The organism is Photobacterium lutimaris (genome assembly GCF_003025555.1).
GTDB lineage: Bacteria > Pseudomonadota > Gammaproteobacteria > Enterobacterales > Vibrionaceae > Photobacterium > Photobacterium lutimaris.
The window spans coordinates 1-57,671 of sequence record NZ_PYMH01000003.1 but is presented as its reverse complement, the minus strand read 5'-3'; the positions used below and the strand labels follow the sequence as shown (position 1 = coordinate 57,671).

At 45.3% G+C, this 57,671-nt stretch carries 48 protein-coding genes and 1 pseudogene (1 of these 49 running past the window's edge); 7 read left to right on the top strand and 42 right to left on the bottom strand.

Annotated elements, in window-relative coordinates; genetic code table 11:
• Positions 1-491 carry the 3' portion of an AmmeMemoRadiSam system protein A gene (gene amrA, locus C9I99_RS09260; RefSeq protein WP_107348595.1) on the top strand. It extends 100 nt beyond the left edge of the window, so the window shows 491 of its 591 coding nt (coding positions 101-591); its start codon lies beyond the left edge, outside the window; its stop codon occupies positions 489-491.
• An 89-nt stretch (positions 492-580) separates the two neighbouring features.
• On the opposite strand, the gene C9I99_RS09255 is transcribed toward amrA, so the two are convergent.
• The 5 genes from C9I99_RS09255 to C9I99_RS09235 all read right to left on the bottom strand — a co-directional run bounded on the left by C9I99_RS09255 (position 581) and on the right by C9I99_RS09235 (position 5,452).
• Positions 581-1,729 (bottom strand): DUF3541 domain-containing protein, encoded by a 1,149-nt coding sequence (locus C9I99_RS09255; protein ID WP_107348594.1) that lies wholly within the window; start codon positions 1,727-1,729, stop codon positions 581-583.
• A gap of 179 nt (positions 1,730-1,908) precedes the next feature.
• Positions 1,909-2,514 carry an alpha-ketoglutarate-dependent dioxygenase AlkB family protein gene (locus tag C9I99_RS09250; RefSeq protein WP_107348593.1) on the bottom strand — a complete coding sequence of 202 codons (606 nt, stop codon included), beginning with the start codon at positions 2,512-2,514 and terminating at the stop codon, positions 1,909-1,911.
• Positions 2,501-3,634: a bifunctional 2-methylcitrate synthase/citrate synthase gene (gene prpC / locus C9I99_RS09245; protein WP_107348592.1), complete on the bottom strand. Its 1,134-nt coding sequence runs from the start codon at positions 3,632-3,634 to the stop codon at positions 2,501-2,503. The genes C9I99_RS09250 and prpC overlap by 14 nt, the downstream gene beginning before the upstream one ends.
• A 69-nt stretch (positions 3,635-3,703) precedes the next feature.
• Positions 3,704-4,771, bottom strand: a complete 1,068-nt coding sequence (locus C9I99_RS09240) for an endonuclease/exonuclease/phosphatase family protein (RefSeq protein ID WP_107348838.1) — start codon at positions 4,769-4,771, stop codon at positions 3,704-3,706.
• A 195-nt stretch (positions 4,772-4,966) separates the two neighbouring features.
• Positions 4,967-5,452 (bottom strand): hypothetical protein, encoded by a 486-nt coding sequence (locus C9I99_RS09235; protein ID WP_107348591.1) that lies wholly within the window; start codon positions 5,450-5,452, stop codon positions 4,967-4,969.
• A gap of 334 nt (positions 5,453-5,786) precedes the next feature.
• Here C9I99_RS09235 and mobB point away from each other — a divergent pair, with 334 nt between their 5' ends.
• The gene (gene mobB / locus C9I99_RS09230) at positions 5,787-6,305 is read left to right on the top strand and encodes a molybdopterin-guanine dinucleotide biosynthesis protein B (RefSeq protein WP_107348590.1); all 519 of its coding nucleotides are present in this window, start codon (positions 5,787-5,789) and stop codon (positions 6,303-6,305) included.
• Positions 6,306-6,325: 20 nt separating this feature from the next.
• On the opposite strand, the gene C9I99_RS09225 is transcribed toward mobB, so the two are convergent.
• The 13 genes from C9I99_RS09225 to C9I99_RS09155 form a co-directional block, all read right to left on the bottom strand.
• A complete protein-coding gene (locus tag C9I99_RS09225) occupies positions 6,326-6,898 on the bottom strand; it encodes an NAD(P)H-dependent oxidoreductase (protein WP_208113393.1) in 573 nt (190 codons plus the stop codon).
• A gap of 57 nt (positions 6,899-6,955) precedes the next feature.
• Complete coding sequence (locus C9I99_RS09220; protein ID WP_107348588.1) at positions 6,956-7,297, bottom strand: MerR family transcriptional regulator; 342 nt, start codon at positions 7,295-7,297, stop codon at positions 6,956-6,958.
• Positions 7,298-7,734: 437 nt separating this feature from the next.
• Positions 7,735-8,607, bottom strand: coding sequence for an Ig-like domain-containing protein (locus tag C9I99_RS09215; protein WP_107348587.1), 873 nt, complete (start codon positions 8,605-8,607; stop codon positions 7,735-7,737).
• A 182-nt stretch (positions 8,608-8,789) separates the two neighbouring features.
• Positions 8,790-9,215 carry a hypothetical protein gene (locus tag C9I99_RS09210; RefSeq protein WP_107348586.1) on the bottom strand — a complete coding sequence of 142 codons (426 nt, stop codon included), beginning with the start codon at positions 9,213-9,215 and terminating at the stop codon, positions 8,790-8,792.
• Between the two features lie 17 nt (positions 9,216-9,232).
• Entirely contained in the window at positions 9,233-10,444 is a 1,212-nt protein-coding gene (locus tag C9I99_RS09205) for a serine hydrolase domain-containing protein (RefSeq protein ID WP_243734502.1), read from the bottom strand.
• Between the two features lie 223 nt (positions 10,445-10,667).
• Positions 10,668-12,050 carry an NCS2 family permease gene (locus C9I99_RS09200; protein WP_107348584.1) on the bottom strand — a complete coding sequence of 461 codons (1,383 nt, stop codon included), beginning with the start codon at positions 12,048-12,050 and terminating at the stop codon, positions 10,668-10,670.
• A 308-nt stretch (positions 12,051-12,358) separates the two neighbouring features.
• Positions 12,359-13,675, bottom strand: coding sequence for a guanine deaminase (guaD, locus tag C9I99_RS09195; protein WP_107348583.1), 1,317 nt, complete (start codon positions 13,673-13,675; stop codon positions 12,359-12,361).
• Between the two features lie 89 nt (positions 13,676-13,764).
• A complete protein-coding gene (locus tag C9I99_RS09190) occupies positions 13,765-15,171 on the bottom strand; it encodes a nucleobase:cation symporter-2 family protein (protein WP_107348582.1) in 1,407 nt (468 codons plus the stop codon).
• Positions 15,172-15,204: 33 nt separating this feature from the next.
• Positions 15,205-15,342: a hypothetical protein gene (locus C9I99_RS27190; protein WP_166645419.1), complete on the bottom strand. Its 138-nt coding sequence runs from the start codon at positions 15,340-15,342 to the stop codon at positions 15,205-15,207.
• Between the two features lie 73 nt (positions 15,343-15,415).
• Positions 15,416-18,286, bottom strand: coding sequence for a molybdopterin-dependent oxidoreductase Mo/Fe-S-binding subunit (locus C9I99_RS09180; RefSeq protein ID WP_107348580.1), 2,871 nt, complete (start codon positions 18,284-18,286; stop codon positions 15,416-15,418).
• A 2-nt stretch (positions 18,287-18,288) separates the two neighbouring features.
• Complete coding sequence (gene ygfM, locus C9I99_RS09175; RefSeq protein WP_107348579.1) at positions 18,289-19,083, bottom strand: molybdopterin-dependent oxidoreductase FAD-binding subunit; 795 nt, start codon at positions 19,081-19,083, stop codon at positions 18,289-18,291.
• Between the two features lie 451 nt (positions 19,084-19,534).
• A complete protein-coding gene (locus C9I99_RS09170; protein ID WP_107348578.1) occupies positions 19,535-19,831 on the bottom strand; it encodes a hypothetical protein in 297 nt (98 codons plus the stop codon).
• A gap of 845 nt (positions 19,832-20,676) precedes the next feature.
• Positions 20,677-21,375: a hypothetical protein gene (locus tag C9I99_RS09155; RefSeq protein WP_133638229.1), complete on the bottom strand. Its 699-nt coding sequence runs from the start codon at positions 21,373-21,375 to the stop codon at positions 20,677-20,679.
• An 82-nt stretch (positions 21,376-21,457) separates the two neighbouring features.
• On the opposite strand from C9I99_RS09155, the gene C9I99_RS27685 reads away from it, so the two are divergent.
• The 3 genes and pseudogenes from C9I99_RS27685 to C9I99_RS27675 all read left to right on the top strand — a co-directional run bounded on the left by C9I99_RS27685 (position 21,458) and on the right by C9I99_RS27675 (position 22,624).
• On the top strand, positions 21,458-21,769 hold the full coding sequence (locus C9I99_RS27685; RefSeq protein ID WP_420849232.1) for a transposase: 312 nt from the start codon (positions 21,458-21,460) through the stop codon (positions 21,767-21,769).
• Positions 21,770-21,813: 44 nt separating this feature from the next.
• Positions 21,814-22,342: pseudogene (locus C9I99_RS27680) on the top strand (DDE-type integrase/transposase/recombinase); the annotation flags it as partial.
• Between the two features lie 9 nt (positions 22,343-22,351).
• A complete protein-coding gene (locus C9I99_RS27675; protein WP_420849236.1) occupies positions 22,352-22,624 on the top strand; it encodes an integrase core domain-containing protein in 273 nt (90 codons plus the stop codon).
• A 258-nt stretch (positions 22,625-22,882) separates the two neighbouring features.
• Here C9I99_RS27675 and C9I99_RS09145 read toward each other — a convergent pair whose 3' ends face one another.
• The 24 genes from C9I99_RS09145 to tagH form a co-directional block, all read right to left on the bottom strand.
• Complete coding sequence (locus tag C9I99_RS09145) at positions 22,883-23,239, bottom strand: hypothetical protein (protein ID WP_107348574.1); 357 nt, start codon at positions 23,237-23,239, stop codon at positions 22,883-22,885.
• Position 23,240: 1 nt separating this feature from the next.
• A complete protein-coding gene (locus C9I99_RS09140) occupies positions 23,241-23,531 on the bottom strand; it encodes a hypothetical protein (protein WP_133638228.1) in 291 nt (96 codons plus the stop codon).
• A 292-nt stretch (positions 23,532-23,823) separates the two neighbouring features.
• Positions 23,824-24,273, bottom strand: a complete 450-nt coding sequence (locus tag C9I99_RS27330) for a YrhA family protein (RefSeq protein ID WP_208113392.1) — start codon at positions 24,271-24,273, stop codon at positions 23,824-23,826.
• Positions 24,274-24,285: 12 nt separating this feature from the next.
• A complete protein-coding gene (locus tag C9I99_RS09130; RefSeq protein ID WP_107348572.1) occupies positions 24,286-28,509 on the bottom strand; it encodes an RHS repeat-associated core domain-containing protein in 4,224 nt (1,407 codons plus the stop codon).
• Between the two features lie 19 nt (positions 28,510-28,528).
• Positions 28,529-29,476 carry a hypothetical protein gene (locus C9I99_RS09125; RefSeq protein WP_107348571.1) on the bottom strand — a complete coding sequence of 316 codons (948 nt, stop codon included), beginning with the start codon at positions 29,474-29,476 and terminating at the stop codon, positions 28,529-28,531.
• A 5-nt stretch (positions 29,477-29,481) separates the two neighbouring features.
• Positions 29,482-29,769: a PAAR domain-containing protein gene (locus tag C9I99_RS09120; protein ID WP_107348570.1), complete on the bottom strand. Its 288-nt coding sequence runs from the start codon at positions 29,767-29,769 to the stop codon at positions 29,482-29,484.
• An 87-nt stretch (positions 29,770-29,856) separates the two neighbouring features.
• On the bottom strand, positions 29,857-31,719 hold the full coding sequence (gene tssI, locus C9I99_RS09115; RefSeq protein ID WP_107348569.1) for a type VI secretion system tip protein TssI/VgrG: 1,863 nt from the start codon (positions 31,717-31,719) through the stop codon (positions 29,857-29,859).
• Between the two features lie 69 nt (positions 31,720-31,788).
• Complete coding sequence (locus C9I99_RS09110; protein WP_107348568.1) at positions 31,789-32,268, bottom strand: Hcp family type VI secretion system effector; 480 nt, start codon at positions 32,266-32,268, stop codon at positions 31,789-31,791.
• Between the two features lie 239 nt (positions 32,269-32,507).
• Positions 32,508-35,144 carry a type VI secretion system ATPase TssH gene (gene tssH, locus C9I99_RS09105; protein WP_107348567.1) on the bottom strand — a complete coding sequence of 879 codons (2,637 nt, stop codon included), beginning with the start codon at positions 35,142-35,144 and terminating at the stop codon, positions 32,508-32,510.
• Positions 35,145-35,175: 31 nt separating this feature from the next.
• Positions 35,176-36,162, bottom strand: coding sequence for a type VI secretion system baseplate subunit TssG (gene tssG, locus C9I99_RS09100; protein WP_107348566.1), 987 nt, complete (start codon positions 36,160-36,162; stop codon positions 35,176-35,178).
• Entirely contained in the window at positions 36,159-37,988 is a 1,830-nt protein-coding gene (gene tssF, locus C9I99_RS09095; protein ID WP_107348565.1) for a type VI secretion system baseplate subunit TssF, read from the bottom strand. The genes tssG and tssF overlap by 4 nt, the downstream gene beginning before the upstream one ends.
• 1 nt (position 37,989) lies before the next feature.
• Positions 37,990-38,463, bottom strand: coding sequence for a type VI secretion system baseplate subunit TssE (gene tssE, locus C9I99_RS09090; RefSeq protein WP_107348564.1), 474 nt, complete (start codon positions 38,461-38,463; stop codon positions 37,990-37,992).
• 13 nt (positions 38,464-38,476) lie between these two features.
• A complete protein-coding gene (locus tag C9I99_RS09085; RefSeq protein ID WP_107348563.1) occupies positions 38,477-39,277 on the bottom strand; it encodes a type VI secretion system accessory protein TagJ in 801 nt (266 codons plus the stop codon).
• 5 nt (positions 39,278-39,282) lie between these two features.
• Positions 39,283-40,821: a type VI secretion system contractile sheath large subunit gene (tssC, locus tag C9I99_RS09080; protein WP_243734468.1), complete on the bottom strand. Its 1,539-nt coding sequence runs from the start codon at positions 40,819-40,821 to the stop codon at positions 39,283-39,285.
• A 66-nt stretch (positions 40,822-40,887) separates the two neighbouring features.
• Positions 40,888-42,381 (bottom strand): type VI secretion system contractile sheath large subunit, encoded by a 1,494-nt coding sequence (tssC, locus tag C9I99_RS09075; RefSeq protein WP_107348562.1) that lies wholly within the window; start codon positions 42,379-42,381, stop codon positions 40,888-40,890.
• Positions 42,378-42,890 (bottom strand): type VI secretion system contractile sheath small subunit, encoded by a 513-nt coding sequence (gene tssB, locus C9I99_RS09070; protein WP_107348561.1) that lies wholly within the window; start codon positions 42,888-42,890, stop codon positions 42,378-42,380. Before tssB ends, tssC (C9I99_RS09075) begins: the two co-directional genes overlap by 4 nt.
• Before the next feature lie 62 nt (positions 42,891-42,952).
• Complete coding sequence (gene tssA, locus C9I99_RS09065) at positions 42,953-44,050, bottom strand: type VI secretion system protein TssA (RefSeq protein ID WP_107348560.1); 1,098 nt, start codon at positions 44,048-44,050, stop codon at positions 42,953-42,955.
• Positions 44,051-44,100: 50 nt separating this feature from the next.
• Complete coding sequence (locus tag C9I99_RS09060; RefSeq protein ID WP_107348836.1) at positions 44,101-44,901, bottom strand: PP2C family protein-serine/threonine phosphatase; 801 nt, start codon at positions 44,899-44,901, stop codon at positions 44,101-44,103.
• A 14-nt stretch (positions 44,902-44,915) separates the two neighbouring features.
• Positions 44,916-45,611, bottom strand: a complete 696-nt coding sequence (gene tagF / locus C9I99_RS09055; protein ID WP_107348559.1) for a type VI secretion system-associated protein TagF — start codon at positions 45,609-45,611, stop codon at positions 44,916-44,918.
• Positions 45,593-49,147: a type VI secretion system membrane subunit TssM gene (gene tssM / locus C9I99_RS09050; protein ID WP_107348558.1), complete on the bottom strand. Its 3,555-nt coding sequence runs from the start codon at positions 49,145-49,147 to the stop codon at positions 45,593-45,595. Before tssM ends, tagF begins: the two co-directional genes overlap by 19 nt.
• A gap of 23 nt (positions 49,148-49,170) precedes the next feature.
• Positions 49,171-50,475, bottom strand: a complete 1,305-nt coding sequence (gene tssL, locus C9I99_RS09045; protein WP_107348557.1) for a type VI secretion system protein TssL, long form — start codon at positions 50,473-50,475, stop codon at positions 49,171-49,173.
• 27 nt (positions 50,476-50,502) lie between these two features.
• Positions 50,503-51,828 (bottom strand): type VI secretion system baseplate subunit TssK, encoded by a 1,326-nt coding sequence (tssK, locus tag C9I99_RS09040; protein ID WP_107348556.1) that lies wholly within the window; start codon positions 51,826-51,828, stop codon positions 50,503-50,505.
• 28 nt (positions 51,829-51,856) lie between these two features.
• The gene (gene tssJ, locus C9I99_RS09035; RefSeq protein WP_107348555.1) at positions 51,857-52,321 is read right to left on the bottom strand and encodes a type VI secretion system lipoprotein TssJ; all 465 of its coding nucleotides are present in this window, start codon (positions 52,319-52,321) and stop codon (positions 51,857-51,859) included.
• Positions 52,321-53,664, bottom strand: a complete 1,344-nt coding sequence (gene tagH, locus C9I99_RS09030) for a type VI secretion system-associated FHA domain protein TagH (protein WP_107348554.1) — start codon at positions 53,662-53,664, stop codon at positions 52,321-52,323. The genes tssJ and tagH overlap by 1 nt, the downstream gene beginning before the upstream one ends.
• 335 nt (positions 53,665-53,999) lie before the next feature.
• On the opposite strand from tagH, the gene C9I99_RS09025 reads away from it, so the two are divergent.
• Complete coding sequence (locus tag C9I99_RS09025; protein WP_107348553.1) at positions 54,000-56,075, top strand: serine/threonine-protein kinase; 2,076 nt, start codon at positions 54,000-54,002, stop codon at positions 56,073-56,075.
• Between the two features lie 50 nt (positions 56,076-56,125).
• On the top strand, positions 56,126-57,671 hold a 1,546-nt coding region (locus C9I99_RS09020), incomplete at its 3' end, for a hypothetical protein (protein WP_211321957.1).

Sequence of the window (57,671 nt, the reverse complement as noted above, 5' to 3'; positions counted from 1 at the left end):
CCCAACCTCCGCGTTTAGATTTATACAGCAAGAAGCTACTCCAACCCGGCGCTTGCTTTGTTACTCTTACTGTCGACGGACAGCTTCAGGGCTGCCTAGGGACCACGGTGGCACATTCACCACTGGTGCTGGAAGTCCACAATAAAGCCAGAGCAAGTGCTTACCAAGACCGACGTTTTATGCCTCTGGTCGAAGAACAACTTGATGATTTGGTCGTTGAAGTGTCGGTCTTGAGCCAACCAAAAGATCTGGCCGTCGACTCAGAGCAAACACTAATAGACTACCTAGAAAATAATAAAGTCGGCGTGATCCTATCAGACCAGCATCAGCAAGCACTGTTTTTACCACAGGTGTGGGAACAACTGCCCAAACCCGAAGACTTCATTCGCCAACTCAAGCTAAAGGCTGGTTGGAACAGTGTGTACTGGTCACCATCAATGAAGGTCCAAACCTTCAACGTCAACAGCATTAGCGGTAAGTATTACTACTAAACTACTGGCTAATTAAGCTTCCATCTTAATGACAAACGCCCCTATTAAGGGGCGTTCTATTTGAAATCTATTCTCTATTCCGCTTGGTATTACTTAGTAATCAAGCCATATGGCTTGCCGGTGAAGATTTCCGGCTGTTTTTGGATAGTGGGTACGGCATTAGTCCCGCGCCAGTCCAACAACATTATCGCCAGTACATTGCGGTGTTCGCCATCAAGCAAATCAGTACTGCCGTTTTCCGCAGGAATAAGACCGGCTTGTCGATTCAAAGAACGCTGAATCGCCTTTCGGGTCTTTTCGACGACAGGATCATCCTCTAATCCGGCCAATAAAAAATTTATACCAACCTCAGCAATAACATCCTCTTTCGAGCGCGCAATGATGGTATCGATATTGTCACGGTAGTAATCATAGATCCATTGATAATCAGACTCTTTCACCGGATGTTGGTAATACTCGGTCGCGGCAAAAATAATATGGGTTAAACCATAAACCTTATTCATGAACTGCTGATCAGTCAGCTTATCATCTTGGCTGTCAGGATAGGTTTCTTGAAAGGCTGCAGTAAAATCATCAACCACATCCTGCTCCCCTAGCTGGCGCAGCCAATACACCTGATTGGCCAGCTGTGCCGCCCATGCCCTGATCATCTCAGGATCCGTCACATACGGTTTGAAATCATAACGGCGGATCACTTCCCTGAGCTTTCCATCTTCACGATGCTTCAGGCCATACTCATTGGCACGGGCCATTGAACCCAGCAGATCAACACCGAGGTAGAAATATTGCGGTTTATCTTTGGTCGCTTCATAGCGCAATTCGCTTCGGACATCTTGTTTGAGATCGTAGCGAGCGAGCCGCTCTGCAGAATAAGCGTCAATTTGCCCAGGGGTATAAACTTCTGTCGCAAAAAAGTTCAGCCGACTGGCAACACGTGCCATATCAGACCAAATTGCCGCTTGATATTTATGATCTTGTGTCTGGCGATACATTCGCAAGCCATAGTGACCCATCTTGAAAGCAGGGAGGGTAAAGAGCTGACTTTCATAGGTTTGACGAATACGCTCGGCATCTTGCTGAAAGCTTGTTGTACCGACGCTATAAGCCACATTGACACCGTCACCCCCTTGCGCTGTGGCGGATTGGACATCCGCCCAAAGCAATGGTGAGGTGACCACCGCCCCTACGACCAACGGAGAAATAACTGCCCTGTATACCCTACTGCTAACCCATCCCATTGGATACTCCCCACCCATTACGGTAAACACTTAGCCAGAAAGCTAGCAAAGCCTTGAATCCATAACGTCAAGAAACTGTAAATTCATGCTTTCATCTGTGATCGCTATAACAATAGCGAAAAAGAACAAGCTTCAATAAGGCGTCGTCCCCGACAAACTGACCTTACCTGAGCAGAAAGTTAGCGTGTTATCTGACGAAACGTTAGATTGATACGAGGCGCTGTTGGCCGCTTCGTTTTCGGCACCGTATGTTGCCAGAAGCTTTGTAGCTCACCCGCCATCACGAGCAACGAGCCATTCGTCAGCAAATACTCTTTCTTCTCTTTACTTTGTCGGTGCCGCAATACAAACCGCCTTGTCGCCCCTAAGCTGATGGAAGCAATCACAGGATCTTCACCCAATTCAGGCTCATTGTCTTGGTGCCACCCCATATAATCATCACCATCGCGGTACTTATTGACCAGCACAGAGTTGAAACGCTTCCCCAACAACGCAGACAACTGCTGACGAATCACCTGCAATGTGGGCGTCCAAGGATCGGGTTGCATGGTTAAACCCGAATAGGTATAGACAGCCTCACCGCACCATGCTTGCACACGTGGCTGGAGTATTTCCCTGCCGAATATGGTTATTTTATGCTGCTGCCAGTTCAATTCGCTTTCAAGTTGACTGTAACACTGATCAGCCAAGGTGGGCTCAAGAAAATTCGGTTGCCAATACACCCTGCCTTGGGGCAAGCTCTGCCAATAACCATGGTGGGAATAGTTCAAACTAGTGACGCTCATCGATCGGTAACCAATCTTGATGATCCGGACCAATATAGTCAGCGCTCGGGCGAATGATCCGGTTATGATCCCGCTGTTCAAATACATGGGCCGCCCAACCGGTCACCCTGCTCATCACAAAAATCGGCGTGAATAGCTTGGTGGGTATCCCCATAAAATGGTACGCGGAAGCATGGAAGAAATCGGCATTGCAAAACAGGTTCTTCTCGCGCTTCATCACGGCTTCCACCCTAACTGAAATATCATAGAGCTCTGGGTCACTGGCATCGTTGGACAGCTTCTCAGCCCACACCTTAATCAAGGCATTACGTGGATCAGATTCCCGGTAAATAGCATGACCAAAGCCCATGATCTTGTCTTTGTTGGCCAGCATTGCCAAGATCCCCGCTTCTGCTTCATCCGCATCCTGCCATTGTTCAATCATATCCATAGCCGCTTCATTAGCCCCACCGTGCAAGGGGCCTCTCAGGGTACCGATTGCGGCACACACGCATGAATAGATATCAGACAGCGTCGAGGCGCACACCCGCGCCGCAAACGTCGAAGCATTAAACTCATGCTCTGCATATAAGATCAGCGAGCAATGCATCACCTGCGTGTGTAAATCGGGGGGTGTTTCACCGGTTAGCATTTTCAAGAAATAGCCGGCAAGACTGTCTTGATCACAATAGGTTTCTATTTTTACCCCGTGATGGCTGTAGCGGTACCAGTAACAAATGATGGCAGGTAGCAAAGCAAGTAGCCTATCAGCTTTATCATACTCTTCGGTAAAACCCTGCTCCTGCTCAAGGTTGCCCAGCATAGAGCACCCTGTTCGCATAACATCCATCGGATGGGCATCGGCAGGAATTTGTTCCAGCACCAGTTTCAGGGCCAACGGCAAACCACGGTAGGAAATCAGCTTGGTTTTGTATGCCGCCAACTCAGTACGGGTCGGCAGCTTCCCCTTCAGCAGAAGATAGGCCACCTCTTCGAACTCGGCGTGCTTTGCCAAGTCAGAAATGTCATAACCACGATAGGTCAAGCCGGTACCGGTTTTACCCACTGTACACAGTGCCGTGCTACCGGCAGTTTGTCCGCGTAAACCTTCCCCGCCCAGCGGTTTGAGTGAATCAGGCATGGTGCTTCTCCCTGTCGAATCAACCTTTATTCAAAAGCCTAGGTCAAGAAGCATCATATACCCAAGTAACTATTTCAAAGCGATATCCACCCACACTAAACGGTGATCTGAACCTGCCTGTGGACGCTCGCGACCACGTTCATCAGTAATTAAGTGTCGCAGCGGATCTTTCTTGCCTGGCCAAAAAACCCCACTTTGCAATACATCCAAGCTGGCCGAGGGCAACACATAATCAAGACGCAGCCCTGAAATATGAGTCCATTCACTTGGCCGCCCCCGTCGCTGCTGCCAAGGACGGTGAAAACGGCCTCCTTGGCTTTTCGGCGTCATTCGGCCAGATGAAACTGTGCGGTGAATTTTGGGATGCAGTAGCAAATCTCGGATCGCCTTTTTCATCCCGTCACCATCGGCCATATCCGCATTCAAGTCACCCAACACCACAAAGTGACTGCCCGGTGACAAGCCTCCCGAGTGACCATTATCATCAACGAGGTGATCCGCCCCATCGATAATATCTTTGAGCAGTACCAACTCGTCATGATTACGGCGAGCATTGCGTTTCTCATGGCCGTCAAACACCGGCGGTGTCGGGTGGCAAGCGAGCAGATGAAGCGTCTTGCCATCAACATCCACCGGCACCACAACATGGTTTTTGGAAGACAAGCGCAACTCAGCACTTGCGGCTTCAGAATAGTAGCCCTCGGGCATTTGATGGCCGGGTAAATTCTGCCAAATAAGGGTTTGCCAACATTTGATTTCAGCGTCAATAATGGGATATCGCGACAGGATCACAAAGCTGAAGTGGCCATGATGTTCACCAAACCCCTGAGCATCATTGGGCAAGGTAATTTTGCCATCACCATCGAGATCGTTAACCATTGCTAACCCCGTATTCGATGGCGGGCAATAACGGTAGGGATATGACACCGCAGGTTGACCATGCTGGGAAGAGGCCAAGTAATGCTGACAAAACCGTTCTAACGCTCCATCGTCACCGCCTTCCCCTGGGTGATCAAACTCACACAACATCAACACATCTGGACTGGCATGCTGAATAATGGCGGCAAGTTTGGAAAACCGCGCATTGCTGGGTTGCGCCAACTGCTCGAAGATTTCGCCTGCTACAGGATCTGACATCGAAATATTAAACACAGCAGCACGAACAGAAGGCGGTAATGGACTTAGCGATGCTTGATGAAATGATGAGGTGTGCAAGCGGTTCACTCAAAAATGACTATTTGCAATCAGTATACCCACTTCTGATCGTTCACACATCAGAAATGGGATTGTCGCAGCTTGAGACAGCTGAATGACCTTACTGAGTAAAAAGGCTTATTCGGTCAGCTGAGTGATCGCCATCCTGATCTGCTTGGCATCCGATTCAGCACGATGTGATACCGGGCCGAGCTCTGCCATGGTTTGCTGGAAATGCGCCCTGTCGATACCATTTTCCTGCAACAACCACAAACCCACTTCAGTCAGGGTAAACGAGGGCCTCATATGAGCCGCATGGTATAACCGACCGAGCCAGAAAAGGTCCCATTGGCTATCGCAAAAAACACGCTCATATTTTCCTAATACCGCGTTAAGATGGTGGCATACATCAACGACCTGAAGCCCTTCATTATGCAGCTTCTGGCGTGAAATTTGATGAATCTCGAGCTCAGCATAATCATCCCAATGTTGCCAAGGATCACCTGCGGTGAGCGGATTGATAAGCAGACTGTTTGCAGAACCGTCTGGCAGCGAGTATCCCACCTCAATAGGATAGGACTGACCGGAAAGACCGGATGCTTCAAAATCCAATGTTGCCCACATTGCACTCTCCCTGATGCGATTATGAGTACTTACCACCAATACCACGACTTCCTGTCAAAAAACTGTATGGTAAGCGATTAAGACATTTAATTACCTTACTTAATGGTAATAGCAAATGCCTGCGACGTACTCAATAAATGTAGTAGGAAACATGATGTGGTTGGAGAAAAAACTCAATAAGCTTAACTTTGATACACCGTTTGAAACACAACCGCTCAATTTCGCTATCAATCAATATTGGTCTTTTACGGCTAAGATAGCGCGGATATGGGCAGACTCTAACGTCGTTTAGTATTACACTCAGGGGATTATTGTTAAGCGATTCAACATCAAAATGGCACCAGTAATTGGCTTTGCCGGCTATAGTGGCTCAGGCAAAACAACCCTTCTCGAACACCTCATTCCGCTGCTTAAATCTCAGGGGCTGCGTATTGGCTTAGTGAAACACAGCCACCACAATATCGACCCGGACAAGCCCGGTAAAGACAGCTATCGTTTACGCCATGCCGGTTGCAATCAAACACTGCTTGCAACAAAAGAAAGGCACATGCTCTATTTCGAGTACCCAGAGCCTGAGCGGGAAGAGCCTCAACTTGATGAGTGCCTATCGCAGCTGGATCACAGCCAACTTGATCTGATTTTGGTTGAAGGGTTTCGCGACCAACCAATCGCAAAGATTGAAGTACATCGCCCCAGTTACGGTAAACCGCTTTTCTATCCTAATGATAAAAACATTATCGCCTTTGCCAGTGATCAACCTGCGCCAGAAGGATGCCAGCTCCCCTATTTGGATTTGAACACCCCTCAAAGCATCGCAGATTTCATTATCCAGTGGCTAAAGCCCTGTGGGTAAGACCTGTGAGTAAATAAAGATTAAAGCTGTGCCGCCCGCTTGGAGATGACATCAAACCAAGACTGACGACGTTGTTCAGAAGCATTTAACACCGGCCCCAAGTAGGTCGACGTCTGATTTTTAATGCCCGTGAAACTCAAAATTGCACTTTTCAATTGTTTATAAATCGGATTGCCTTGAACATACCTGTACCAAAAAGGCGGCGTATCGAGGGTAATGATCAATTCAGAGGTCCGTCCGCTCAATAGCTTTTGTGGCATTGCTTTGCCTTCTTGATATTTAAACGCGAACCCCGGAAGGAACGTCCGATCAATAACCCCTTTAAATTTGGCGGGCACCGTGCCCCACCAAACCGGGCTGACAATCACAATGTGCTCCGCCCAAGTCACGTGTTGCTGGAAGTCTTTCAAATCATCTTCCAGCGGGGTTTCCTTGTCATACCCTTGCTGAAGATCCATCTCAAACGACATATCGGCAAGATTCACTTGTTTGATTTGATGTTTTTTACCCGCAATGCTGGCATAGTGCTCCGCTAATGACAGGCAAAGACTTTCTTGTTTTGGGTTTGCATTGATAACCAAGACTTTTTTCATCACAGTACCTCCTTACTCGTGCTGGAGGCATCTTAAACCTTAACCCTAGGGTCAGAGTCAATAGTTACACTGCTCAATCGCCTGGCGGTATTCGTCAACGCGCGAATGTTGCACTTCAAGCATTTTTATCTGAGATACTATGCTCTCTTGCTTCTTAGCAAGCAACTGCACCACCTTGATCCAATCAAAGTCCTGTTCGCCATTAGCCAACTCTTTTAACTCTGTAAGCTGCAACCCGAGAGATTGCCCCTCTTTAATCAGACGAATAAATTCGATATCAGCCGCAGAAAACACGCGGTACTTTCCTGCTCGCGATACTTTCAGCAGCCCCATGGACTCGTACAGCCGAATTGCCCGTTCCGAAGCACCGGATTTTTTCGCCGCTTCACCTATATACATGGATCTCCCTTCCCTAGTCTATTGCTCAACACCCTTTCCTTGACCATCTTGCTAAATCTAGCCTTCACAACTATACCCAAATGACTTCACAGTACTTGGCCATCGTTCATTACGTTTAAAATCAGCGTGGATAAGTCTATTAATTGAGAATAAACGAATAAAAATCAAAATGTTACTCTTTTTACCTCCCATTAATGTGATTTACCCAGAATGGGCAGACAATGGACTAACTTCAATCAACAGCCCCTATACAGTTGCAGAAACGGTTGCAAAGCTAAAACAGGCGTTAAGCGAGAAAGGCATGATTCTCTTTGCCCATGTAGAACATAGTGAGTCAGGTACTTAACGCAATGATACCCAAATAGCGGTTTCGCTATTTGGGTATCATGGTAGGAATAACAGAGACTCAACGTTTGCTGAGTCTCTGATTAATCATTTTACTCAACGGTCACAGTCAATGGCTGGCTGCTTTTAATATTGCCCGCTATCGCATAAACAGCAACTTCACCACTCGCCAATGCCGTTAAAGAACCATCACTATTGGCTCTAACAATACCTTGGGTACCGATTTCGTAACTTGCATCTTTAGCATCAATATTAACCATTCCAGATGAGGTAAACGCTCTAAGGGTCGGCGTGAAACTTGAACCAACGGCCATCGTCGTCGTTCCCGGCAACACCATCAAGTCCAAATACCCCGAATCATTGACATCAATACGAAGCGCAGCCGATTTGTTGTCATCAAAGTGAGCAATCAAATACCCATACCCATCATTCAAACCCGTCAGCTTGCGTCCACCCACTTCAAACGCATCATCGTTAGTCACCCGCTCCCAAGTCACCGCACCGGTAATATCTTCGACTTCACCATCGCTAAAAGTCGCCAGCACCTTGACATCAACCGTCTGTCCCACCATGACATTGGTGTTGGTCATTTCAATCGTCAGTTTATCAACCGATGACTCACCGACAAGAACCGTACCAGGTTGGGATGATTCAAAGCCATTAAGACTTGCATAAATACTTACCGCTCCCGGCTTCACGGCAAAAATAGTCCCGTTTTGAGCAATCGAAACGCTCTCTGGATCACTACTGCGCCACTCAACTCCCTGCACGCCGCGGACATAGGTCCCATCAGCGTAAAATGCATTCGCCGACATTTTACGCGTTTCACCATCGTTAAGTTGAACGTGGTAAGGAACGACGAATAGCTCTAAAATTTCATTTTCAGATTCCTGAGCAAACGCAACGGATGAACCAAACAGCAGGATTGCAATACCAACCCATGACCATACTTTCTCAAATAGCATAAAACTTTCCCGTCGATGACTTTTAATAATTAAAATTACTGATATTGAGAAACGACAGGGCACTATAAGAATTTAATGCAAAACACCAAAAACATGAAAAACGTGATATTGAGCCAAACAGTTTATCAGCCGCATGAAACCAGCAATATTCAAGTCCTGTTTAGCTCAGCGAGAGTTAGCTATCACGTTAGCTTTTTCTCTAAATACCACTCACCGTGACATGGCGCGTTAGTCACTCTCCATTGTCCGTCAATACGATTATTTTGCGCCGTTCCGGCAAACCGGTACCCCCAGCGCGGGCTATCAGCATAGAGCGCCAGTATGCCATCCTTAGAAATCCAACCGCGAAGTACCGTATTGTTATACATCAGCGTCAACTCAACCTTACCCTGCTCTATCTTGCCAATAACGCGAGTTTCCAGACAAATCTTATCGCCGCTGATATCAATTCTTTCGCCTTCCCATCGGCCATCAAATGCGGTCGATATTGCGAACGAAGGCTGGTCCGGCAACGCCGTATTAATAGGTTGTCTTTCCTTTCCTCCTAACGTGAATACCATAACAGCGAGCACACCAACGGCTGCACCAATATAAATACCTTTATTCATTTTCCACCTCAGCCCTATTAACCGGTATATTTTGCATTGCTGATTCCAAGTGAAGGCAGGATATAGTCAACGATTAACTCGAATGGGTAATCTTCATCCTGGCCAATAAAAGCCCCGGATGTCATCGTCATGACTAACTTCAGCTCTGGGATAATAAACATCTCCTGACCGCCGTAACCACGCATTCCAGCAATAGTCAGCCTTTCCCCGTCAACAGTAATGAAAGGAAACCACCAGTTATGGCCATACTCTATTGTTTTGTTGGACCAAAACTTTCCTTTGGGTTTTAAGCTTGCTTCCGCCCACCCCTCTGCAAAGATACGCTGCCCATTCCATACCCCTTTATTGAGATAGAGTTGCCCAAGCTTGGCTAAATCCCGTGAGCGCAGGTACAAGCCAGAGGATCCCAAATACTCACCGGTCACTTCATGGGCAAACCAATCGTAATGGCTAATACCAAGCGGGGTAAATAACGCTTGTTCCGCATATTGTCTCAGGTTCTTTCCTGTCGTTTTCTCAACGACTCCACCCAATAGCACGCTCATGGCCCCCTGATAGACAAACGCCTCATTGGGCTGGTAGGCCATTGGCTTATCAAATATATATTGATACGGGTCCTGGGATAACCACATCCCCATTGCATCACTGGGGTAAGCGCCCCATTCATTCCAATCTAACCCGCTGTTGAAATCGAGCGCATGCCTGATGGTAATTGGCTGCTTGCGCACCGTATCTGCTACGACTTCATCCTGATAATAATCAAACAATGGTATATCTTTGCTCGGTATCGCTTGTTGGTAGAGTAGATTGCCGATCAAGGTCGAGGTGATCGTTTTGGTGACCGATCGCATTTGGTGATAGGTATCAGGCGAAGGAGGAAAATACATTGGCATCGGCGTACCATCCGCCGAGCTTCTTACTGGATAGTATTGCTCGAACACCAATTTTCCATTCCGTGCAATCAATAAAGACTGCACTTTCTTGCTTTTTCTCAACGTTACCTGATTGTGCAGTTCGACTAATCGCTCAGCGCTGAAACCTTCTTGCTCGGGTAGGGTAACCTCCCAATCACTTTGATTTGACGTTTGCGTCCAGCTGAACCCTTCCATATCCGCTTTTGGCGGATTGGAAATAACCCAAACAATAGTCAATGCAGGCATCATCACACACAGAGTGATAACCAAACGCTTGAAAATTTTATTTTTTACCTTCGCTGTACTTTCCACCATCGCCACTGATACTCCCTTTCCCAGGACGGAACTTTCACTACTTACAAACAATTAATTGGAAGGTAAGCTATTAATAGAAGGGAATAAAGTGGCCTTTGCGGCAACTGTTGAGTCGGTTGTTAACACTTAAGAATATTGCGAGTGAAATAACAAAAACGCCCCTCATTTTTCAATGAGGAGCGCTACTTATATCGAGCTAAAGCGTGATGCGATGTAACAGGACTTAAATTGCCCAGCCCCCCGCATAGAAGGCCACCAGCACAATAGCGATAATCACGGTACCTGCGTTCAGGCGTTTCGCTTCACCTGAAATAACACGGCCAATCACCAATGAGCCAAAGCCCAGCATAATACCAGTGACGATGTTACCGGTCAGAACGATGAACACCGCACACATCAAACCGGATAGTGCATCGACCGAATCTGCCATATCCAACTTACTCACGTTGCTCATCATCAACAGACCCACGTACATCAAAGCCGGAGCCGTTGCGTAAGCAGGGACCAAGTAGCTGATTGGCGACAAGAACAGTAGCAATACGAACAGACCACCCACAACTGTTGCGGTTAAGCCCGTTTTACCACCGGCAGCAGTACCTGCAGCCGATTCGATATACACAGCCGCTGGCGCACCACCGACAAAACCAGCAAAAATACTACTGACCGAGTCAGAAGTCAGCGCCTTACCACCATCAATGATTTGGCCGTCTTTATCCAGTAGGTTCGCCTGACCTGCAACCGCACGGATAGTACCGGTAGCATCGAAAATCGCGGTCATCACCAATGCCAACACACTTGGTATCACGATTGGGTTCAATGCCCCCATAATATCCATGGTGCCCAATAGCGACTCACCTTCCGCGCCAAACGATGGCATCGCAAACAGCCCTTGATAGGTGACATTCGGGTCAAAGATCAGACCAAAAATAGAGATAGCCACAATAACCAGCAAGATCCCGCCTGGCACACGGCGTTTTTCAAGGCCGAAGATAGCAGCCAAACCCACGATAGACATGATGACAGGCAAAGAAGTGAACTCGCCCAGTGCAACAGGTAGACCTGCGTGAGGGTTCTGTACCACCAAGCCAACACCATTAGCAGCAATCAGCAACAAGAACAGACCGATACCAATACCGGTGCCGTGGGCAATACCGAACGGCAGATTAGTCAATATCCACTGACGCACACCGGTGACGGTAATGGCGGTAAATACTACCCCCATTAAGAACACGGCCCCCAGAGCGACCGGAATGCTGATCCCCTGCCCCAGTACCAAGCTAAATGCAGTAAACGCGGTAAGGGAGATCGCACAGCCAATGGCCATCGGCAGGTTTGCCCAAAGCCCCATTAACAGCGAACCAAACGCTGCAACCAAACAGGTAGCAATAAATACCGCCCCTTGGTTAAACCCCGCAGCTCCAAGCATACTCGGTACTACAATCACCGAGTACACCATCGCCAGGAATGTGGTCAAACCGGCAACAACTTCTTGCTTTACAGTACTACCACGCTGGGAAATTTTAAAATACCCATCCAACCCGCTTTTCCGGGGTGTGTCTTCTGCTACTACTGTAGATTCATGATGAATCGAACTATTTTCAGACATGATGTGATTCCTTGTAAAATTTGACGCCAGACTTACCGTCTATCCGCCCTAATAAAGTGTTGAGCTTCCTCTCAACCCGCCCCGTCGCAATCGATTGCTTTTTTGGGGCTGTGACTTGTCCGTCACGTTATAAATATTGCTGACTTTTATCGACACAACCCCAGCTAACAGAACCCATCAATGTTCACAACGGAATATTCCTAAAGCAAATAACTGGGGCTGGGCAAAGTAAATTGGCGGCGATTATACGCTTCACTCACCCTGCATTGTCAAAAAATTATTTTCCATCGAAACCGTTTGCGTAAAATTTAACCGCGCTCGTACACTAACCGGCCATCGACATAGGTGCGGTAGATACTACGGTCATCGCCCAAGGTCATCAGCATGAACAGTTTCTCAGGCAAGTCTTTCGAGCTGTCGTAGCGAAGCTGCTGAAGCGGAGTTGAGCATGGATCGATGATGACGAAGTCCGCTTCTTTGCCCACTTCAAAGTTACCGATCAGGTGATCCAGCGAGAGCGATTTCGCCCCGCCAAGAGTGGCCAAATAAAACGCTTCGAATGCCGACAGACGATGCTGCTGTAACTGCATAACCTTGTAGGCTTCATTGAGAGTTTGCAGCATGTTGAAGGTTGTCCCCGCGCCAATATCGGTCCCCATGCCGACTTTAACCTTGCGCTTCCAGGCTTCCTGTAACTTGAACAAGCCACTGCCAAGATACAGGTTCGAGGTGGGACAGAACGCAACTGCGGAGTCAGTTTCGTGTAAACAATCCCACTCTTCATCTTCAAGATGGATACAGTGGGCAAACACACTCTTCGGTCCGGTCAGACCATGATGATGATAAACATCCAGATAGCCGTCTTGCTCAGGGAAAAGTTCTTTCACCCAGGCGATTTCATCTTTATTTTCACACAAATGGGTGTGCACATAGGTATCAGGATATTCTTCCTTGAGCCGTCCTGCCATTGCGAGCTGCTCAGGGCTCGAGGTCGGTGCAAAGCGAGGAGTAATGGCATAGAGCAAACGACCACGTTTATGCCAGCGCTCTATCAATTCTTTCGTTTGGTTATAGCCAATATCCGGCGTATCCAGCAGGTATTCCGGCGCATTGCGGTCCATCATCACCTTACCCGCGATCATCCGCATATTGATTTTCTCGGCCTCTTCGAACAGCGCATCAACCGATTCTGGATGAACGGTGCCGAACACCAAGGCTGAGGTCGTACCGTTACGCAGCAACTGCTTGATAAAGAATCTCGACATTTCACGGGAATAGTCTTTGTCTTTATAGCGGGCTTCAGTTGGGAAAGTGTAGTTGTTCAACCATTCCAATAGTTGCTCGCCATAGGCACCAACCATTTCAGCCTGTGGATAGTGGATATGGGTATCAACAAAGCCAGGCATCACAATCTTACCGGGATAACTTCTAATACGAACGGTCGATGGGATTTTATCTTTGCCCTCCTCCCATTCGCCGACCCATTCGATACGCCCGTTCTCGACTAGCATTAAACCATCTTCAATAAAGCGGACGTTCTGCTCTATGTCTTCGGGTTTGTCGACAACTCTAGCGATATCCATGATGGACGCTCTAATTGCTTTAATAGATTGGGTATATTCCATGATTACCTCTTACCTTTCTGTGCAGGAGAGTGGTAGGGACACCATTATTTCGTGCACTTATTTTTATTAAATTATTTCTATTGTAGGGCTTAAACTTGTTGCTCGCGTGACTGCATCGCCTCTTCCTCGGCCAATGCCTTTTCACACTCTTCGCACTCTTTGATTTGCTCTTTCAGCGCTTCTCGTTTTTCATTCGCACTTTCTGCTTCATCGGCGCGGTTGATACCCAAAACAATGTTGAGACCCAGTGCAACCAGCGAGCCCGTAGTAATACCGGAGCCAAGAATGACGCGCATTGAGTCTGGCATATAGGTCAAAATTTCAGGGCGAACGGTCACCGCCATGCCCGAGGCCACCCCAACGGCGATGATCAGCATATTGCGTTTGGTAAAATTAATGCGTGACAGGATGCCAATACCGGCCGAAATGATCATGGCGAACATCACAAGTCCTGCCCCTCCAAGTACCGGTGACGGGATCGTAACGACAATGCCGCCCAATTTCGGGAACATACCGGCGATCAGCATGATCACACCAGTCACTGCAACTACGTGGCGACTGGCAACACCGGTTATCGAAACAATACCGACGTTCTGGCTGAAAGATGAAAATGGGGTTGCGCCAAATACCGACGCAAGGGCACTACCGATACCGTCACATAAGATCCCTTTCGACAACTTCTTCCCGGTCAATTTGGTATGGGTAGCATCACTCAAGGCCAAGAAGTCACCCGTCGACTCCATAATGGTGACCAGGTAAGCGATAGACATCCCGATAACACCACTGACAGTGAAGCTTAATCCGAAGGGCAATAATTCAGGGAGAGAAAAGAACTTCGCTTCACGAACCGGCGTAAAATCAACCACGCCCATGAAGATCGCGACAATGTAACCCACCATCATACCAATCACGATAGCAGCGGCAGAGATCAACCCTTTACCAAGTTGCGACAGTACAATCACCACCACCAATACCAACAGACCCAACATCAGGTTATTGATTTGACCGTAATGCTCCTGCCCGACAAAGCCACCAGCAAACCAGTCGACAGAGACAGGCAGGATTGTCAGACCAATCAACACTACCACGGTACCGGACACCACGGGTGGAAAGAGCTTTCTGATTTGCGGCATGAAGCGGCTACCGATGATCATCACTAACGAGCCGATCAGCGATGCGCCAAAGACACCAGAAATACCCGAGTCCATCCCAATAGAAATGGAGATGGCAACAAAGGTAAAGCTGGTTCCCATCACCACCGGAAGCCGGATCCCAACAGGACCAACCCCTTTACACTGGATGATAGTCACCACACCCGATACCATCAGGGCTGCATTGACCAATATCACCATTTGATCTGTCGGAAGACCAATCGCACTACCGACCACCAAAGGGACAGCAATGATAGCCCCCATAGCGGCAAGCATATGTTGAAGAGCAAGGAGGATCGCTGCGCCCATAGGAGGCCTGTCTTCCACGTTATAAAGCAGTTTCATTTCTGTTCCATCCGTAATCTATGAATCGATAACCTAGCCAGAAACGTCTGGGCCCTTAACAACAAGCTCAACCAGAGCCTGTGCCTGCCTACCCGCTGATACCCTGACCACCCCCATGAATGGGAAATGGTCGATACTCGCCAAGTCATGACGGCGTAATTGCCATAACACCAGCCCGGTAAACCGTGGCTGAAAAACAAAACGGCCATTTCCCATCCCCTGGAAACGGCCGCTTATGCATTGATTAAAGCTTATTCAGACCTTGTAGAACCTTCTCTGGTGTGAAGTGCCAATCCCGCATCCAGACACCACATGCATCATGAATCGCACTGGCAATGGCTGGGGCTGCACCGTTAACACCAATTTCAGATATCGATTTCGCACCGTAAGGGCCAACCGGATCATCACTTGGTACCAACACCGCTTTGAAGTCGCGAGGTATATCGCCAATCATTGGCGCACCATAGCTCTTCAAGTCACGGGTCACGGGCACACCACGCTCATCGTAAACCAACTCTTCATATAAGCTATGACCGATAGCACGCATGCTGGCACCGTAAATCTGGCCTAAGGCCAAATCTGGGTTAACCGGCGTACCGCAGTCGAGCAAGGCATGGAACTTATCAAGACGGATTTCACCGGTACGCGTATTGACCGCCACCTCGGCAAAGTTCGCGCCGTATGGGAAGGCAAATTCCGGTGTGGTGAAACAACCTGAAGCCAGTAATTGCCCCCAGCCAGTTCCACTTTCCGCTTTGTGGGCAATATCGAAGTAGCTCACTTCACCCTGCTTACCTTTCACAAGTCCCGGCGCCGCAATAGCGACCTCTTCTACAGGCTCACCGAGCATTTCAGCGCCACACTTAAGGATTTTCTCACGCATCGCTTCGGCAGCGCGCTTGGCGGCATTACCAGAGAAACAGGTACCGGACGAAGCGTAGGCACCCTTGTCAAATGGCGCATGGTCGGTATCACCAGAGTGAATAGTGATTTCATCCATCGGGCAGCACAGTACTTCGGCGGTCAGTTTACTGATCACAGTATCAAGGCCTGTACCGATATCAGCGGCGCCTGAATGAACAATGAAGGTCCCATCCGATGCCATCTTGATCTGGCAGTTAGCCTGATCGATATCTGGAATACCGGATTTCTGCTGGATAATCGCCACACCACGGCCCACTTTCCATTCACCATCATCCTGTTTCGGGCTGTCCCACTCAATTAGCTTGCGGCCTTCACGCAAAATAGGCTCAAGCGCACAGCTGTGAACTTTCGGCGCACTGGCCGGCATTTTACCTTCACCGATAGCCGCTAGGATCTTCAGCTCTTGGCCTTCAACCACACGGTTTTTCTCAACCATATCAAGGTGGTCGATACCCAGTTCATCAGCCATTTCGGCCATTGCCATAGTCAGTGCATAGTTGCCTTTCGGCGCGCCGTACCCCTGATAAGCCCCGGTCGGGCAGATGTTGGAATAGTACGTCGTTACCCTGAAGTCCACATTGTCACAAGGGTAAAGAGGTAGCGACAAGGCGGGACCGTTTGATGGCACGGTCAGCGCGTGGTTTCCGTAAGGGCCGGTGTTGGCACGGAAGTCCATATCAATCGCGGTTAAAGTGCCGTCTTTCTTGGCCCCGAGTTTCACCGTCACTTTGGCAACATGGCGGGTTGAGTTACAAATAAACTCTTCTTCACGAGTATGGTGGAAATATACCGGACGGCCTGTGGTCCAGGTTGCCCATGCACACACATCTTCCAACAAGATATCTTGCTTCGAACCGTATCCCCCACCCACACGCTCTTTAACGATGTGTACTTTGTTTTGCTTCACACCGAGGATTTTGGCTACCTGACGGCGTACGTGCCAAGGCACCTGAGTCGAATCGTGCATCACGATACGATCGCCATCCATATAGCTGTAACAGATATGGGTTTCAACCGGTAGTTGCTGAACCTGTTTCGACTCGTAAGTACGCTCGATAATCATATCCGCTTCAGCAAAGCCCTTGTTAAGATCACCGATATGACCACGGACACTGGCGGCAATGTTCTTGCGCGGGAAACAACCAATAGGGAAGTTCACAATCAACTTGCCTTCACGCGGATCGGCGTTGCGATTCTGCTCTTCCAAATCATCTGGCGCACCAACACCGTACTCGATAGGTTCGTTGTGAATGATCGGGGCATTGGCGGCCATCGCCTCATCAATGCTCATCACTGGCTCTAGAACATCGTACTCTACGTTGATCAGTGTTAGTGCCTGCTCGGCGATTTCCACCGACTCAGCCACTACAGCGGCAACGCGATCACCCACATGGCGCAGTTTCTGGCCAAACATACGGCGGTCGAGCGGTGATGGTTCAGGGGCGCTCTGACCACCTGGTGTGTAAGGGATATCTGGACAATTCTTGTGGGTGATCACCGATACCACGCCTGGCAGCGCTTCGGCTTGAGAGACATCCAAATGCTTGACCCATGCATGGGCATGCGGGCTTCTCAGCATCTTGATAACACATGCGTTGGCTGGAATGCGATCTTCAACATAACAAGGCTTGGCCTGCACCATTTTCGCCGAGTCAATCTTCGGACAGTTCTTGCCCACCACGGCCAAATCATCACGAAATTCTGGTGCAAATTGCTGGGTATATTCAGGATCCCCAAGGCGTTTTACTGCCAGCTCAACCACTTCGTAGAACTGCTGGTAACCGGCATCGCGACTAAATAGCCCTGATAATGCATCATCAATTTCCGCGCGGGTTGGCTGTGAAATACGTTCGAGTAGTTCGGTTAAGATCAACGCCAATGCCGGATCGTTGTAGCCAGACTGCACCACGCCGACATCAATCATTGCCTGCTGAACCAAGCTCAATTGGTTCCACTCACCCAAGGATTCTGCGGTTTTAACCTCTGCACCGTCAAGCTGGGCAGCAATCAACAACGAGGCATTGATCAGCTCACCGTTGAACAAGATCACATCAGATCCGGCATAACCCCAGCCATCATCACTATTACGGACTGAGTGATACCCCATGGAGTGAAGCAATGTCTGAACATTTTCACCAAGACGGCAATCCAAAGATTGAGGGCGGCCATTTAAGGTAAATTGAATCGTCATGATTATGCTTCCTCTACCATGTGCTGACATTCAGCCATCAAATCCGTGATTACAACGCCTGCGATATATCGCTTGTATTCCACACCACCGCGAATATCGGCTTCCGGATAAATCGCATCGGCAACTGCTTGCTCCAGCAGCTCCCCTTTCAAGTCTTGCGCTTCGACATCACGAAGGCGTACCGGACGGGCCGCACCTTGATGCAACGGCGAAACACCATCAAGCGCTATCACCTTATTACCTTGCTTATCAATCGATACCGCAGCTGTCACAATCGCTAATCCTGCTGCTGAGCGGGCAATGTTGTAACCGATACAAGTCAGGTTTCTATCTGGAATAATGACGGTAGCGATGAGCTCGCGTTCTTCACTATTGATGTAATCTTCAACATCCATTTCCTGCCCGTTGGCCAACTTCAGTGTTGCTTTTAGCGCAAGCAGGCTAGGTACCAATAATGCCTCTGGCTGTCGTGCGGCAATTTCACCACCCAAGGTGGCCTGGTTACGGATATGGCGGGAGTAAATAAAGGCAGCAGATTGCTTCAACGCCACAGGTACGAGTTCGTGGTCAATCAATTGCTGAATATGGCACATTGCACCGATATGCAAACTCTCACCTTGCTGCTCAATATGAGAGAAGTTAAGTTTGCCCAAAGAGATAGCAACAGTTTTATCGGTTTTAGTTGGCGCCGCATTGATTTTGGATCCGCCTGCAAACCAGATGGCCTCACAGCCATGCTGCTGCTTTAATTCAAGTGCCTGAGCAGGGGTATCAGGCGTTAGATATTGTTCAATCATGTTATTTGCCTTTTCGCATTCTCATTGTTATTCCTGCATCATGCGTTCGGCCTAATGGCTTTTACGGAACGTTATTGATGTCTTGAATACTTAAAAGGCAACAAACACGCCAAACTGCTCGAACCTGCGAGGGAAGACAAAGATTCGTGAGCGCAGTCTGGATTTTGAACAAAAGTGAGATCATCATCGGGACACATATCACTTTTTTATTACAGAACAAATTCTCAATTTATCAATTAGATAATAACGGTTATCACTAAGAGGAATAGTGATATCAAAATAATATCTTAGGCTATCAAAATGATATTGATAGTGTGATAGAAGCATATATCATCGTATCACGGCCTGTCTGCCTGCTTATCTTGAGGAATTAGGTTTGTTAATTCAGTTCTATGCTATCTAAAGCACTGGAAAGCCACCTTCATACAAAGGTGGCTATTTTTTCTTTACGTTAAATGATGATCATCAATTCATATGAGTGAAGTTTAGCAATAATAGATTGGGACTTTATATAATCAGGGTTTACCTTGTTACATTGACTATCCCTAAAAACAATTATTGCCCCATTAAGTCCATTCAAGTCATCACTGTGCTCCAGTTTGTCAATATCATAGCTAAAGTGTATAGACTCATCATGCTGTACCGATGTAAAGCCCTTAACCATAGGCCATTCATTATCATGAAAATGATAAGTCTCAGCCACAGTCAAGCTCATTACCGAAATCAAAAGGCTAGTTAAATTCATCATATATACCCTTATCCATTATAAATAAAACATTAGCCTCATTACACTTCATAATCACATGAATAGATTAACAATGGCTTTGTCCAAAGAGTTTGGTAAATCGCTCATAGCTATTAATAAAGCTACTATAGAAAGTAGTCCTAATATTATCAACTCTAGTATTCTATTCTTAGTTGGTAACTTCCGGAATTTTATATGTAAGAATAGGCCAAGAATATAACTAGGCAACATGAAAATCATAGCTCCATACCATAGATTAACAAAAGGGCTTATGAATTTTGGGTTTATATAAAAGTAAACACTGCCCACTAACTGGAATATGAATAGGCATACTAGTAACCCCCACAGATCAACTACAATTTCTTTACCTTTTAAGTACATATAATTTCCCATTTAGTCAGCATGGATTATTTCTTTTGCCACTAATTCTAACATAACCACTGCTACATCAATTCACTATCGAGTTCACTGTACCTTTGGAGACAAGATTAATGACAATTCAAATATAACTGTTAAGGTTTCTTAGTGTTTATTTTTGTTTTCACGAGACAATCTTTCTTTAATAATGAATGGGTGTACAAGTAATAACAGGAAGAAAACGCAAACCGTAAAAAAGCCAACTATAAAAAGATAACGAACAGACACTTCAATATAAAACAATAATGCAATGATAAAAAAACCAAACGTAGGAATTCCTAGAAACAATTTTTTTTCGTGCTTTAGAAAAAAATCCAAAATCACCTTTAACTCCAAAAAATCACTGAGCAACTATAATAATATAGCATTAACTTTTAAACCACCGCATTAGCGATGGTTTAATAATTTTCAAGTATTTTTAAATCACTATTCTACATGCATTTGACAACATCTGTTCTACATGCCTGAACTCCTGCTCCATACATCTTCCCAAATCTAGCCCCTCCGAATGATGTACCATTTTGACTCAAAGCCCCACTTAGTCCTACACCAGGAATAAAATCAATAAAAGCACTAGAGCTATATAAACGAGCACCAGGAGCTAGGTCACTAGGGTCTAATGATATACTGCCAACTGGGCCTCCTGCTATACCAAGTACCGCACCAAATTTACCACAATGACTTACAACCTTACAGAACTGTCCTGTGGTGTTAAATTGGAAAGATACATCATGCGACATGCCCGCAAGCCCTGCTCCCCATGCACCTCCCATCCCTATACTCATTTCGCCTTCTATTGGATTCTGTTGCTGTGGATAGTTAACCCCTCCCAATGGCATCTGCCCATCAGGTTCATTATTGGAAATGTAATTAGCCATTTTTTTCCCTATACCTTGGCTATTAAACAGATTAGCCAAAGAAGCTGTATGAACTCCTTTTGTAAACGAGCCACCGCCCATTTTACTTCCCGCGCCGCCAGCTATAGCTGCAATGGCCAATTCACCAAAATCGATACCCACCGCAGTGAATTTACCACTACCACCAATCATATCGAGGAGCGTACTTGCCTGGCTGGTTGCTTTTCCAAAAGCCACGGAGAAGAAACCCGCAGAGAAATTTTCTCCATTCAATGAGTTCAAATGTAGTGGTACGGTGAATTTGGCCACCTGATTAGAGGTGATATCATCACCTCAGAAGCTAACAGGTGACACAATGACAAAACGTAGCAGAAGAATATTTAGCCCCGAGTTTAAACTAGAAGCCGCACAGTTGGTTATTGACCAAGGCTACTCGGTAGCTGAAGCCGCCCAGGCCATGAATGTTGGCAAATCAACCATGGATAAGTGGGTTCGCCAACTTAAAGAAGAGCAGCAAGGAGTTTCACCTAAAGCTTCTCCGATGACGCCTGAACAAATCGAAATCCGTGAATTAAAAAAGAAACTTGCTCGTCTTGAAGAGCACAATGAAATATTAAAAAAAGCTACAGCTCTGTTGATGTCGGACTCACTGAACAATTCTCGATAATCGAGAAACTCAGGCAGAGCTACAGTGTAAAAACACTGTGTGAGGTGTTCAGCGTTCATCGAAGTAGTTACAAATACTGGCGTAAAAGGCCAAAGGTCATTACGCCTGAGCTAGTTCAATTACGCAGTCTAATCAAAGATGTACATGCTGCCAGTAACGGTTCTGCGGGCGCGCGAAGTATTGCTGATATGGTATCTACACAAGGCGTTAAATTGTCTCGCTATCGAGCGTCCAAACTGATGAAAGCAATGGGATTGGTTAGCTGTCAATCACCCAAGCATAAATACCGGAAAGCGTCGAAGGAACACGTCGAAGTCCCTAACCACCTGGCTCGACAATTTGCTGTTACAGCTCCTAATGAGACTTGGGTTGGTGATGTGACTTACATATGGACGGGAAAGCGCTGGATGTATTTAGCTGTCGTTATAGACCTATTTGCCCGCATGGGCGATGTCTTTATCGCCAGACAGCAAGCTCACAGGAAAAGCACTTTCAATAGCCTATGAGTCACGAGGGAACCCTAAAGGTGTTATGTTCCACAGCGATCAAGGCAGTCATTATACGAGTCGTCATTTTCGTCAGTTGCTATGGCGCTATCAGATAAAACAGAGTCTATCCAGGCGAGGAAACTGTTGGGACAACAGCCCAATGGAACGGTTCTTCAGAAGCTTAAAAACAGAATGGGTTCCAGTAACGGGTTATCGGAGTTTTGTTGAAGCTCGACAAGAAATCATTCGATACATAATCGGTTATTACAGTCAGCTTAGGCCGCATCACTATAATGGAGGGCTGACACCGAATGAGTCTGAAAGGCGTTACTGGAATAACTATAAAACCGTGGCCAATTTAAGTTGACCACTACACAACGACATCCCCTGATGTTCCTAATTCAAAACTAATCACTACAGCTCCGTAACTATTATCTGTATGGATTCATTTCAATATCAGAGAACTGATAACTAGCACATGATATGGTTTATCATTTTGCCACCTTTTAACAATTGAGGTGAGAATATTATAACCAATAAGGTGGCCAAGTTTATTTACCACCACAATTACTTACACCTATACCAAAAAAAATAATAGTCTAAGCAAACCTAGCCCCTTAAATAATTAGATACCTTTTTGAATTTCTTGTTTGAACTGTTCTATTGTGTTAATTATTGATAGGTCAACATGGAAAGAATAATCCATATCAACAGCCTGAAAACTATCTTTCATCATACCTTTTAGTGACAGTATGAAATTCAAACAGTTATTATCCATTCCATCAATGGTGATAGTTTCCAGATCATCACTTAATCTGATAATATAACTCTCGCTATCCACTTTATACTCAGCCTCAAAAGCAGCTCCAATAAAATCACCTTCTTTCGCATTTTCGACACCATTAATTGAGCGAATACTTTTCACAACCTCTTCTTTATCAAACTGCTCATTTTCACCAATAAATAATAAAATTTTGCTCATGCTAACCTCCACCTGACTGTTTAATTGAAGTTTCAACAAATTTAACGTGACCAAGAATATCATATTTATCAATTAAAGATTGAAAGTATGGAATAGCCAATAGTTCGTTTGTACGAACTTCTAAACTATTAAAAGGAACCTCTGGATCTTTAATTACTGCATTTAATCTCTCTAATTCATAAGACTGTTCTTTGAGGATTTTGTCCCTCAAAAATGGGAGGATTTTAGAATCCTTAACATAAGGGCTCCTATCAGGTTTCCCCTTGCTAAGCCATTCCGCAGCTTCCGTCACCACCGTTTGCGAGCCAGGTACGGTACTGTATATCCTCTTGGATATTGTCAGTAAACCACTCTTCACCACCAGCCGCGATAGCCTTGAATAACATTTCACTACTGTATTTACTGTAAATAGTCCCACCTGGAGGCTGATGGGGACATCTCTTGTCGTCGCTTAAGCGGTGTTTCCTTCAATATAACCCCCTTCAGAAGAAACCAACCATTAATTCTAGAATCGTGAGTTAACTTGTTTTCCCTACACAAACAGCACAATTCAATACTGGGAATAAAATGCTATAATCATAGCATCAGATAACCTTTTCAATTTCAACGCTCAACATTTCATCAAAAGATGAAAATTGCTCAACCCTATCTAACCCAATTCGATCTCTATATTGAAATTTTTTTGTATCTTTATCATAAGTTATCAAACCACTACTATCCTCACCGATGGCAATTACATTTAACCTATTAAACATTAATGAATCATTAAAAATTTTATTCATTTCAAATATGTCTAACATGGATGCATCAGGATCATTATCTGAGTTTTTCGTACCATATATTATCAAACCATTGAACTCGAGACCATTAACTAATTTCAAAAATATTTCATATTGTATAGGAACCTCTAATCCAAACTTTGTTTTAAATTTTTCAGTAAAGCCTTGTAACTCCACTTTACTTGCCTCAGGTTCTAATACCTCTCCCCATCGATTAGCGGTCACTCTAATTTTACCAATTAAATCATTGATCATTTCATCCTCTCATTATTGCTTGTTTACGGGATATATAAAACTTTTAGGTACAGGAAACTCTATTTTCACAGTTTCTTCATATGAAATATGTCCTGTCAATGCTCTCTGTGCATTTGTTATTGCGTAATGCTCTGGATTGTTTATTATCAAGATTAAATTATCGAATTTATTTGTTCCACCATCATCAATTGGTACCTTATGATGGACATTGTACCCTTTAGGTACGCCCCCTTGAGCAATTTTTTCTATCTGATTTGCATTCAATCCAGCTTCCATCATTAACTTAATTTTATCGGGATCTCTTCCAATTGACTTTAAGAAGTTTTTTCTATCAGAAGAGTTAAATTTTTTCCTTATCTCATCTAAAGACTCTCGACTTCGGCGAGTATAATTTATATCTAAGACCTCCACATCACTAAGAGTTATCAGTTTACCCTTTAATTTACTTGAAAATTCAGTTATTGCTGTTTTATTGTTTTTAGCTAACCAAATTCCCTCTGAAACTGCATTTTTTGTGAAGTTAGCAGCACCTGCCGGAGTAAATATGCTTGCATACCGCTCAAGTCCTGAGACCGCCTCATATGCTTCCATATCAGATCGATCGATTGGATCTACACGAAGGAAAGGTAAACCACTAGTGTCACCATACACGATGCCAAAAGTAGCATCACTTATCATGGTCTTCAGAAAACCTTTTGATGCCCAGCCTTGAATTGACTCTATAGAGCCTAACGGCGTTACTGGAAATGAGCTCTCATTTAATACAGATTTTTCCTCCTTACAGCTCAACCCCAGCGGGTCTATCCATTGCAGTGGGTTGGGGGCGTACTGATAATGGTTGATACCACCGAGCAACCCTATCGGGTCTTGGTGGATAAACCGGCCTGTCTGGGGGTCATAATAGCGAAAACGGTTGTAGTGCAGGCCCGACTCTTCATCGTAGTACTGGCCCTGAAAACGCAGTGGGTTAACAACGGATTCTATTTCGATCTCAGCCCTGCCGTTAACTTGGTAACTTGCTAGCCAAGCGACTGTACCGCGGCTATCTGTCAACTTGAGCGGCGTGCCAAGATGGTCTAGGTGGTAATGATAGATCTGCCCTTGTTTAGACAACGCGATAGGTTTGAAAGTACCGGGGGCATAAATATACCAGGTGAACTCCCCGCTGCTGTATTCACCAATAAGCTGTTCACCATCCCATAAATAGTCAGTACGCCCTCGTTCAGTTATCTTGGCACTCCTGCGCCCAAGCGCATCATACTGATACTGGGTTAACCTTCCGCTGGACTTAACGCTGGTTAACTGGTTGAGGCCACTATACTGTCGCTGCTGATAATCAGTAGGACTTTGTAAGCGGGTCTGATTACCGAAGGCATCGTAAGTATATTGAATACCCTTTTGGCTCAGTAAACGATCCCCTTGAACATTACTTTCTTCACCTTCAGTGTTACCAAAGCCATCTAATGAGTATGTTTCTTGCTGCTTGGGTTGTAGGAAAGCTCTGAGTTGGTCTAAAGGGTCAAAATGAAACTCACTGAGTCCCTGCTCGCTGTCATCTATGCCAACGAGTTGGTTACCCTCGTTGTATTGATAATAACGCTGATGCCGCTGCTGGGCTTGTTGCCAACTCTGCTCGGATAGGCGCCCCTGCATATCAAACTGTTGATGATGTATAATACTGTTGCTTTGTTGCCGACTCGTTTCCCTACCGCTACTGTCAAACTGGCATTCGATAAGCGGCTGCCGATTCCAATCAATCGCTGATAACAAGCCATGTTCGTTATATCGGTATCGTATTTGTTGACCATCCGGTAGGCGTGTCCCTACCCGCTGGCCCACAGCATTATATTGGTGCTGTAATTGCCAGTTATCCTGCCATACCTCCAATGGCTGACCGTTTGCGTGGTAGCTAACGGTAACTTTTCGTTCCGCATTATTGGCATAGCGAATCCGGCCAAGTTTGTCATAACAAAAGTGGTTGGTTTGGGGTGACGTGCTTTTATTCCCACTTTGCTGCTCTATTACCCGGCCACAAAGATCACGCCTCAGTCTGACGTATCGCCCCCCTTGTTCTGACAAACGAACAAGCTGGCCTTGCCCATCATAGTGGTACTGCTGGGTACGGCCGTCAAAGCCAACGGTCTTACTAACCCTCTCTTCACCATCATATTCTAACTGATATGTATTTCCGTCACTTCGCTCTATCGACGTCAGGTTTCGCTCTTGGTCATACTGGAATACCAACCAACTACCATCAGGACGATCTAAACGTACGGGCTGTGACAATCCCTCGTAATGCACATTGGTATTACGTCCCAGCGTATCGGTAACAGACACTACCCTTCCGGCATTATCGTATTCTATTTGCTGGACTTTGCTTTCGTTGGGTTGCGTCTCATGGTACTGCACAATACCTGAAACCGCCCCCTGGCTATTACGACTATATTGCGTAACCCATCCGTCGGCATTAATGGTGCCGTTTATCTCGCCAAGCCCATCATAGCTATAACGGGTAACCGCCTCTCCATCTTGAAAAGCAGTAAGACGCCCTTGATCATTCCACCAAAAGCACTGGTGGCGATCGTTGGCATCTTTTATTCTTACCAACATCCCATGACGGTCATACTCATACTCCCTTTTCGCACCATCGGGGCCTATTTGGCTAAGCAAGCGTCCAAAACTATTGTAATTGCTGCGCCATACCCGGCTTTCACCATCCGTGGTCTGAATAATTTGGCCCAGTCGATTATAACGGAAAGTCGTCACACTCTTATCGGCCGTTTCCAACTCGGATAACTGCCCATTTTCATTATAACGGTAGTGCGTCACCGCACCGTCAGGCATTATTTCAGCTACTTTTCTTGACAGACTATCGTAGCTGAAGCGCCAAATATTTCCTTTCGGTGACACTTTACGGGTTAGCAAGCCTTGCGCATTATGCTCATACCGCCATGTATTTCCTAAGCTGTCAGTACTGACCGAAGTGTAATTTATCTCATCATATTCAAAGCGGTAACAATAGTGCCCGCCATCTCCCCATTGAGCTAAGCACCTCGCTTGTGGCCCCGACCCCGACCATTCAAAGTAATGGCTAAACCCAGATGCTCGCTGACGCTGCCGCAATAGGTGGCCATCATACCAATAGTGTTCTATATGCTGCTGACGATTAGTTGCTCGAGTTAAGTCGCCAGTGACATCATATTCATAGCTGGATAAACTCAAAGACGCTTGAGCAGCAGCTCCCTTACCCAGTACCTCTATTAAATTTCCGCCGGCATCATAACGACATTCAAGCTGCCTATTTCCACGGGCTGAAATCCGAATCAACCTTCCCGCTTCAGAGTAGGTTAAATGGTATATTTCCAGTTCTGAAGCCCGTATCCGGTCAGCGACCCAGCGTTGATGCTGGTAAACAAAGCGAATCTGGCGGCCGTCATTCAATGTCAGCAGGTAATATCCACGAGAGTCGTGACTTAGAGAAGCCCCCGCGGACAATTGGTAACTCACAGCACCGACACCAATATCGTCAAACTGTAGGGTATCTCCTTGCTGATCGATAAACCGCCACTGATTTCCGTCCTCTAACAACTCCTTAGTGAGTTCGAAATGAAAGTTACTCCTCCACCCGTAACCCAAGCCAATATTCTGATTGCATAAACTTGAACGATATTGCCGCTGCCACGTAAAAGAAACATTACCCGCAAGGGAGATATCAGTAAGGCTAAGAATTTCTTCGCCTGTGGACATAGAGACCGGATCACCGCAAAACGCCATCTCGTCAGGAGACACCGTTTTAGGCGTATTTTTTATGCTACTTTTCCCAGTGGGAAGGTGCTCATCTTTTCCACCCTTTGTCCCAATTTTCTTTGAAACATTGCTTATTTTCTCAAAAATCGTTGGCTGATGTACGAGCACCGGTTCGACCGCAGGTACTTCATACACACATAACGTACCCTCAAATATCGCTTTAGCTAAAGATCGATACGCTGAAGATAAAGCCGTTGGCCCTATTGAGCGGGCCCTTATTTCGGCTGGAAAATCTAACATCCCAAGCACAGCCAACAAGTCAGCTCCTCGCTTCGGTTGAAGATAGGCAAACTTTTGAAGATGCAGGGTAGCTAACTGCTGCGTCTTGAAATTTATCTCTGTATCTTTGGTGTTAGATATTTTTGCCGTCGCAAATTTATAGGCCTTTCCATCATTGGCCTTTAGCTGCAAATGGTTCAAATCATCCATGATATTCCACAATTATCTGCTAGTTATGCCAGGTATACATGGCCGCGCCCCGAAACAACTGTTCAGAGATTTCTAATTGCAAGGTGCTATATAAAAATTCCCCGCTCTGGTAACGGGCATATAGATGAAGGAGGTTATACAATCCGGTACAAGCCCCCAATTCCCCTGACAAAACGCCGCTCATCACAACTTGAGTTTGTGTTCCGACCCATGGAGCAAGCCGGTGATAAGCGGTTACCCACTCGTCAGCTAAACACGCTGTGCCATTAAAGGGCGCATAAAACTGAAAAACCGGCTGTTTACACACCTGCTGATAACGCCTGAATAGTGCCTCTACGGCGCTGCCACCTGATGCACTATTCGTTTGTACTTCATAAGAGAACCAATGACGTTTCAAACCAGATTCATTTTTTCGGAAACGGGCAAGAATGACACTATCAGATGCGACACCACCAGCTGAAGGTTCCGCCAATCGCTGGCTTTCCTCGCCAAGAAATGTACTCAGCCGAGGATCACTATCTATTGCAAGCACCCATACATCAGGAAATTGATCATTGTTGAGGAGTGTTTCAATTTTCCGCCATGCCAATAGCAACGCACTTCTTCCATATGGAAACAAATAGCAATTCGGATGCTTTACCAATGACGGTAAAAAATCACAATAAGAGGCAAAAAGTGCATGATGAGATGATGGTTCAATATCTCCGTAATGAGGCATCAATATACAAACTGGAGCGGACAACCAATCCTCACCGAGCTTTGGATAGACTTGCTCCAGAATGGATAACAACCTTTGCTGATAAGGTAAGCCATGACAATCAATAATAGGTAGAGCATGGTATTCAATATTGCCGGTTGGATTAATAAGCTTAGGCATCAACCGCTTGTCTTGACTTAAGCCGAGAGCAATAGCAGAAGATGAGCAATCGCCTATTTGTATATAATGGATATCAACTTCCAACGACATCACACTCACCCTATAGTGACCGTTGGGTTACCAGCAACAATTTTACCATTATGGCTGGTTGCATCACCCATTCGAGCCGCTGGTTTGCCGTTTATCATTACCGTTGACGAACCACCTTTAATGCTATCGGGGGGACCAATGCAGACGGCCATATCCCCTTTACGTGCGGCGGGTATGCCGCCGATAAAAACGTTTCCTGAGCCTGCGGCTACAGGTCCACCAACATGTGGGATCTTCCCTGTCCTTTTTGGACAGGTATGAAAACAACTAATCGTGGCTGCGGGTTTGCCCATATTTACTGTGCTGCCGATTTAACAATCCAGTCAGCTCTCCGTATAGTTCAGAACCAATATAATTAAAAACAAATAGTTCAAATCGATTTAATTAAGTGCTATCGAACCTGCCTTCAAGGCAATTGCACTACCGTTTACTTTAATGCTGGTTCCCTTGATATCGATAGCACCAGAACTGGAAAGAGATATTGACGCTCCCCCCGCTTTAAGGGTAATTTTACTACCAGCATCAATCACAAGCTCTTTACCGATTTTCTCACTCTGGTTGTTATCCACCTTCAAGATATAGTCATTCTTAACTGTTTGCTGGTAATTATTTTCAACTAATAACTGGCTATCATTTTTAATGGTTTCACTGCTGTTATTCTCAATCAGTGACAAGTAATCATTCTCGATCACCAACTGATGATCTTTTTCAGCATGAATATAAATAAGTTCATTGCCTTTATCGTCTTCAAAGCGTATTTCATTGAAGTTTTCGTCGCTTCCTTCTTTCGTTGAGCGGGTTTTTATTCCACTTTTTGTTTTCTCCCCTGGCAAATCGTATGGAGGCATTTGCTCACCGTTATACAAAGCGCCACTAATAATTGGCTGGTCAGGATCGCCGTCTAAGAACTCGACTAACACTTCCTGCCCAACCCGAGGAAAGAAAAACGCCCCCCAGCGGTTACCCGCCCAATTTTGCGCAACTCGGATCCAACACGAGCTGGTGCTGTCTTTTGTGCCCTCACGATCCCAGTGAAATAGGGCTTTTACTCGACCATACTTATCAATATGGATTTCGTCGCCTTCTTCACCTGTCACGCAAGCACTCTGGACACCGTGAACCTTTGGTTTTGGCGTTACCTGCTTAGGACGATAGAGCGTGTCTTGGGGCACACACGTAAATTTATTTTGAATTGTTTGATGACTACTTTTCTGCGCACCAGATTGGCTAGTGATGGTGACTTCTAACAGAAGCTGCGTGATTAAGAAGCTCTTCCCCTTTAGCCTGCTATCCTCATGAGATTTGAAAGTAAAGTACTGCCCAGCACTGAAACTTCGACAATTGCTCCCACCGCTACAACGCTCGATATCCCTTTGCAAGGAATCAAGAGTAATGTTGGCCTGCTCTTGCGCCCTGTTGATAAATTCAGAGCCGGCAAGGTACTCAAATACCTCTGTCGCTGATTGTTGTGGATGTATCTCTGCGTCTACATGTTGGCCTTGCGGCTTGTCAACAGGCTTGACGAAGTCATAACCTTGCTTAACACTGCTTCCTGGTGCAGAATCCAAGCCCCCCGTCCAGGTATGAATATGCGCCTCAGAGAGGCTGCCCGTTGTAAAGGCAACCTGAGATTCTGGACACTCTGTGTAAGCGGTAATATCGTCAGCAAGAACAAGATAGTGGTCAGTTTTATCATGTTTGAAAAAATAAAAAATACCTTCTTGTTCCAATATACGACTAACGAATGCCAAATCAGTTTCATGATATTGGACTTTATAGTCGTATATGGGATATGTTTTCGTTAATTCACTTTGTACTTTTACTTTATGCTCACTAAAGATCGTCTTTATAATTTCATCAACACTTATCTTTTGATAAATTTTACAGTTTACTCGATGAGCCAGAAATAATAATGAAGGACTAATTTCGAGAAGGTAATCTTGGTATAACTCCCCTTCACTGTTCGCTGGCATTCTACTTCCGGTTGAGCGTAATCTTGTAACAACACCGTTGAAATAGCGCTTTGAAATATTGCCGTTGTTATTATAAAGCAATGTTATTGTCACAGCTTTACCGATAATGGCGCTGGGATCAACTAATTGTCCGTTCGAGTAAACGTCCGCCTGAATAGAAAAAGGCATAGAAAGTCCTTCACGAAACTCAGCTTTAGTTATATGTAAAGCATCCTTTCCTAAAGGCGTCTCTAGCCGTAAAACATTATTATCTTGTGTTGCTTTCTTCATTGCTTATCTATCCATAGCTAATACCCAAAAGTACGGGATAGTTCCCTATCCCGTAACAGGCCTTGCTGATTACATTTGTTGCCCTTTGACGCCACTGTAACCATAAACAAGTGGAGCTTGTACATTATTTTGGTCATCTGTCGGTGTTACTGTCATCATCATTTCAGTATATGAGATGATAATTGTTTCGACAGGACGATCATCTTGGATTGATACACTGTAGTTTGAGATCATGGCATCAGTGAGTTCGATTTTCATGATTTCTTCTACTTTTTCACCTTGCTTAGTGATATGGAATACAGCTTTTTTGCCTTTACCAATTGTCGCTTCCTTGAAAAGGTCTGGCGAAGCCTTATCCTGAAGCTTAGTGATCGTCATATCATAAAGACGGGTTGAGCTTGCTTCACGATCTTGGGCGGTACCTGTGTATGAAGTAATTTCACGACCGACACTCCAGTCAACAGATAAAAGGGTAATGAGATCCTTATACTGTTCTGCTGTTGCTTCACCTTTAATATCTGCATATTTGAGGTAGGTATTTGCTTGCATGCTAATCTCCTATAGCATTACGGATTATCCCTAAATGGGCATGAGTAAACAAAGCATCAACAATATTGATGCTTTACTAAATACCAATTTTATTTTGGCAATAGTTATAACAAATTCACCATTGATGATATTTATGTTCAACAGATGAATAAAAGTTAAAGTGATAGTAAATTATCGCACATACTAAACACGGTATTAATTCAGTCAAGTATGGAGTATGAATCTCGTCGCATTTTATATTAGGCTATACATGCCCTATCAAAAACTATTCGGTAGATACCATTAGAAACACCAATATAAACCAAGTCGAAGCTCTCACGCATTGCGACTTTTTCTAGTATTGTTGTTGACAATAAAGGTAGTAAGATATGTTGTAAGTTATTTTGTATTGCTCTTGCCCCTATATTATCATCATAGGCATTATTACTCAGGTACGTTATAACCTCTTCAGAGAAAAATAAATCCGCGCTGTATTGTTCTTTTATTCTCAGAGCTATTCTATCAAGCTGTAGAGAGACAATTCTCTCAATAATGTCAGTCGTGAGGGGAACAAACGGAATAACACTTAATCGTCCAAGAAACGCGGGCTTAAAGGTGGCGAGCATATCGTCTTTCAAAGCCTCTTTTAACCCATCGATTGATGGAGCCGTATCTATATCGTCAAACAAATCCATTGTAGATTCAGAACCAACATTAGAGGTCATAATGATGACCGTATTCTTAAAATCTATATCACGCCCCTCACCATCTTTGATCGTTCCTTTATCAAAAACCTGATAGAAAATATCCTGAACACCAGGATGTGCTTTTTCCATTTCATCGAGTAGAACAACACTATATGGCTTTCGCCTTACAGCCTCGGTAAGCACACCGCCTTCCCCAAAACCAACATATCCAGGAGGGGAGCCTAGCAATAACGAAACTTTGTGCTCTTCTTTAAATTCAGACATATTAATCACGGTAATATTGTCTTCACTGCCATAGATTTGCTCAGCAAGTGCTAAAGCGGATTCCGTTTTTCCGACACCGCTAGGCCCAGTAAGCATAAACACCCCATCAGGGCGTCGCTCGTCACTCAAGTGCGCTCTAGCAGTCTGTACCACTCTGGCTATTTGATCCATTGCGTGATCTTGGCCTATCACACGCTCTTTCAATCGTTGCCCCAGCGTGAGAATTGTTTCTATTTCATCGTTTTGCATCCGCCCTAACGGTATTCCTGTCCAGTCAGAAATAACTTCTGATACCAACTGTTCATCGACTTGTAGATGGACCATCGGTTCGGTATTTTCTGCCAATTGCGACTTAATCAGCTTAAGCTGTTGCCGCCCCTCTCCGCTTTCCTCTGTTGCGTTTTTAACCGAATTTTCAAAAACGTCAGCAAGATTTTCGACCAACCCCTTAGCTTCTCCGACAAGGTTTACCTCATCTCGCCATACAGCCTCTATTGAAGCCAATTTTGCTTCTACCAGTTTAAGTTGATCAGTCAGCGTTGCTAACCTTTGACCATGTTCGCTCCCTGTGAGCTCTTCCTTGGTCAGCACTGCCATCTCATCCTCAATTTGCTGGCGATGGCGTCTCAAATCTTCGACCCTACCCGGAATACTCACCTGACTCATTGCAACGCGAGCACAAGCTGTATCCAGTAAGCCGACAGCTTTGTCCGGTAACTGGCGTCCGTTGATATAACGGTGGGATAGCCTTACTGCAGCCTGCAGTGCCTTATCGGTAATTGTCACTTTATGGTGGCGCTCCATAACAGGCAGCAAACCGCGCAGCATGACAACCGCTGTATCCTCATCCGGCTCCTCGACTTTAACCACCTGGAAGCGGCGGGTAAGTGCTGCATCTTTTTCGAAATACTTTTTATATTCAGCCCAAGTCGTCGCAGCAATCGTACGCAGCTCCCCACGGGCCAGCGCAGGCTTTAGTAGATTTGCCGCGTCATTCTGACCGGCCTGGCCGCCACTGCCTATCATCGTATGGGCTTCATCGATAAAAAGAATGATCGGTATCGGTGATGATTTGACTTCTTTTATCAGGCTTTTAAGACGGTTTTCAAATTCGCCCTTCATCCCAGCACCAGCTTGAAGCAGGGCCAGATCCAAAGTCCGTATTGATATATTTTTGAGGATATCTGGGACATCTCCCTGCACAATGCGCTGTGCAAGACCTTCGACAACCGCTGTCTTTCCAACCCCGGCTTCACCGGTAAGGATTGGGTTGTTCTGCCGCCGCCGGGTAAGAATATCAATCATCTGGCGAATTTCACTATCCCTGCCCAATATAGGGTCAATATCACCATCTCTAGCCTGCTGTGTTAAATCTATCGTAAATTGTGCTAGTGCCTGCTGTGCCCGATTTTCTGGAACACTTGCAGACTCAGAGACTGAAGATGCTTGCTGTCCTGCTTGTTGCGCAAGAGCGGGCCATGCCACAAGCAATTGGGAAGCGTCAAGTTTACCTAACTGCCGAATATCTCGTACTACAGCACTGCCAATACTCTCATCTTTTAATAACGCATATAGAATATGTACGGTATCGATTTTGTAGTCATTAAATTCAATGGTTGCTGCCATCCACGCCGATTGCAACAAGGTGACAATACTGGGTGAGAGCCCAGGCGTTGAACTATTACCTGTATTTAACTGTTCCAATCCCTGATGCAATTCCGCTTTGATCTCTGACAAATTAATGTCGAAGCTACCAGCGATCAATGATAGGTCCCCTGCTGGCTCATCTGCCAACACGCATAGCCAGTGCAAGATTTCCACACTAAAATGACTGCGGCTATTACAGAGTGCAGCAGCTGCTTCTAACGTACTTTTACCGTCAGGCGCTAATTTATCTACTAAAGACTTCAACGTCATTGTTGACATGCCATGTTCCCTTTATTTGTATTAATACACTTCAACCGATCGGAATAATTATCTTTTCATCAATAAAATCACGTCGCATCATCAGCGCTCCACCAAAACCAAGCTGAGCAGACGAACGCGTTAGGTTAATCACAGGTAAATTGCGGTACGTGGTTGCCAAGTGCCATTTCACGGTGACAGAAAGCGGGACATAATGGCCAGCAACTTGCTTCAAAACCGAAAGCAGCCCACTTTCATTCATCAACTCAGCCGCCTTGTTGCTATCGCTCACGCAAAGTTCAATATCAATGGCGGAGGACAAGTCCCACACCTTTTTACCAATTATCGTGCTTTTCCCAAGCTGGGCATGCTGCCCTTCAGGCTGGGAAGCGGCGCCCAATCGGGTTTGCTCTGTCTTTGCTAGTGTCATCCATTTTCCGGAAAACTCCTTAATATTGATCTCACAACCACAGAGCAACTCAAGGATTTGGCGTAATCCGCTAACATGCCTATTTTGCATGGCAAATAAGCCACCAAAAAAAACATCTACATCGTTTTTTGCTCCCGTCAAAGCACGGAGAACCTGATCCATCGGAGATGCTTTCCCGCTAACACTTCGGCCATATTGAATACCAAACTGATATTTCTCCCACGCTCGGTAGTCCAGTGAGATCAATCGATGGTTAAACAAATCAAAAAACTCGCGAATGGCGAGATCTTTTAACCTTGACCGTTTCATCACCAATTCAGTGTAATGCGATGGAAGCGCAGAGCTTGGCCCCGTTAGCCCCATATAATTCACCGCGATTTCCAAGCGCTTGATATTGTCAGCCCCGGAATTAACTCGAATTGACTCGATGTCAGAGCCGGGGTAGCCAAGATGCTGGGCAGCCTTAAACCTTATACGTTCATTTCCAGGCAGCGCATCTGTACCCACTTCGCTTGAATGAGGTGTTCGAGTAATAAAATATTGCAACCCAAAAACTGTTTTATAAAAGTCACGCTTGTCTAGCTGCTTAATGATCTTTGATATGTTCACAACAGCGGTTTACCTCCAGCCATTGCCGGCCAATGGTGCAAAAACTGAGACTGTCCCCTTAGTTTCAAGCTGAGCCGAGTGAAACTATTGATTGCTGTATATTGGGAAAAAAATTGAGATAAAATACAGCCGAAGAAAAATAAACTTGTATCAAGCATTTCATCACCCGTAATTTCAAGTTCAATGTCTGAACCATGACAAAAGCCAACCCTGCCATTCTGTACTACCCGTGCACTGGCTGGTGTTACCGTCAGCTTTATAAGTGATTCAATCAACACCTTGGTTTGCGGTGTTTGCTCGAAGTCATACAGCGTAAGCACGTCTTTCAGCGTTGCTAAACCATCATCCCCAGAGAAATGGTTCAACGTCAGGTGCTTTACAAATTGCCATCGGGTACTTGCCTGCAACTGCGGACGAATAGGGGCCGTCGGTGCCAGCAAGCAACGAACTTCTTTCAAAACATCCGTTCGTTTCACAACAGACATGGCAGGCTGCCCACCTCCATAAGGCAAGCGAACAGGTAAGTTACGATTGCTACAAAGCGCTTTCACCGTGACCAACCATTGTTCATGCTCCTCCACTTCGATCCCTTTGGCATCCGGGTCAACAACAGCTAAATAGGTATCACATCCCGGTTCATCGTGCCCACCAGCCCAATCAGTTTGCTCGCGCCGAACTGTCCAATACATTTCATTGTCTACCAGGTGGCTGCCATGCTTTGCGCCATAAAAGGGTGCCAATTGGAAACTGTTATTGTGGTGGTCAAAAGCCTCAACACTCTGTACTCGGATCACCTCTGAGATGTCAGCATCGTCATAGCGAGGCACTAAAACATACTCGTCATAGGCGGGCTTAAGAGCAATAGGTTCAAGATCTTGCTGGAACAAATTTACAATTGGCGTACAACCCAAAAGAATGTTGTCTGCTGTCAATTGCTTGGGCAAGAAGTCATCACCATTATCAAAATAAATGAAGATATCAACTTCATGACTATTTCCGAGCCAGCTTGGTTCAATGTCTTGCAAATCGATAAATAAGAACTTCTCTGGAAACAAAAAATGCTCTACCAGCAATCGGTAACCACTGAACATATTTTTCTGATAAGGGACAGCTTCTTGTGCCTCATCAAACCCTACAGCACCGATATGGCGTGACTGTAGGTAGTGGCAACTCCCTGTTCCATCGCGAGGAGAAATAGCGATACCTACCGCCGATCGAAATAGCAGTTGGTATAGCCTATATGTCAACTGAGGCTGGCCATTTAAACAAAAACGCAACCGATGAATACCAAGTTCTCGCAATGCAATATTATCGAACTCGCCGCTTAATGTTAGCTTCAGCACGGATTGTGCCGTCTTTTGAAAATTGGCTCTCGGGGCCTGGTAGGGCGCATTTTCGAATAGCGCCGAGCTGACTTCAACAGGCCATAACTGAGTGTCATAGCAAGTCGTAAAACGACACGTTTTAAACCCGTTTACTCGACTTTCTACCGCACTTCCTCTCGGCAGCAAAAAGCCGTTATCCGACAGGTTCTGGGTTGTCATTTTAATGATGGTCATCGAGGGGATTGGCGCATGATAATCAGGATATAGCTGCCCTAAAAGTGCCTCTGTTAATTCAGGGAAGCTATCGTCCAAGGATCGTCGGGTTTGCGCAGTCAATAATGCAAAGCTTTCTATCAATCGTGAAACATGAGGATCCTCTACTTGCTCGTCTCCAAGTCTCAGCCTACCGGCGACTTTCGGATAGCGTTTGGAAAACTCCGCGCCCATATGACGGATATAAGCCAGTTCACGGTTATAATACTTTAATATTTCATCGCTCATATTATGACTCTCTTATACGGATACCTAAACTGACAGGCTCGACTTCAGAATCAAATGTCACCTCCTCAGCTTCCGGTGTCGCATGAAATAAAGCATGGATGCGCAAACGTAAAATCCGATCGACATGCTCAGACTCTCCAACAACAGTGACTGCGACATCAGCAAATCTTGGTTCAAATTTCTGTATTGTCTCTTCGATAATGCGGCATAGTCTTTGCCTGCCATCCTGACTACTCAAAGGCATTGCCGAAAAGTCAGGTAACCCATAAGCCAGTAATGAACGATCCAATTCTGGATAACACTTGGGCCAGATAACCCACGTCATCTTCGCATTCAACAAATTCTCTAAATCCCGACGGACGCTCTGGCGCATATCCCGCCAAGTATACGATCGGGAATGATTGCTGAGATCTTCTGGCGCATCATCAATAAGTCGGTCAAGTAAAGAAGGAACCAATGGCTGACTCGTCTTCATTAGTTCCGCCCCTTTAAGCTGCAGCCATCGATATTGCGGATAAATGCTGAACCTGTGATAGCGTGAGGGCCTCATTGCCAAAGAGAACCATTTTTTGGCCAACGCCTTGATACACTTCAGAACCATTAACCGCTAACCAATCTGTTTCCCTTGCCAATTTTTGACCATCAGAATCACTGCCGGCATAAGTCATGGGTATAAATGCCTCGCCGCTTAATCCCCCTTCTATCTCGATCTCAACTTTTCGCCATACCTGCTCAATCAGCGAAGTAATGGGTTTGAGTTCAAGGCTTATCAGGGCTTCGAAAGGGACTAAATAGTATTGACCGTTGGTACCAAAAACTTCTAAATATCCCGCTAGCGTGTCATCTAGATCCCGCACTAAGTCCCGCTGCTCACCATTGATATTGACGGGACAGTCTTGACGAGCCTCTTCCAGTTTCATTGCGCTTTCTATCTGTGTCACCGTATCTTTTCCGTATCTCGCCATTCGGTACCGCAGCAACGCCGAAAATGATTCTTCAGGCTCCTTAACCAAAGTGGCCGTGGCAGCCCCATTTTCAAAATCCAGCCGAGCTTGAGCGGCTCTAATCAACTGTCTAAGATTTGTGGCACCAACCAAGCATTCTGGACTTTGTTTTATTAATACATTTAGCTGCTTATCAGCACGCTCTAGCTGTCCATCGATACACAGCAGTTCAACAAAGCTACTTCGGAGATCTACATCCATCGGCTTTTGTTTTAGCCGTGCAGCTAAATAATCAAGAGCTTCTGACAGCTTTCCTTGCTGAATCATTAATTTAAATTGCTTCATTTTGTTCACCCAACGTTAGCCTGCCTTGGACTTAACTCAGTGATCAGACGTATTGTCGATACCATCTGATCTAATTGAAAATGAGGTCTAAGGTGGATAATTGAATAATAATGCCCGGGCTGTCCGGACTTCTCTTTTACCTTTATGCGAGCCTCATTGAGTGGATACTTTGATCTCACTTCGTCAGAGGCTTCATCTGATGCTGTCGTATAACTAAATAGCCACTGCTGAAACTCTCGCTCGATACTCTCTGCTGTTTCATACGTACCCACCTTGTCACGTCCCATCACCTTGATGTAATGAGCAAACCGAGAAGCACATAATGTGTATTGCAACATTGACGACAATTTTGCATTTACATTAGCACCTAGTGACCCATACTCTTTGGGATGATTAACCGAAGCATTACTGAAAAAAGCCAAATCATGTGTATGAGGCACAGGTGAAAGCGGAATAAAACCGCTATCAGAAAGTTGTTTTTCTAACCGGTCACCAATTTGCAGATCCAATGATGGTTTCCCCAACCTAACCCGTTTGGATACCTGATACGCTGTTGAAGCCAAATTAAACACCAGCCCACGTTTATATTGCCCAGGCTGGAGCCCTCGGATCTGAGCAAACCAACCCGATTCAGTAAAAGCCTTAAGTGCAACTGCAGCAAAACCGTATGCTGCATTTCCCCATAAATGATCAACCTGTGGATCGGTTATTTGCTCATCAAAATAGAAAGCTTCTTTGCGAGAGCCATCTGGCTCATAGGGTGCCCGCATTAACATATTAGGGATAACCACCCCTAAGAACCGAGCATCTTCCATCGCCCGTAAACTACGCCAGCCGACATATTCATCCTGGGCAAACTGTGCGGCAATATCGCTCACATAGGCCAACTCAGAATAATGGTTAACACCAAACAGAGCAGGCTCGGCTGCTAGAACAAAAGGAGCAAACGCTGCCGCGGCAGTCAGGCATACCCCTTTCAGAGTATCAATATCACTGAAAGGATTTCCTCTGCCGGGCTTATGGCAGAACTGATAGTCTCCAATCAATAGACCAAAGGGTTCGCCGCCAGGCATATTAAACTCATTGGTATACACCAGCCTAAATAGCTCACTTTGGTCAAACTCGATGGCACGATTAATGTCACGACTTAATTCTTTCCAACTTAGGTTCAGCACCTTAATCTTGCAGTTCTGTTCATTTCCAAATTCAGCCAACTGAGAGGTCAAATACTCGAGGCCACGCCAACTCGCCTCCAACTTTTGAAAGTGGTCATGATGAAGGATGGCATTGAGCTGTTTATTGATCGCGTCATCAATCGCCGATATTGAGCGTAGTAGCATTAACTTGATGGACTTATCAGTCTTTGAAGGCCAACAAACATCACTGTCTTTCTCCAACCAAATCCGCAATGACCAGTAATCATCTTCCATCGACAAAAACTGCTCGACAACATCAGCCTCTGCATACCACACAGAGTCATGTGGCATGTTGTCCTGCTTAGCCGCCAACTGCTCGGAGTCAATAAAGTTAAGCGTTGACTGCACCAGATCTTATCCTTAATCAATGAGAAAGCTGGGCCAAACTTCCAGCGCCAGCTTTCATACACAGCCTTAGCCGCCAATTTCAGGAATTTTTGCTACCAGCCTCAGTGAGGTCGTTAGCTCTTCCATCTGCAGCCAAGGACGCAACCAAGCAACGGCGTTATAGGCACCGGGCTGTCCTGGAATTTCCTTGACCTGAACTTTGGCATCTGCCAAAGGATATTTGGCTCGTATCTCCTGACCTCCACCTTCTGAAGCGTTAACATAAGACAGTATCCAGCGGTTCAACCACGCCTCGACGTCATCAGCTTCCATGTAACTACCAATCTTGTCCCGCGCCATGACTTTTAAATAATGGGCAAAACGAGAAGTCGCCATCATATAAGGTAACCGTGCCGAAATCGCCGCATTGGCAGTTGCTTCTGGGCTCGTATAAATATGGGGTTTCTGGCAAGTTTGCGAACCAAAAAATACCGCATAGTTAGTGTTCTTATAGTGGCAGAGCGGCAGGAAGCCTAGTCTACCCAATTCAGCTTCTCGGCGATCGGTAATGCCAATTTCCGTTGGGCATTTAAGGTCCGGATCCCCATCATCACTGATGAATATATGCGAGGCCAAGTTATCCACTCGCCCGCCACCCTCTGCCCCTCGAATCGCGGTGCAGAAACCATACTTGGAGAAAGCATCAGTGAGTTTAGTCCCCAGAACATAGGACGAATTCATCCAGCAATAATCATCATGATTCGCGTTAATGGCTAGTCCTGAAGCAGGGTCGACATTAAATTCCTCGTACCTAAATGCTTCAGTCGGGGCTGTCGCCTCACCGTAAGGAAGGCGGGCAAGCACCCTTGGCATCGTCAGGGTAACGAAACGGGAGTCTTCACTTTCTCGGAAAGAACGCCACTTTGTATACTCCAATGACTCAAAGACTTTATCCAAATCTCGCGGTTTTGACAGTTCAGTCCACTCATCAAAACCAAACAAAGCCGGTGAGGCTGCAGACAAAAACGGAGAAAAACCCGCCGCGGCAACATTCGACATTAAGCCCAGCGTCTCAATATCTTCAGGATGATTGGTAAATTCATAGTCACCAATCAAGGCACCATAGGGCTCACCCCCGGGTGTACCGAACTCAGCCTCGTAGACTTTTTTAAACACTTGGCTTTGGTCAAACTCAACCGCTTTGCTTAAATCCTTGTGCAGCTCTTTCTTGCTCATGTTCAGCATGCGAATTTTCAGCGTCTGACTGGTTTCCGAGTTCATAACGAGATAGTTCAATCCACGCCAGCTCCCTTCTAGTTTTTGGAACTGCTCGTTATGCATTATTTCCGCAAGCTGAATGGATATTGCATCGTCCAAGGCTGCAATGGCTTCCCGGAAAGTCACTGTCAGGTTTTTATTCCAAGTAACCGTTCCTTTTAGCGCTTCTTCCGTTAATGTGCGGAGTAATTCTTCGGCACGCGAACTTTCAGTTTGCTTGGTTGCAGAAATAGCCTGGTCAAGCAATGACCGACTATTTTCATCAACCGCTGCATCGAGCATCTCAGATGTTTGGGTACTCATTCTGCAGGTTCCTCCTTGCTAGCATTCAATTCATCAGATAACTTCTGCAAATCACCGGTGTTGTTCAATACCGTCTCAAGCAAGTTTTCCAAATCTTCCGAACGGTCAACCTTGGTCATTAAATCCCTAAGCTTATTTCTTGTTTCCATTAGCTTACGTAAAGGATCAACCTGCTGAACAACTGCCGCAGGTTCAAAATCGGCCATCGAAGAAAATGTAAGGGAAACATCCATAAGGGAGTTATCTTTAGCTAACTTATTATCAACCCCAAACTTAAGTTTGGGATTCATACGATTTAAGACGTCGTCGAAATTGTCCCTATCTATCTGAATGAAGCGGCGTTCTTTAATGGGTTTTATTGCTTCTGAATTCTGCCCAGCAAAGTCACCCATCACCCCAACAACAAATGCCAACTCCTTTTTAACACTTAGTCCTTCTGTTTCTACATCATAGGTAATATGTACCCGTGGCTTACGTACCCGTGATAGTTTCCCGTGGATACTCCCCATACTGTTCTCCCTATTCCAACTTCAACGTATACCTTCACCCACAACATGCGAATAAAGTATTGCTAGCGATCATCCGCCAGGATACCGACTAATCGACAATATCCTTTTCTAGCATCGCCATCTGTAATTAGCTCTTCTAATAAATCTGGTAACGCCATATCACTCCATCGAATAACCTGCTCAATGCCGTAAGCCATTGGCGAATGAGGTTCTGTCTTTTTAAAAAAAGCCGCAATTGCCTTTAAATGATTGATGGCTTCCTGCCGTGTATTAAGCTGTACATCCAATACTTGGTTCGCCCTGTCTTCATAGACAGAGTTTTGTTCGTCCTCTGAGCTTAAATCTTCAGCTTTCACTTCAACATCCAATTTATCTTTTGCAAGGTAACTGATTGCATCCAGGCAAGACTGCAAGCGTTTCGATATATTGGTGGAAGGCTGAGGAGTACCACAAGCAAGATCCATGGCTTCAACCATTTCATTATATTGCTCTATGCTATACGCTATATCTCTATAAAGAGCCTGATAAAATATACTGCTTGAACCATTAACCGCTTCAATGACATCCTTTAATTCAATACCACCAGAATCTATTCGTTGTTTTTTCTTATCTTCGTCTAAGCGTTCAATTTCTAGCGCTTGTTCATATTCCCATAAAGAAAAATTTTTGCCGCCAGAAAAATCTGTAATCGGAATACAGGCTATTGGCAACAGCAAAGTACCTTCACCTTCAATACCATTTAGGCCAACAATGGATGCAACACGTGTTTCCACACCATCTTCATCTGGAAATGGATATAAGTGAGGCCAAAATTCGCTTATTAAAATAGTGGCTATTTTGAATCCGCTCGCTAAGCCACTAAATCCATAATTTCTAACTAATGCTTCAATAAGCCATGCCGTAAATTCTAAGTCTTTTGACGTGGAATTTAATAGATCAGGTACTTGCTCTAATATGTCTTTCCAATGATGTGCTGAAGATAATAGAGGTTCATTATCAACTAATGACCTTCTTTCCGTTGCACGAGCAGTATTACGAACATCCTTTAAGGTGTAATAGGCCGAATAGGGTGAAGTATCCGTACGGGGATCTTCACCAGCAGGAAGTTCATTTGAAATTGGCTGCATCAGTGCAGCAAAATCAATATAATTTCCATCCATGAATGCTATATCCTAATAAATGATAGCCGCAGTGAAATCACTCCGCCTTTTCAATACGAGTTACTCCGTTTATGAAATACCGGGACGGTATCATCACTGCAAACAGCCCCCTGATAATCCATTTCAGATCTTGTCAACTGAACCAAAGCACAAGTAATATTATCCGACCCCCCTTTGACCAAAGCGGAGTGCATTAGGGCTAAGCCAGAATCCGTAACGCTATTCGCTTGCATACACTGTGCGATAAGGTGGTCGGATAATTCTTTGTTCAAACCGTCAGTACAGAGCAGAAATATATCCCCCCACACCAATTCGCCCGACACCTGATCGACAGTAACGTTAGGCTCAACGCCAACGGCGCGGGTTATCACATTGGCCATCGGATGATTTTCCGCTTCAGCCTTATCAATCAGCCCTTGTTCAACCATATCCATCACCTGGCTATGATCCCTAGTTTTCTGACTTAGTTGATTACTACGTAGCAAATACATCCTGCTATCACCAACCCACAAGCAGTGATACAAACCATCTTGCACCAACAATAAAACAACCGTGGTCCCTATGGTTTCCCCGTTGAGGTACTGTTGTGAATAGTCATAGATCCTGCTGTTCGCTTTAGCGATAGCTTGGCGTAAATAGTCTATTCCCCAAGTCAGGGCTGTCGCACCTCGAACGTATTCCTGAATGATTTCAATCAGAATTTTACTCGCAACATCCCCAGCTTTATGTCCACCCATCCCATCGGCAACAACCCAAACGCCTTCATCAGCACATTCCAAACATGCATCTTCATTGTATGGCCTAACTTTTCCCGGATGGCTCTGTACAAAGGTCAGAAATCTCCAGTTCAGCTCTTTTGATTTCATTACCACCCCCACTCTTCCCAACAACCGTCCAGCATCGCAGAAAATTGCCCTACAAATGGCAACCCACTGGTAATTAACGTACAAGCTGGTACGCGCTCCGAACCCGAGGTCCACCACAGACAATAACGGTCATACCTCTCCCGATAAGCCAGATGCAACATATGGGATGACTCGATGTGCCCTTCGTTTATCAGCACTCGATGATTACTCTGTTCTGTATCTACGATTCTGGTATCTGTTCCGACCGTGGGGAGGCCCCCAAACCACATATTCTGATTTAACTCACTAACCCATGAAGCAAAGTCAGTTTCATCATCAAGTAGTTTCAATACCAATTCTTCTGATTCCTGACTCCATTGCTTCTGCTCCCAAAATGCCGAGATAGGGTGCTCAACCGGACTCGCTAGAGTGAAGTAATAATGCCGCCCCACCCTATCCACGCTTGGCATTAACGTACCGACAATCGCACTCTCACCACATACCCCTGGAGATAGGGCAAAATGCCAAATAGGACTTGTGAGATAACAATCCAGCCAATTGTCTGCCAACTGCTCGCGGCTTACAGCCAGTGTTGCCTGCAGCCATTCATTCCAACTCTCAATAAAGTCAGCAGGCAATTGATCCTGAATAAAGTCTCCGCGAACGGGTACTTTTCCGAAATAACCAAACTTGCTTTTTACAAGGTTGTCGGACATGAAAACCCCGCTAAATCCTTCATCCAAAATGGGTGCACGACGCTCGTAGGGACCAGCTCGACTGTCGCTCTGTTTCCTTTATGCTCAATTTGCACTAGATGGTCTTTGCGGGTCTGAGGTCGATGCCTTGCTGCCTCATCCAGCATTCTGAACAGCCCCCAATTTCCTTCATATGTTTTTGTGATCGAGTGCCCATATAAAGGCGGGGTGAACACCAAACGCACTTTAGACGTCGCCGATTTTTCCGGCCAACTGAAATTCGAGGAACGTGTCGGGCCATGGCGGTAAGTCAGCGACTGCCTTCCAAGTTCAAGCTTGAAATTACTAATATGCTTATCCAAATAAAGCGTTTTCATCGCAAATTCAATCCGCGGTGATTGAGTGCCGGGTTCAAAGAATGCGTCACGAATACGTCGAGCCTGCTCAAAAGAGCGCAGTGACTCCTCACTTACACCGATATTCTTTACAAACCGCCAATTGCCCCTAGACGTATCGACAAAAGGTTCAAGATAAGCGATGAAGAAGCGATCCATCACGCCGTTATAGCCAAAAAAGCGACCGAAGTCCTTCAGCTTAACATCACCTCGAGCCCTTGAGTTAAAGGGGTATTTGCCTTCTATTGCAGTTCGGTATTGACTCACCACCTTTTCTTGCCAGAGCGTATTGATGTGCGTCTTAGAACCTTTTTTTGCCAATTTAGACGTTTGCTGTGACAAGCCTTCCATCCATTGTTCAAACGGAGGCGGAAGGGTATTTTCAATTCGTGACAAAGCTTTTGTTGAGCTGCCTTGGGCATCTCCGCCCAATAGACTTTTATATGCCACCTTGTCGTTGTTTCCTGTCGAGCTCAGCTCAACCATAAAATTGTGCAACTGTACAAAAGATTCATTGAGGGTATTTAGGTCTCCCTCATTGAGCGCCAGAATCGAAGCAAATGCTTGTTCTACAGATTTACCAGGTAAGTCAAAATCAACCGATGGCAACTCATTTGGTAAATAACGGTTTATCCTTGCTTTTTTATGCGCCATTGCCACCTTCGCGGCATGGCCTGCTACTTCACCGGCAGCTTTTGCATTTTCACTCACGGGTAAATCGGTCAAACGAAGCTGCTTTTGTGCAGCCAAGATCAAACTCTCAACCGGTTGCTCAGTTCCCGATAGCACTTTCGATAATTGAAGGCCTTCTTCTGCATTTCGATAAGGTTTCAACCTGATATCTGCCAACAGTTGGGTCCATTCATAAACATAATCGCGGTAATATTTTTGACTAACGCTATCTGCAACTTTCGTCTTAGTTGATTCTGAAAGCTGGAGCTCATCACCATACACCCAACTGTCTTCCATTAGACGTTTGACAATACGTTGATTTTCAAGCTGAAAAACACTATGAAAACCATTGTATGTATAGAGGCCAGAGATCCCTTCGCTTAGCAACTTACCACTTCGCCGCTCAAAAATTTTACTTCCCTGAATGCCCAATACATCGGTAAGAGTAAAGTCCGGTACGGGGCTATCCAGAAACTCCAATTTCAAACGTTGATAGGCTCGTTCTGCGAGGGGCATCTGAGTCAATACTCCCCGGGCTGTTTGTACCGCCTCATCATCAATATGAATCCCGATATTGCCTTGGTTTAGCAAATTAGCCGTATGTTCAGCAAGAGACCAACGTAATGCCTTATTGACATCACCCGGATAGTTACGCTCAAAATACAGCGCAAACCAACTCAATACTTGCGCCTCTTCATAATGTTCTTTATCGAACAGCATGAGGTATGCTTTCAAGGTTTCATAAAGGTACTCTAAATACTCTTGATTAAGCTGCATTTCACTTTGAAGAGAAGAAGCAAGATAAGGAGCAAGGTATTTTTGCAGCCCGCGCACATAAGCCGCCTTTGCTGGTTGGCCAATCTTATCGCCCTGATACAGACCAGCACGTTTATACTCCTCTGTATCCACCATGTAGCCACTAAATCCAGCAGGAAGATCTTTCAGCGCATCAAGTACATTGACCAGAGTAATCGCGTCAGTGTCTGGTGTTACAGGTTGAATGACCAGTTGTTGATACGCCTGTACTGCCGTATCAGACTGATCGATAAGCCCTTTATTCCACCTATAACTCACTAGCCATAGACTGCCTATCAAAGCGGTTGATAAACAGCATGCTCCAACAACTCCCAGACGAAACCATTGGTGTTGTCGCTTGTGGTAACGGTTCACGGTACCCAGATACTGCTCAGGCACAATGACATCCTCGAACAAGCGCTTGATGAAGAACCCTTTTGGTGCTCCACCCGATTGCTGAAGCGCTACCTGCCCCAAACCCAGATCAGCGGATGTTTGTGCCATGACTCGATCAATCGGCACCCCATCTTGAGTAGCACTGACAATATATACCCCCCGTAGCATCGGGGCTTCTTCAAAAGTGTTGGGGGAAAATATCTCTTTTAAAAAATCATCAGTAGCAGCCTGTAACAGTTTTAGCTGCTTGGGAAACTCATAAATTAACGTTCGCTTCTCAATATCTCGCTCTGTTTTCAACCGGATATTCACGCGCTCAGTCAGTGATTCGAGCAGGAAATGAAACTCCTTGTTAAACAGCCCCACAACGCCGCGGTCCCTATCATCAGGATGCTCAGGAAACGTAATTCCCCACACTTGTTCGCGTTGCTCAACAGACAAATCAGAGAAAAACTCATTAAAACCAGCAACCAAGTCCGCTTTCGTCAAAACAATATAAACAGGGAGATGCATACCCAGTTGGTTTTTGAGCTCTTGAATGCGCTGCTTTATCGCACGGGCGTGCAAATTTCTTTCCGTATGTGTTTGAGTCAGTAGACTAACCAAACTCACCGTCACAATTGCCCCATTGATTGGCCTGCGCGCACGGTGCTTTTTTAATAACCCAAGAAACCCCAGCCAGCCTCTAGAGTCCTGCTCATTATTGCTGTCTTGTGTCGTATATCGGCCAGCGGTGTCAATCAATACCGCTTTATTTGTGAACCACCAATCACAATGACGAGTACCGCCTACACCCGCCAGCGGATCCTCACCAAGCTTATCTTTCAGCGGGAACTCCAGCCCAGAGTTATACAGAGCCGTCGTTTTTCCCGTGCCTGGGGGGCCAATAAGGATATACCATGGTAATTGATACACACTTTTATTGCGGGTAAGTGATGAGCTGCTGAGAACGGATAGCGCCTGAGTAATTCTGGAACGGAGAAGGTCTATTTCTCGCTTAGACGCATCATTTACCATTGAAGCGTCATCATCACCATCAAGCAGTGTTTTCACTGCTTTCTCATTCTTCTGCTTATGCCGTAATTGGCGGCCGATATTGATAACAGCCCAAGTAAATGTCAGTACCAGCAATGCAACAAGCCTTTGCACATGACTGGCCAATGGCTCTCGCCCTGCGATAGATACCAACGGTCCACCAAACCAAATCAACAGCGATAAGGCCAGCAAGCCAATAAACGATAAAGCCCACCTGGAGCTCAATACGTTCCAGAACCGCCTAAATAATCCTTTTATGAACATATTTCTCGTTCAATCCCTTGTACTTAAAAGAGTAAATCAATCTCAACCCGGCGATTGCGTGCGCGTTCTTGTTCGCTATCATTGGCATTGCGCGGCTTGGACTCGCCTAGACCTTCAGGCCACAGCCGTCCATGTAAATCGGTTCCCATTGCCATACTGTTAGCAACTGCCGTTGCCCTAGCTAATGACAAATGCCAATTAGACGGATATTTACTGGTAAAAATGGGCTGGTTATCAGTGTGACCTGTAATTAAGATTTTCCCACTCGTTGATTCCAATGCCCTTGCAACCTTCGATAGAACAGGCATTAAAGCCGTCTGAACTTCAGCGCTACCAGAGAGAAATAGCTCACTTGACTTCATAATAATTCGGACACGATCAGGCAGTTCGATGATTTCAAGTACACCATTTTCAATTTCTCGCTGTAATAACTGCTGTAAGCGAACTGATGCAGGATTGACCGAGGAATTTTGACGCTGTCGGTCGTTGGTTTCAAAACGAGCTATTTCATTTAGCTGGTTAAACACCTTATTCGAATAATCATTGATCTGATAACTGAACCCCATGTACATCGCCAAAGTTAACAATGAGAAAACGGAAACAAACACCCAAAGTGGAACTCCACTCTTTAATTCAGTACGTTTGATAACATGATTAGCCCAATCCGGAGAGAGTTCACGACTCGGCTCTCCGTTCTGTTCAAGCAATACCTGATAAGCCTGCTCACGATAGCTCTCGAGCTTGTCCATTCCACGCTCTTCAACCCGCATCTTGCCAACAAAGCCCAACGACAAGCAGATATACTGCAATTCAAGCAACTGGAGCTTGGTGCGCGGATCTACCAAATTGCTTTCCATCAGCGTGTAAAAATACTCACCACCGAATGTTTCCGAGTGGAAAGTAGAAAGTAAGCTTTCCGTAGACCAGTTCGATTGCCCTCCCCAGACCGTATTTAATACCGTTTCATCCAGAAATGAGCATAAACAATAACGAGCAGCTTCTATTTTCTCACTGTCAACCGACAGGCTTCTTAAACGCACCTCATATTCACGAACCTTATCAATGCATCTTTGCTGTAGATCACTCACATCATTGTGATGGGAAGTACTCCTTATTTGACCGATCAATGACAACAAGGTACTCGCTTCCTCAACAAGTGGGTTATCACCTAAGGGAGGGACCCGTAAAGATGCCCCTCCTGCCTTGATCTTTGTCATTACAACCGTTTGATCAACATTCTGAACGCTGGGTTGTTTCGCAGTGTTGCGTCCTACGCCATTTTTTCCCCTTGGGCCAGGGCGAGGCTTAATTAGGGTTGCTTCCGACATATCAATTAATCCCTGCACCAACTATTACTAATTAATCGCCCATAGCTGCATATCGAGTTCAGGGTACTTACCTGAAAGATGCAGAGCGATACCGCCACTGGCACTTAAACGTTGCCAATAATCATTGTTTTTATTCAATTGAAAATAGTGATAATCAGCATGGTATGGGATCTGCCTAGGGGCGACTGGCAAGGCTGTTATTGCAATTCCAGGTAATTGGTTATTCACAAGATCACGGATGTGTTCTACTGGGCCGATTTTTACTTGTGACGGAAAACGGCGACGCAATTCTTCACCGTGAATATCAGCTTTAACCGCAATAACAAAAATTGAACGATCTAAAAGCCCTTTATCTCCTATGGCCGCAACACGTATACCGAACTTCGTCACGTCAAGTGGAAGCTGCGTAGCCGTCTGTTCAAGCACTGTACTCATGTACTTATTGAGTACACTCATTATATGACTGAGTACATTTGCCAGATCATCATGCTGATAAACGGGCAATTCAGGAGGTCGTTTACTCGCATCAGAAAAAGTCGCTAGCTCCCCAACCAAAGAATACAGGTACTGACACATAAGCTGTGGGTGTAACCCATCGCTCTTTGTTAAGTGGACAAATAACGGCTCATAACGGTTTAGCAGCTGCAGCATCATAAAATCAGCGATGGAATTTGCTGCACCTTGTCCTTGGCTTAAACGGCCAGCCAGTGCATCCGCTCGTAACTTCAGCATCCCATAAACTTCATTGAGTAATATTTTCGATACCGGATTTCTATTCGCATTCAGGCACGGGGGAATAAACTTTTGATCCAAAGACACCTTCCCCTCTTCACTGACTTCAATAACTCTCGCGATAGGCAGAGTGATATAGCCAGACAGGCTATCTCTAGATAACTTGAATTCCAGCGTAAGTTGAGCCAACTGCAAAACTTCAAGGCTATCAGTTCCCACATTGGTATCTGCAACATCATGATCAGAAAAACCATATCGAGTGATTTGAGTGCTGCCTTGTTCTGAAATATTCACCGCACCCACTTTTTCAGCCGGGATTGCCAAATACACGATTTCATCACGTACATTTTTTTCTAGCTCAATTGCTTTTGGTAGCATATCCCGCAATGGGCTCTCAACAGCACAACCATCTGGCATGAGTGCACTAATTTTGGTTAGACCAAACTGACTATGACTAAGTAAGGACTCATCAATCATCAATTCATTTACTCCCCAGAAATAAGGAGATATCGAGCTCGTAACCTGTGCCACCTCATGCAACATGAAGCGTTCCTGCTGTTGAAAGTGCTGTGGACGCAAAAACATCCCTTCACTCCACACCACCCGGCTGAAATCAGTCATTTAACTTTCCTAACAACATAAAAGGCGTTTAACGGTTAAGAACAAACACGGATAGTTCATCAATTACCACGTCATAAGTTCGGTATTCTGTCGTATTAATCTCTACAACTTCTCTCCAGCGGGCATTTTCAATATCTTGGTAAGCCACTAAAATCCCGGCATATCGAATTCCATTCGGCAAATTCAAGTCGTAACTTTTTCGAGTTCCTGGAGTAAATTCAAATTCATTTTTACCAATTAAATCAGGACCTAGCACATCTTGAGGTCTATCATATAGAGCAAAGAAATCCTGGCTTTCAAAAAGTGTTCTTGATGATAATTCAAACACTTTCACAACAACTGGTGACGCCTTACCATTCATATCAGGATTCACATCCTTAGATATTTTAAACTCCAGTGTTGTATAAGCCGGAACAACATAGTTGGCCACTGAACATCCCGACATAAATAAAACAAGAACAAATGAAACTGGAAAATACCGTAACCACTTCATTACTTTACTCCTTTTAAATATGCCTCATAGGACTTAACAAAATCATCAAGATAAAACGCCTTACTTGCACCATCCAAATCATGTTCTAGCCTCTGATACATAGCTACATAGGTATCCCAATTATTTGACTTTGTATTGGATGGCGTTATTCTCTGCCAAAGCGTATGCTCTCGCCCTCTTATTGAAATAGAATCTGGAGACAACAATTTCACTAGACCATGAACCGTACCTTCAACACCGGCTAGCAATGCCTGTTCATGTTTTTCTAAATCACGAAAGGCTTCATTTACTGCTTTATCTGCGGATAGAAAACTGGTGCTATTTCGATTAAGTAAGTTATGTATTGCATCTTCGATCGTGGCTGAAAACTTGAGTGGATTATTTTCTTGCCTCTTGAATAAAGTCTGATTCAAACGACTATTCTGCTTAAAAATAGAACGCTGATGCAACGCATCCATCAAGCCTGCCATTAACTGCTGTGTGATTATACCGAGCTCATTCCACCATAGCTCGGAAGCTCCTGCTGGTATCATATCTGGGTTAATCCCTAGTCCTCGGATAAACGCAGCCGCGTCTGGTGATAAATTGTTATCTAACCCATTGTCGGCTAACTTTCTCTCTGGTGTATTTCCCGGCCTACTCTTACTTTCGTTTATACGATAAGCATCCACTTCATCATCCAGTGAATTTGTCTTAGCTTCGGGTGGGGACGTAATAGAGGAACCAAGCATATGCTCCCAGTCTTCAGGAATAGCATTCTCATTAAAACTACCAGGTTCAGAATAATCACTTAGGGTTAACGCAAAGCTGTCTTCAGGGCCCCCATTAAACTCCGGTCTTGAGGCATTGATAACAGCTGGCTTCTCCGGCCCTTCTGAACTCTCACCGCTCGCTTGTAAGTTACTGAAGTGCTGTTCTTTAACAGGTATACCTACATGACCCATTGATTTTTTAATTTCGTCAGCATTGCTAATCTGATGCTGCTGACTAGCACTTCCCGCTGTCGCGCTTTCAAATAATGAAACCTCTATCTCATAGTCACCTAAGGACAGAATATCGCCATTGTTCAGCCTATAGACGTTGTCTTTCCCTAGCGCCTCTATGGATTTATTTATAAACAAACCATTGGTTGATAAATCTGTTATTAAAAATTCACCAGGGTAACATCGGATAAAGGCATGTTGACCAGAGATCACCCGCTCAGGATCGGGTAAGCACCAGTCACTTTGGGACGAACGCCCAATAGAATAAGTGTCTTTTTTGTCATTAAAAGAAAAAGACATCTTATTTACCAAATCTGATGTAAAGCGATGATAACTGAGTACTGAGAGTATTAACTCCATGAAAACATCACCTGTTCAATAATAATTGCCAGTTCTGAAATTACAAGTTCATAAATAATTAGCAATAGAAAAGTTAATAAAACTGAAAAACAACAAGCCCTTCCAACGTATGGCGAGATACTAAAAACACAACTTATGAAGATCAATACAACCAACAAGGTCTGTGTTATTTATCGCACTGACTTCATAAAATTAAATACAATACATTACATTGCATCAAATTATTTTGGGCTTTGTTCGCATTATCATATTATCCATCTATATAAAAAGTAAAAACATTGGTATTCAACAGCCTTTATTTTCAAGTAAACCCTCAAAGCCCACGGTTTGATAGCATGGAGCAAGCAATCAACATGGACCGCCATCAAAGTGATCAAGCCCCACATACAGGTGCTAAGATTTCAAATAAAAATCCAATCACTCAACAAGAAAAAACAAAATTACTTGATACCAACGAATATATTGAAAATATACCCAAGAAAGATACTGATACGTTTGATAGTGATGAAATACAGGGGAGGCTGATCAAAGGTAGGTATAAAGTTGAAACATTGATTGGCCATGGCGGCATGTGCGACGTATACCGAGCTAAAGATTTGTTGCTAGAAGCCGCCGGCGTAAAATCGCCTTTTGTCGCGCTGAAAGTTTTACAAAAAGAATATATGAACCAATCTGGCGCGGCTAAAATCCTCATTAAAGAAGCTCAAAAAACCCAGCAATTAAGCCACCCGAATATTATCCGAGTCTACGACTTCGGTGGTGACAAGCATGCGCATTTTCTTGTAATGGAATGGCTGGACGGCGAAACACTGGAGGAGGTTATCCAACGCTCTCGCCCGAATGGCTTAAGCTATGACAAAGCGATGAGGCTACTCGACCAAGTCATTTCTGCCCTGCGATACGCCCATGAACAAGGCGTGGTTCACGCAGACCTTAAACCTAGCAATATCATACTTACTCGAGATGGCAGGATTAAACTGTTTGATTTTGGCGTTTCGAGAGCACTGAACCTAAATGCCGACTACTATGCGGCAGAAACCCGAGATGAAACCAATGCCTTAAGTGGGTATACCCCCACCTACGCTTCCCCCGACTTACTTAAAGGACGTGAACCTGAAATCAAAGATGATATCTTTGCTTTTTCCTGTATTGCCTACGAACTACTAACTAGCCAGCACCCTTTTGAACGAAAACCAGCCGATATTGCAGAAAAAAACCAGCTTAAGGCACTAAAACCAACCAATATCAGCAAAACAAACTGGCGAATACTGCAGAGCGGACTGGCTTTTCAGTCTGAGCAACGGATTTCCAATTTTACCGAGATGACAGAGCGACTCAACAAGCGCTATTGGCCTTTATTCGCAACAGGTGCTGCCACAGTATGTATCGCCGCTCTCATCGGGTATGGCTTTATGATGAAAGAGGAGCGTCTACGGCACCTCTCCGCTCAATTAGAGATCCTACAGAGCGATATTACTGCTAACCAGCAACTTGTCGCTTTACCGTCTAATAAGTTGCTCGAAATATTACCGGTGATTCCACAGGGCCAACAACTATTAATAAGTGGTTTACTTCATGACAAAAGGGAGCAAATTCTTAACATATACCAAAACAAAATCAATGCGTTATTGACCAACCGTACAGAACGCTATCCCGATTACTACGCAATAGAAAAAGAGATCATTGCAGCACAGTCCTTATACCCTGACTCCCTTACTCTCAATGCAATGAGTGAGAGGATCGCCAATAGTTGGACATCAACAATAGATATATTGGTACAACGCATCAATGTACTACTGGAGAAAGGTGATTATCAGCATCATGAAAGTGGTAACGACGTATATCAGCTTCTTGGCGAATTACAGCAATTAAAGTCAGGTTATACCTTCAAGCCTACGGCTAAATCTGAAGAGATCTTTACAACCAGTTTATCGAGTGCAACCTCAGATCTTGACGTTGCTAAGCTCCAACCGCTTCTAGAAGTCGGTGAGCTATTTTTCTTGAATACTCTCAAACTAGAGTCTTTTGCTAGCTACGATCAGAATTTCAAACAATCTGTTCATGATATGGTCCAATACCAACATCAAATTGAACAAGGACAAACCCCTTCTTTCCCCTACCAGGCAGCAAGAACTCTATATGAAAGTAAAATTTCGGCATTCGAGTCATTGATAAAGCAGAGTACAACAATCGAACAGCTAGACAATGTTGGCGGCGATATCAATCTATTGGCTCAAGCCCTTCCTGATGACTTTATTCCTTTAAACCAGCTCAGGCTCTCTATGGCGAGTCGTTATTTAACGTTTTCCGATCAGCTGCTCAAATCAGGAAAACCGCGAACGGCTAGCACGGTGATGAATAAGGCCAACAACTTATTCGCGCTTGTTGAAAGTAACAGAGCAAATCTCTGACCTTCACGACAGCTAGATACCACACCAACGAATAGAAGGGAGTTAGCGCGGTGTTCTTTGAGGATTCACTTACCCATGCCAAATTTCACAGCACATTGGTGGCAGATGAAATAGGCTTTGGCTATGTCATCGGTCGTCATTATCAAAGCCGTGACGGTCACGTCGTACAACCTGATCGCCTTTATCAGAGCAAGTTCAGAGCTGAGTACTTACTCCGCCATCATTGCGAGTTTTGGAGCGGAAAGTTTGAACTTCTTACCTTATATCAGCAGCTCTGCCCTACCCCACTGCAGCACCATAAATCGATTGATGAAATGATCGATGAACTCAGTAGCCGAATGGCAAGTGGTGATCTGAATGTTTACAGGGTACACAGCTTCATGCCACCACCGCCCGAGAGCACGGGTGCAGACGTACCTATGGCAGGCAAAGCCCGAGTCATCTCAATAGACAAAATAGCATCCTCAGCCAAAGCCCTCACTCAAGGAGGCAAAACGGACAAAAGGCCGCAGCAACTGGAGTGTTTTGATCTCACTTGCACCTTACCGGATGGTCAACCCGCAGAAGGCATCCCCTATCAGGTCAAGTTGCTGTCTTCGGGTACAGTTTTCGAGGGTACTTTAGATCAATCAGGTAGCCAGCATTACGATGACCTCGAGCCTGGTGATGTTGAAGTCACATTTGGAACTCCTATATCTGAGTCCGCCATCAGCACAACCCGCACCCAAGTCAGCCAGTTGCTAGACAGTATTATCGCCCAGCAGAAAGCTCAGGCTGCAGAAATTGAAGCCGAATACCAGCAGATGAATATGCTGGAGAAAGGTGCGGTACTCGCCAGGGAGGTAGGGAAAGGGGTCTATGATGCGGGTGCTGGGCTACTGGAATTTATTGATGATGTCCATGCGGCAACCAGCGCAAGTGGTTACCTTCGCAGAGCCGCATCTGCTGCTTGGCGAACCAACGATACCGTCACCGATGACTGGCTCGCGACCTTCGGTAACAACTTCAACGACCAAAACCATCAAGCGCTTGTCAAAGCGCTGGGGTTTGACCCCAATAGCATCAGCAAAGAAACCCTAGCAGAAGCCTATGACATAGCCAGTTTCATCAAAAATGATCCGGCAACCCAGAGCGCTTTGATGAACTTTGCGACGGAATATGCCAAAGCACAGCACATAACTGAGTGGGCCTATATCGGGGGCGGCGCCGTATTTGAAATTGTCCTGGCTGCTTTGTTGGCCGCATCAACCGGTGGCCTTGGTACAGCCGGAGCTACAGCCAGCAAGGCACGCCATACCGGTAAGCTTGCTGAGCTTGGTCAATTACTCAGAACCCTAACGAAACAGCTAAAACAAAAAGCCCAATACAAGGTCAAGCGCGGACAAACCAATGGCTTGGTCGAGCACCGGATTGCAAAGCCGAATGGGGCTGAGGTGCCGTCAAAAATCAAACAAAATAACTTCCGTAAGTCAAAATATAGGAAACCACCAACTTCACTAGAAGAAGTGCTTGAGCGATTACAAGAAGCAAAAGAAAGATTAAAAAAGAACAACGGTATCTATCAACCAAAATATTCTGATGATCAGCTTCGTGCTA

Excerpts from the sequence above, each read along its gene's own strand:
- tssH (WP_107348567.1), bottom strand. The coding sequence starts at position 35,144 with ATGTCAACAATGACGTTGAAGTCTTTAGTAGATAAATTAGCGCCTGAC.
- C9I99_RS09255 (WP_107348594.1), bottom strand. The coding sequence starts at position 1,729 with ATGGGATGGGTTAGCAGTAGGGTATACAGGGCAGTTATTTCTCCGTTG.
- C9I99_RS09200 (WP_107348584.1), bottom strand. The coding sequence starts at position 12,050 with ATGTCTGAAAATAGTTCGATTCATCATGAATCTACAGTAGTAGCAGAA.
- C9I99_RS09210 (WP_107348586.1), bottom strand. The coding sequence starts at position 9,215 with ATGAATAAAGGTATTTATATTGGTGCAGCCGTTGGTGTGCTCGCTGTT.
- tagF (WP_107348559.1), bottom strand. The coding sequence starts at position 45,611 with ATGTCCGACAACCTTGTAAAAAGCAAGTTTGGTTATTTCGGAAAAGTA.
- C9I99_RS09220 (WP_107348588.1), bottom strand. The coding sequence starts at position 7,297 with ATGTATATAGGTGAAGCGGCGAAAAAATCCGGTGCTTCGGAACGGGCA.
- C9I99_RS09250 (WP_107348593.1), bottom strand. The coding sequence starts at position 2,514 with ATGAGCGTCACTAGTTTGAACTATTCCCACCATGGTTATTGGCAGAGC.
- C9I99_RS09240 (WP_107348838.1), bottom strand. The coding sequence starts at position 4,771 with ATGTCAGATCCTGTAGCAGGCGAAATCTTCGAGCAGTTGGCGCAACCC.
- C9I99_RS09120 (WP_107348570.1), bottom strand. The coding sequence starts at position 29,769 with ATGGGCAAACCCGCAGCCACGATTAGTTGTTTTCATACCTGTCCAAAA.
- C9I99_RS09110 (WP_107348568.1), bottom strand. The coding sequence starts at position 32,268 with ATGCAAGCAAATACCTACCTCAAATATGCAGATATTAAAGGTGAAGCA.
- C9I99_RS09025 (WP_107348553.1), top strand. The coding sequence starts at position 54,000 with ATGGAGCAAGCAATCAACATGGACCGCCATCAAAGTGATCAAGCCCCA.
- tssK (WP_107348556.1), bottom strand. The coding sequence starts at position 51,828 with ATGACTGATTTCAGCCGGGTGGTGTGGAGTGAAGGGATGTTTTTGCGT.
- C9I99_RS09180 (WP_107348580.1), bottom strand. The coding sequence starts at position 18,286 with ATGACGATTCAATTTACCTTAAATGGCCGCCCTCAATCTTTGGATTGC.
- tssA (WP_107348560.1), bottom strand. The coding sequence starts at position 44,050 with ATGGATGGAAATTATATTGATTTTGCTGCACTGATGCAGCCAATTTCA.
- mobB (WP_107348590.1), top strand. The coding sequence starts at position 5,787 with ATGGCACCAGTAATTGGCTTTGCCGGCTATAGTGGCTCAGGCAAAACA.
- prpC (WP_107348592.1), bottom strand. The coding sequence starts at position 3,634 with ATGCCTGATTCACTCAAACCGCTGGGCGGGGAAGGTTTACGCGGACAA.
- tssI (WP_107348569.1), bottom strand. The coding sequence starts at position 31,719 with ATGAAGAAAGCAACACAAGATAATAATGTTTTACGGCTAGAGACGCCT.
- C9I99_RS27330 (WP_208113392.1), bottom strand. The coding sequence starts at position 24,273 with ATGATCAATGATTTAATTGGTAAAATTAGAGTGACCGCTAATCGATGG.
- tssM (WP_107348558.1), bottom strand. The coding sequence starts at position 49,147 with ATGTTCATAAAAGGATTATTTAGGCGGTTCTGGAACGTATTGAGCTCC.
- guaD (WP_107348583.1), bottom strand. The coding sequence starts at position 13,675 with ATGGAATATACCCAATCTATTAAAGCAATTAGAGCGTCCATCATGGAT.
- C9I99_RS09225 (WP_208113393.1), bottom strand. The coding sequence starts at position 6,898 with ATGAAAAAAGTCTTGGTTATCAATGCAAACCCAAAACAAGAAAGTCTT.
- C9I99_RS09190 (WP_107348582.1), bottom strand. The coding sequence starts at position 15,171 with ATGAAACTGCTTTATAACGTGGAAGACAGGCCTCCTATGGGCGCAGCG.
- C9I99_RS09235 (WP_107348591.1), bottom strand. The coding sequence starts at position 5,452 with ATGTGGGCAACATTGGATTTTGAAGCATCCGGTCTTTCCGGTCAGTCC.
- C9I99_RS09085 (WP_107348563.1), bottom strand. The coding sequence starts at position 39,277 with ATGAAGCAATTTAAATTAATGATTCAGCAAGGAAAGCTGTCAGAAGCT.
- tssC (WP_107348562.1), bottom strand. The coding sequence starts at position 42,381 with ATGAGTACCCAAACATCTGAGATGCTCGATGCAGCGGTTGATGAAAAT.
- tagH (WP_107348554.1), bottom strand. The coding sequence starts at position 53,664 with ATGGAGTTAATACTCTCAGTACTCAGTTATCATCGCTTTACATCAGAT.
- C9I99_RS09130 (WP_107348572.1), bottom strand. The coding sequence starts at position 28,509 with ATGGATGATTTGAACCATTTGCAGCTAAAGGCCAATGATGGAAAGGCC.
- tssL (WP_107348557.1), bottom strand. The coding sequence starts at position 50,475 with ATGTCGGAAGCAACCCTAATTAAGCCTCGCCCTGGCCCAAGGGGAAAA.
- C9I99_RS09125 (WP_107348571.1), bottom strand. The coding sequence starts at position 29,476 with ATGTCGTTGGAAGTTGATATCCATTATATACAAATAGGCGATTGCTCA.
- C9I99_RS09170 (WP_107348578.1), bottom strand. The coding sequence starts at position 19,831 with ATGATGAATTTAACTAGCCTTTTGATTTCGGTAATGAGCTTGACTGTG.
- tssE (WP_107348564.1), bottom strand. The coding sequence starts at position 38,463 with ATGAAGACGAGTCAGCCATTGGTTCCTTCTTTACTTGACCGACTTATT.
- tssB (WP_107348561.1), bottom strand. The coding sequence starts at position 42,890 with ATGGGGAGTATCCACGGGAAACTATCACGGGTACGTAAGCCACGGGTA.
- C9I99_RS09205 (WP_243734502.1), bottom strand. The coding sequence starts at position 10,444 with ATGGTGGAAAGTACAGCGAAGGTAAAAAATAAAATTTTCAAGCGTTTG.
- C9I99_RS27685 (WP_420849232.1), top strand. The coding sequence starts at position 21,458 with ATGACAAAACGTAGCAGAAGAATATTTAGCCCCGAGTTTAAACTAGAA.
- ygfM (WP_107348579.1), bottom strand. The coding sequence starts at position 19,083 with ATGATTGAACAATATCTAACGCCTGATACCCCTGCTCAGGCACTTGAA.
- tssF (WP_107348565.1), bottom strand. The coding sequence starts at position 37,988 with ATGAGCGATGAAATATTAAAGTATTATAACCGTGAACTGGCTTATATC.
- C9I99_RS09145 (WP_107348574.1), bottom strand. The coding sequence starts at position 23,239 with ATGAGCAAAATTTTATTATTTATTGGTGAAAATGAGCAGTTTGATAAA.
- tssJ (WP_107348555.1), bottom strand. The coding sequence starts at position 52,321 with ATGAAGTGGTTACGGTATTTTCCAGTTTCATTTGTTCTTGTTTTATTT.
- C9I99_RS09215 (WP_107348587.1), bottom strand. The coding sequence starts at position 8,607 with ATGCTATTTGAGAAAGTATGGTCATGGGTTGGTATTGCAATCCTGCTG.